The 55,520-nt window shown below is 70.1% G+C and carries 51 protein-coding genes and 1 pseudogene (1 of these 52 running past the window's edge); 32 read left to right on the top strand and 20 right to left on the bottom strand.

Going from position 1 to position 55,520, the window contains the following annotated elements:
* From KLK06_RS55400 to KLK06_RS55380, 5 genes are all read left to right on the top strand, one after another.
* A protein-coding gene (locus tag KLK06_RS55400) for a hypothetical protein (protein ID WP_214643952.1) crosses the window boundary here: on the top strand, positions 1 to 121 show its 3' end. It extends 644 nt beyond the left edge of the window; the window shows 121 of its 765 coding nt (coding positions 645–765); its start codon lies off the left edge, out of view; its stop codon occupies positions 119 to 121.
* Positions 122 to 321: 200 nt separating this feature from the next.
* Positions 322 to 990 (top strand): hypothetical protein, encoded by a 669-nt coding sequence (locus tag KLK06_RS55395; protein WP_214643951.1) that lies wholly within the window; start codon positions 322 to 324, stop codon positions 988 to 990.
* 75 nt (positions 991 to 1,065) lie between these two features.
* Complete coding sequence (locus KLK06_RS55390) at positions 1,066 to 2,436, top strand: DUF4331 domain-containing protein (protein WP_214643950.1); 1,371 nt, start codon at positions 1,066 to 1,068, stop codon at positions 2,434 to 2,436.
* 24 nt (positions 2,437 to 2,460) lie between these two features.
* A complete protein-coding gene (locus KLK06_RS55385) occupies positions 2,461 to 3,744 on the top strand; it encodes a lipopolysaccharide assembly protein LapB (RefSeq protein WP_214643949.1) in 1,284 nt (427 codons plus the stop codon).
* Positions 3,741 to 5,069, top strand: a complete 1,329-nt coding sequence (locus KLK06_RS55380) for a High-affinity nickel-transporter (RefSeq protein WP_214643948.1) — start codon at positions 3,741 to 3,743, stop codon at positions 5,067 to 5,069. The genes KLK06_RS55385 and KLK06_RS55380 overlap by 4 nt, the downstream gene beginning before the upstream one ends.
* 143 nt (positions 5,070 to 5,212) lie before the next feature.
* Here the strand turns inward: KLK06_RS55380 and KLK06_RS55375 are convergent, their stop codons facing one another.
* Positions 5,213 to 5,932 (bottom strand): SDR family NAD(P)-dependent oxidoreductase, encoded by a 720-nt coding sequence (locus KLK06_RS55375; protein ID WP_214643947.1) that lies wholly within the window; start codon positions 5,930 to 5,932, stop codon positions 5,213 to 5,215.
* Positions 5,933 to 5,987: 55 nt separating this feature from the next.
* Between KLK06_RS55375 and KLK06_RS55370 the strand changes: the two genes are divergently transcribed.
* The 3 genes and pseudogenes from KLK06_RS55370 to KLK06_RS55360 all read left to right on the top strand — a co-directional run bounded on the left by KLK06_RS55370 (position 5,988) and on the right by KLK06_RS55360 (position 7,939).
* On the top strand, positions 5,988 to 6,497 hold the full coding sequence (locus KLK06_RS55370; protein WP_308168955.1) for a MarR family transcriptional regulator: 510 nt from the start codon (positions 5,988 to 5,990) through the stop codon (positions 6,495 to 6,497).
* Between the two features lie 153 nt (positions 6,498 to 6,650).
* Positions 6,651 to 6,953, top strand: a pseudogene (locus KLK06_RS63405) (AAA family ATPase); the annotation flags it as partial.
* Between the two features lie 44 nt (positions 6,954 to 6,997).
* A complete protein-coding gene (locus KLK06_RS55360; RefSeq protein ID WP_250907544.1) occupies positions 6,998 to 7,939 on the top strand; it encodes an ATP-binding protein in 942 nt (313 codons plus the stop codon).
* Positions 7,940 to 7,974: 35 nt separating this feature from the next.
* On the opposite strand, the gene KLK06_RS55355 is transcribed toward KLK06_RS55360, so the two are convergent.
* From KLK06_RS55355 to KLK06_RS55335, 5 genes are all read right to left on the bottom strand, one after another.
* Positions 7,975 to 8,583, bottom strand: coding sequence for a DJ-1/PfpI family protein (locus tag KLK06_RS55355; protein WP_214643944.1), 609 nt, complete (start codon positions 8,581 to 8,583; stop codon positions 7,975 to 7,977).
* Positions 8,584 to 8,718: 135 nt separating this feature from the next.
* Positions 8,719 to 8,994 (bottom strand): hypothetical protein, encoded by a 276-nt coding sequence (locus KLK06_RS55350; RefSeq protein ID WP_214643943.1) that lies wholly within the window; start codon positions 8,992 to 8,994, stop codon positions 8,719 to 8,721.
* Between the two features lie 538 nt (positions 8,995 to 9,532).
* Positions 9,533 to 10,108 carry a dihydrofolate reductase family protein gene (locus KLK06_RS55345; protein WP_214643942.1) on the bottom strand — a complete coding sequence of 192 codons (576 nt, stop codon included), beginning with the start codon at positions 10,106 to 10,108 and terminating at the stop codon, positions 9,533 to 9,535.
* A gap of 183 nt (positions 10,109 to 10,291) precedes the next feature.
* Entirely contained in the window at positions 10,292 to 12,271 is a 1,980-nt protein-coding gene (locus KLK06_RS55340) for a hypothetical protein (RefSeq protein ID WP_214643941.1), read from the bottom strand.
* Between the two features lie 39 nt (positions 12,272 to 12,310).
* Positions 12,311 to 13,957: a dihydroxy-acid dehydratase gene (locus KLK06_RS55335; RefSeq protein WP_214643940.1), complete on the bottom strand. Its 1,647-nt coding sequence runs from the start codon at positions 13,955 to 13,957 to the stop codon at positions 12,311 to 12,313.
* 69 nt (positions 13,958 to 14,026) lie between these two features.
* On the opposite strand from KLK06_RS55335, the gene KLK06_RS55330 reads away from it, so the two are divergent.
* Positions 14,027 to 14,770 (top strand): GAF and ANTAR domain-containing protein, encoded by a 744-nt coding sequence (locus tag KLK06_RS55330; RefSeq protein ID WP_214643939.1) that lies wholly within the window; start codon positions 14,027 to 14,029, stop codon positions 14,768 to 14,770.
* A 12-nt stretch (positions 14,771 to 14,782) separates the two neighbouring features.
* On the opposite strand, the gene KLK06_RS55325 is transcribed toward KLK06_RS55330, so the two are convergent.
* Both KLK06_RS55325 and KLK06_RS55320 read right to left on the bottom strand, forming a co-directional pair.
* Positions 14,783 to 15,745 (bottom strand): zinc-binding dehydrogenase, encoded by a 963-nt coding sequence (locus tag KLK06_RS55325; RefSeq protein ID WP_214643938.1) that lies wholly within the window; start codon positions 15,743 to 15,745, stop codon positions 14,783 to 14,785.
* A 44-nt stretch (positions 15,746 to 15,789) separates the two neighbouring features.
* A complete protein-coding gene (locus KLK06_RS55320) occupies positions 15,790 to 16,614 on the bottom strand; it encodes a helix-turn-helix transcriptional regulator (protein WP_214643937.1) in 825 nt (274 codons plus the stop codon).
* A 76-nt stretch (positions 16,615 to 16,690) separates the two neighbouring features.
* On the opposite strand from KLK06_RS55320, the gene KLK06_RS55315 reads away from it, so the two are divergent.
* Genes KLK06_RS55315 through KLK06_RS55305 form a run of 3 tightly spaced genes read left to right on the top strand, consistent with a single transcriptional unit; the run spans position 16,691 to position 18,524 of the window.
* Positions 16,691 to 17,485 carry an alpha/beta fold hydrolase gene (locus tag KLK06_RS55315; protein WP_214643936.1) on the top strand — a complete coding sequence of 265 codons (795 nt, stop codon included), beginning with the start codon at positions 16,691 to 16,693 and terminating at the stop codon, positions 17,483 to 17,485.
* Positions 17,482 to 17,928, top strand: coding sequence for a YdeI/OmpD-associated family protein (locus tag KLK06_RS55310; RefSeq protein ID WP_214643935.1), 447 nt, complete (start codon positions 17,482 to 17,484; stop codon positions 17,926 to 17,928). The genes KLK06_RS55315 and KLK06_RS55310 overlap by 4 nt, the downstream gene beginning before the upstream one ends.
* Positions 17,929 to 17,984: 56 nt before the next feature.
* Positions 17,985 to 18,524, top strand: coding sequence for a bacterioferritin (locus tag KLK06_RS55305; protein ID WP_214643934.1), 540 nt, complete (start codon positions 17,985 to 17,987; stop codon positions 18,522 to 18,524).
* A gap of 18 nt (positions 18,525 to 18,542) precedes the next feature.
* Here KLK06_RS55305 and KLK06_RS55300 read toward each other — a convergent pair whose 3' ends face one another.
* Complete coding sequence (locus tag KLK06_RS55300) at positions 18,543 to 19,718, bottom strand: cytochrome P450 (RefSeq protein WP_214643933.1); 1,176 nt, start codon at positions 19,716 to 19,718, stop codon at positions 18,543 to 18,545.
* Positions 19,719 to 19,765: 47 nt separating this feature from the next.
* Here KLK06_RS55300 and KLK06_RS55295 point away from each other — a divergent pair, with 47 nt between their 5' ends.
* Both KLK06_RS55295 and KLK06_RS55290 read left to right on the top strand, forming a co-directional pair.
* The gene (locus KLK06_RS55295; protein WP_214643932.1) at positions 19,766 to 20,323 is read left to right on the top strand and encodes a TetR/AcrR family transcriptional regulator; all 558 of its coding nucleotides are present in this window, start codon (positions 19,766 to 19,768) and stop codon (positions 20,321 to 20,323) included.
* Between the two features lie 44 nt (positions 20,324 to 20,367).
* Positions 20,368 to 21,912 (top strand): alpha/beta fold hydrolase, encoded by a 1,545-nt coding sequence (locus tag KLK06_RS55290; RefSeq protein ID WP_214643931.1) that lies wholly within the window; start codon positions 20,368 to 20,370, stop codon positions 21,910 to 21,912.
* A 43-nt stretch (positions 21,913 to 21,955) separates the two neighbouring features.
* Here the strand turns inward: KLK06_RS55290 and KLK06_RS55285 are convergent, their stop codons facing one another.
* Positions 21,956 to 22,705, bottom strand: a complete 750-nt coding sequence (locus tag KLK06_RS55285) for an SRPBCC domain-containing protein (protein WP_214643930.1) — start codon at positions 22,703 to 22,705, stop codon at positions 21,956 to 21,958.
* Between the two features lie 216 nt (positions 22,706 to 22,921).
* Between KLK06_RS55285 and KLK06_RS55280 the strand changes: the two genes are divergently transcribed.
* The 4 genes from KLK06_RS55280 to KLK06_RS55265 all read left to right on the top strand — a co-directional run bounded on the left by KLK06_RS55280 (position 22,922) and on the right by KLK06_RS55265 (position 25,749).
* On the top strand, positions 22,922 to 23,506 hold the full coding sequence (locus tag KLK06_RS55280; RefSeq protein ID WP_214643929.1) for a hypothetical protein: 585 nt from the start codon (positions 22,922 to 22,924) through the stop codon (positions 23,504 to 23,506).
* A gap of 36 nt (positions 23,507 to 23,542) precedes the next feature.
* A complete protein-coding gene (locus KLK06_RS55275; RefSeq protein WP_214643928.1) occupies positions 23,543 to 24,712 on the top strand; it encodes a histidine kinase in 1,170 nt (389 codons plus the stop codon).
* Entirely contained in the window at positions 24,709 to 25,413 is a 705-nt protein-coding gene (locus tag KLK06_RS55270) for a response regulator transcription factor (protein WP_214643927.1), read from the top strand. The genes KLK06_RS55275 and KLK06_RS55270 overlap by 4 nt, the downstream gene beginning before the upstream one ends.
* Before the next feature lie 123 nt (positions 25,414 to 25,536).
* Positions 25,537 to 25,749 (top strand): hypothetical protein, encoded by a 213-nt coding sequence (locus KLK06_RS55265; RefSeq protein WP_214643926.1) that lies wholly within the window; start codon positions 25,537 to 25,539, stop codon positions 25,747 to 25,749.
* 64 nt (positions 25,750 to 25,813) lie between these two features.
* On the opposite strand, the gene KLK06_RS55260 is transcribed toward KLK06_RS55265, so the two are convergent.
* Entirely contained in the window at positions 25,814 to 26,431 is a 618-nt protein-coding gene (locus KLK06_RS55260; RefSeq protein ID WP_214643925.1) for a TetR/AcrR family transcriptional regulator, read from the bottom strand.
* Positions 26,432 to 26,476: 45 nt separating this feature from the next.
* Between KLK06_RS55260 and KLK06_RS55255 the strand changes: the two genes are divergently transcribed.
* Positions 26,477 to 27,415 (top strand): beta-ketoacyl-ACP synthase III, encoded by a 939-nt coding sequence (locus KLK06_RS55255; RefSeq protein WP_214643924.1) that lies wholly within the window; start codon positions 26,477 to 26,479, stop codon positions 27,413 to 27,415.
* A 19-nt stretch (positions 27,416 to 27,434) separates the two neighbouring features.
* Here KLK06_RS55255 and KLK06_RS55250 read toward each other — a convergent pair whose 3' ends face one another.
* Positions 27,435 to 28,088, bottom strand: coding sequence for a glycosyltransferase family 2 protein (locus KLK06_RS55250; RefSeq protein ID WP_214643923.1), 654 nt, complete (start codon positions 28,086 to 28,088; stop codon positions 27,435 to 27,437).
* 90 nt (positions 28,089 to 28,178) lie between these two features.
* Between KLK06_RS55250 and KLK06_RS55245 the strand changes: the two genes are divergently transcribed.
* Both KLK06_RS55245 and KLK06_RS55240 read left to right on the top strand, forming a co-directional pair.
* Positions 28,179 to 28,481 (top strand): metalloregulator ArsR/SmtB family transcription factor, encoded by a 303-nt coding sequence (locus KLK06_RS55245; RefSeq protein WP_214643922.1) that lies wholly within the window; start codon positions 28,179 to 28,181, stop codon positions 28,479 to 28,481.
* Entirely contained in the window at positions 28,478 to 28,867 is a 390-nt protein-coding gene (locus KLK06_RS55240; protein ID WP_214643921.1) for a VOC family protein, read from the top strand. The genes KLK06_RS55245 and KLK06_RS55240 overlap by 4 nt, the downstream gene beginning before the upstream one ends.
* 24 nt (positions 28,868 to 28,891) lie before the next feature.
* On the opposite strand, the gene KLK06_RS55235 is transcribed toward KLK06_RS55240, so the two are convergent.
* On the bottom strand, positions 28,892 to 29,869 hold the full coding sequence (locus KLK06_RS55235) for an NAD-dependent epimerase/dehydratase family protein (protein WP_214643984.1): 978 nt from the start codon (positions 29,867 to 29,869) through the stop codon (positions 28,892 to 28,894).
* An 86-nt stretch (positions 29,870 to 29,955) separates the two neighbouring features.
* On the opposite strand from KLK06_RS55235, the gene KLK06_RS55230 reads away from it, so the two are divergent.
* Positions 29,956 to 32,838, top strand: coding sequence for a BTAD domain-containing putative transcriptional regulator (locus tag KLK06_RS55230; protein WP_214643920.1), 2,883 nt, complete (start codon positions 29,956 to 29,958; stop codon positions 32,836 to 32,838).
* On the opposite strand, the gene KLK06_RS55225 is transcribed toward KLK06_RS55230, so the two are convergent.
* A complete protein-coding gene (locus KLK06_RS55225) occupies positions 32,760 to 34,082 on the bottom strand; it encodes an FAD-dependent monooxygenase (protein ID WP_214643919.1) in 1,323 nt (440 codons plus the stop codon). The two genes, KLK06_RS55230 and KLK06_RS55225, sit on opposite strands and share 79 nt — an antisense overlap.
* A 206-nt stretch (positions 34,083 to 34,288) precedes the next feature.
* Between KLK06_RS55225 and KLK06_RS55220 the strand changes: the two genes are divergently transcribed.
* Entirely contained in the window at positions 34,289 to 35,302 is a 1,014-nt protein-coding gene (locus KLK06_RS55220) for an acyl-CoA desaturase (RefSeq protein WP_308168952.1), read from the top strand.
* 13 nt (positions 35,303 to 35,315) lie between these two features.
* Here KLK06_RS55220 and KLK06_RS55215 read toward each other — a convergent pair whose 3' ends face one another.
* Positions 35,316 to 35,528, bottom strand: a complete 213-nt coding sequence (locus KLK06_RS55215; protein ID WP_214643918.1) for a hypothetical protein — start codon at positions 35,526 to 35,528, stop codon at positions 35,316 to 35,318.
* 65 nt (positions 35,529 to 35,593) lie between these two features.
* On the opposite strand from KLK06_RS55215, the gene KLK06_RS55210 reads away from it, so the two are divergent.
* The 4 genes from KLK06_RS55210 to KLK06_RS55195 all read left to right on the top strand — a co-directional run bounded on the left by KLK06_RS55210 (position 35,594) and on the right by KLK06_RS55195 (position 39,480).
* Positions 35,594 to 36,718: a sensor histidine kinase gene (locus KLK06_RS55210; protein WP_250907542.1), complete on the top strand. Its 1,125-nt coding sequence runs from the start codon at positions 35,594 to 35,596 to the stop codon at positions 36,716 to 36,718.
* Positions 36,715 to 37,383 (top strand): response regulator transcription factor, encoded by a 669-nt coding sequence (locus KLK06_RS55205; RefSeq protein ID WP_214643917.1) that lies wholly within the window; start codon positions 36,715 to 36,717, stop codon positions 37,381 to 37,383. Before KLK06_RS55210 ends, KLK06_RS55205 begins: the two co-directional genes overlap by 4 nt.
* 96 nt (positions 37,384 to 37,479) lie before the next feature.
* The gene (locus KLK06_RS55200) at positions 37,480 to 38,730 is read left to right on the top strand and encodes a cytochrome ubiquinol oxidase subunit I (RefSeq protein WP_214643916.1); all 1,251 of its coding nucleotides are present in this window, start codon (positions 37,480 to 37,482) and stop codon (positions 38,728 to 38,730) included.
* A 9-nt stretch (positions 38,731 to 38,739) separates the two neighbouring features.
* A complete protein-coding gene (locus tag KLK06_RS55195) occupies positions 38,740 to 39,480 on the top strand; it encodes a cytochrome d ubiquinol oxidase subunit II (protein ID WP_214643915.1) in 741 nt (246 codons plus the stop codon).
* 82 nt (positions 39,481 to 39,562) lie between these two features.
* On the opposite strand, the gene KLK06_RS55190 is transcribed toward KLK06_RS55195, so the two are convergent.
* From KLK06_RS55190 to KLK06_RS55180, 3 genes are read right to left on the bottom strand one after another with little or no spacing between them, the layout of a single operon-like run.
* Positions 39,563 to 41,305 carry a bifunctional UDP-sugar hydrolase/5'-nucleotidase gene (locus KLK06_RS55190; RefSeq protein WP_214643914.1) on the bottom strand — a complete coding sequence of 581 codons (1,743 nt, stop codon included), beginning with the start codon at positions 41,303 to 41,305 and terminating at the stop codon, positions 39,563 to 39,565.
* Between the two features lie 55 nt (positions 41,306 to 41,360).
* Positions 41,361 to 43,055 (bottom strand): alpha-amylase family protein, encoded by a 1,695-nt coding sequence (locus KLK06_RS55185; protein ID WP_250907541.1) that lies wholly within the window; start codon positions 43,053 to 43,055, stop codon positions 41,361 to 41,363.
* Positions 43,056 to 44,039, bottom strand: a complete 984-nt coding sequence (locus KLK06_RS55180) for an aldo/keto reductase (RefSeq protein ID WP_214643913.1) — start codon at positions 44,037 to 44,039, stop codon at positions 43,056 to 43,058.
* Between the two features lie 62 nt (positions 44,040 to 44,101).
* On the opposite strand from KLK06_RS55180, the gene KLK06_RS55175 reads away from it, so the two are divergent.
* The 3 genes from KLK06_RS55175 to KLK06_RS55165 are packed head-to-tail and all read left to right on the top strand — an operon-like array spanning position 44,102 to position 46,460.
* Positions 44,102 to 44,980 carry a LysR family transcriptional regulator gene (locus tag KLK06_RS55175; RefSeq protein ID WP_214643912.1) on the top strand — a complete coding sequence of 293 codons (879 nt, stop codon included), beginning with the start codon at positions 44,102 to 44,104 and terminating at the stop codon, positions 44,978 to 44,980.
* 29 nt (positions 44,981 to 45,009) lie between these two features.
* Positions 45,010 to 45,210, top strand: coding sequence for an EF-hand domain-containing protein (locus KLK06_RS55170; protein ID WP_214643911.1), 201 nt, complete (start codon positions 45,010 to 45,012; stop codon positions 45,208 to 45,210).
* A gap of 59 nt (positions 45,211 to 45,269) precedes the next feature.
* Positions 45,270 to 46,460, top strand: coding sequence for a helix-turn-helix domain-containing protein (locus tag KLK06_RS55165; protein WP_250907540.1), 1,191 nt, complete (start codon positions 45,270 to 45,272; stop codon positions 46,458 to 46,460).
* Positions 46,461 to 46,467: 7 nt separating this feature from the next.
* Here KLK06_RS55165 and ccrA read toward each other — a convergent pair whose 3' ends face one another.
* Together ccrA and KLK06_RS55155 are read right to left on the bottom strand one after the other, a co-directional pair.
* On the bottom strand, positions 46,468 to 47,760 hold the full coding sequence (gene ccrA / locus KLK06_RS55160) for a crotonyl-CoA carboxylase/reductase (protein WP_214643910.1): 1,293 nt from the start codon (positions 47,758 to 47,760) through the stop codon (positions 46,468 to 46,470).
* On the bottom strand, positions 47,757 to 53,423 hold the full coding sequence (locus KLK06_RS55155) for a type I polyketide synthase (RefSeq protein WP_214643909.1): 5,667 nt from the start codon (positions 53,421 to 53,423) through the stop codon (positions 47,757 to 47,759). Before KLK06_RS55155 ends, ccrA begins: the two co-directional genes overlap by 4 nt.
* Before the next feature lie 226 nt (positions 53,424 to 53,649).
* Between KLK06_RS55155 and KLK06_RS55150 the strand changes: the two genes are divergently transcribed.
* On the top strand, positions 53,650 to 54,738 hold the full coding sequence (locus tag KLK06_RS55150; protein WP_214643908.1) for an alpha/beta hydrolase family protein: 1,089 nt from the start codon (positions 53,650 to 53,652) through the stop codon (positions 54,736 to 54,738).
* A gap of 139 nt (positions 54,739 to 54,877) precedes the next feature.
* A complete protein-coding gene (locus tag KLK06_RS55145) occupies positions 54,878 to 55,102 on the top strand; it encodes a hypothetical protein (RefSeq protein WP_214643907.1) in 225 nt (74 codons plus the stop codon).
* Positions 55,103 to 55,520: the final 418 nt, after the last annotated feature.

Below are 55,520 nucleotides of genomic sequence, written 5' to 3'. Positions count from 1 at the left end.
CAGCCGGCCCGTGAAGTCCGGCTCCTCGCTCGGCATGCTCGGGCTCAAGGTCATCAGCGACGCCATCCGGGGGCAGGGCGGCTCCGGCCTGGCCCTGCCGAAGCCAGGAGCTTTCTTCTAAGCGCCGTCCCACTTTTGTCGGCGATTTCCCTCCTCACTACCACTGCGCCATTAATTGCTTTTCCCATGCCCGAATTCAGGGCGAATTTTCGTGGTGAGCTTTTGAAGATTCCTTTACAGAGAGTGATTAGGCAACTACTTTTAGCGAGTCACTGCACGTCAGAGGCACTTCGATGTCTCTCACCGACGAAAGGTCACGCCGTGCGTGCTCTTGTTCGCGTCGCTCAAACGATCGTGATCGGCGCCGTGGTTTTCGCCGCCGCGCCGGTCTCCGCCGCCCATGCCGGTCCGTTCCAACCGCCCTCCGGTGTGGCCGGCGCACCGTCCATCCCGCCGCCCAGCGCTTCTTGTTTCCGGTTTCCGTACTTCGGCCCCAAGGGACACGCGAACTTCGACTTCGGCTCCGACATCGTCAAACTCTTCAATGAGCGCGGCGTGCAGGTGGAGGGCATCGCGCCCATCGAGGCCAAGCCCGGTAACAAAGGCATCTATATGCCCATCGGCTGGAAGCAGGACCACATCGACCCGTGCAACGGCGTCTACTACCCCGGCGGCTTCATCGTCAATGACGTCAAGAGCGGGCACAAGGTCGCCATCCACGACATCTACCTGCGTGCCGACGGGACACACGCCCAGGTGGAGATCGACGGGCAGCCTCAGGGCGAGCAGCTCGTGGCCACGTACAAGCTGCACGAGTTCGCCTGGAACGTGCCCACGCCGCGCCCGCTCGAGGGCGGCATCGGACCCAAGTACTGGCCCTTCTACACCAGCGCGTACCTCAGCCGGACGGTCAAGGACCTGACCGGCATCTCGCTGAACGAGGGCGACTACCTGGCCAACCTCGACGCGGTCGTCCAGTACGTGCCGTAGGCGACGCCCCCTGACCTGAGCTCCACCGGGCCGTGCCTCCGGGGCACGGCCCGGTACTCGCGAATCGAGAGACAGATGCAACTGACCAGCGCTCGGAGCCGGTGGGCGTGGATCGCCGGCGCCTCCATCGCCGTCCTGACGGCCACGGTGCTCCTCGGTCCCACGATGCGTCCGAGCACCGCGACCAGCCACTGGGACGCCCCCGCCACCACCCTCAACAAGCAGGTCGACGCCACCGACCTGTACGCCTTCACCAGCCCGGAACGGCAGGACACGGTCACGATCGTGGCCAACTACATCCCTTTCCAGGCTCCGTACAAGCCGTACCAGTTCGACACCGACGCCCGCTATGAGGTGCACGTCGACAACACCGGCACCGGCAAGGCCGCCGTCACCTACCGATGGACCTTCGCCAACAAGGGCCTGCCGGTGCCCTCCTTCATCCGCAAGCGCGAGCACAAGGCCGGCCCACTGGACTCCCTGGTCGAGCAGAGCTACACGCTGACCAGGCTGCGCGACGGCAAGGCGGAGACCCTGGTCCGCGACGGGTACGCCGCCCCCACCGACATGGGCGCTCCCGGCTACCTTTCGGTCCGCCGCAAGGCCGTCGTCGACCTGCCCGGCGGGGGCAAGGTGTTCACCGGCACCGCCGCCGACCCGTTCTACTCCGACAACCGCGCCGTCAACCTGCTCAGGTTCGGGCTCCCGTTCTTCCCCGTCAAGACCGGGGTGCCGATGAACGTCAGCTCCCTGGCCCTGCAGCTCCCCAAGTCGGAGCTGGCGCTCGGCGGCGACCCGGCCCGCAACCCGGTCATCGGCGTCTGGACTACCGCCTCCCGCAAGTCGAGCGGCCTGCTCGGCTCAGGATCGGCCGACTACAGGCAGGTCTCACGGCTGGGTAACCCCAACTTCAACGAAGTGATCATCCCGCTCAAGCAGCGCGACCACTTCAACACCGTGCGGCCGGACGGTGACGAGAGCGGCAACCTCGTCGTGCCGTCCACGCTCGACCCCGACCAGGCCAAGGTCGTCGCCAAGCAGGCGAATGTCACGGCGCCGCCGGCCCCGCGCAAGGACCTGGAGCAGATCTACCTCACCGGCCTCACCACGCGGGCGGACGGGCCGATCAAGCAGGATCTCAACTCCCACCTGCTCAACCAGGACGCCCCGCGCGTCGCCAAGGCGGAGGAACTGCGGCTCAACATGAGTACGCCCGTCGCCACCGCACCCGACAAGTACGGCATCCTCAAGGGCGACGCCCAGGGCTATCCCAACGGCCGCCGCCTCATCGACGACGTCGTGACCGTCAACCTGCGGATGCTCCTGGGCGAACCCGCCGGCCGGGGCGCGCCGGGCCTCATCGCCGAGGACAACCCGGCGTTCCTGCTCAGGCCCATCACCGGCAGCTTCCCCTACCTGGCGCTGCCCGTCACCGCCACCGGCTGAACCACGATGAGTAGCGTACGGCGATTGCTGCCCCTGCTGGGATGCATGCTGCTGGGCTGCGTCCTGCTGACCCTGTACGCCCCCGGCGGACTCCTGCGCCGGGACGAGCCGCCTCCCGCACCGGCGGACTGGTCACCGTACGACCTGGCCGGATCGATCGAGGCCGCCCAGACGCACCTGCGCCGTCAGCCCGACGACGCGGCGGTCTGGGCGAGCCTCGGCAGCATGTACCTGGAGCAGGCCCGCCGCACCACGGACACCGCCTATTACGGCAAGGCCCAGGGCGCGTTCGAACGTTCACTGCGCCAGCCCACCGGCGACGGGCAGCCGTACATCGACGCCGTGATCGGCATGGGCGCGCTGGCCAACGCCCGGCACGACTTCGCCGGCGCGGTGCGCTGGGCCGAGCAGGCCCGCAAGGAGGCGCCGTTCCGCTGGGCTCTGTACGGCGTGCTCACCGACGCCTACCTCGAACTCGGCCAGTACGAACAGGCCGAGACCGCGCTGCGCCGCATGCTCGACGGCCGCCCCGACCTCGCCTCCTTCACCAGGGCCGCCCGTCTGGAACACCTGCGCGGCAGGCCCGGCCCCGCCCGCGAGGTGCTGCGCCGCGCCTGCGCGATCCCCGGCGACGCCGCCGAGTATGCCTTCTGCCAATGGCAACTCGGCGAGCTCTCCTGGAACAACGGCGACCCTCGAACCGCACTCACCGCCTACACCCAGGCGCTGGCCGCCGACCCCGAACACGTCGCGTCGAGGGCTAGCAAGGCGCGCGCGGAGGCCGCGCGCGGCCACACCGACCAGGCCCTGCGCGACTACGCCACCGCCGTCGCGCGCTCCCCGTCGTTCGTCGTCGAATACGGGGAACTGCTCGAGCACCTCGGCGACGGGGACGGGGCCAGGCGGCAGTACGCCGTCTTCACCGCCCAGCAGAAGCTGCTGGCCGCGAACGGAGCAGTCGATGGCCTGGCCATGGGCATGTTCGAGGCGAACCACGGTGACGCGGATGCCGCGGTCCGGCACCTGCGGGCGGAATGGAAACGACGCCGGAGCGTCGAGGTCGCCGACGCGCTCGGGTGGGCGTTGCACCAGGCCGAGCGCCACGCCGAGGCCGCCACCTACGCCGCCCGAGCTGACGCGCTCGGCGGGCGCAACGCGCTGTTCGCCTACCACCGGGGCGAGATCGAGCACGCGCTCGGACACACTGCCGCCGCCCGCACCCATCTGAGCAGAGCGCTGTCCATCAACCCGCACTTCTCCCCGGCTGGGGCGACGCGGGCGCGAGCACTGCTCGCGGAGATGCCATGATCACGGCACTCGCCGCCGCCGCGGTGCTGGCGGCGCATCCCCTGGGGAACTTCAGCATCAACCACTACGACGGGTTGACGATCCACCACGACAGGATCGAGCACCTCGCCATCGTGGACCTTGCCGAGATCCCCACCCTGCAGCAGCCGCCGACCGGCCCTGCGGACACCCACGCCCGTCGCGCCTGCGCCGAGTTGCGTGACGCCGTCCGCGCGCAGGCCGGAGGGCGGCTGCTGACCTGGCGCGTCACCGACGCCTCCTTCGCCTACCGGCCGGGCGCCGCGGGGCTGCGCACCAGCAGGCTCACGTGCCACCTGACCGCGCCGCTCCGCGTTGACCGGCCGCTCGCCCTCACCTTCGCCAACGGCTACCGTGGCGACACCGTGGGCTGGCGGGAGATCACGGCCAAGGGGCACGGCGTGCGCCTGCGCGACTCCGACGTCCCTGCGAAGAGCGTGTCGGGCGAGCTACGCGACTACCCCGCCGACCTGCTCAGCTCACCACTCGACGTACGCCAGGCGCGCCTGACGGCGGAGCCCGGCGACAGCGGCTCCGGCGCGCCGGCGGACGTGCCGGGTGTGGACGCCGTCACCCGCTACGCCGGCCTGCTGGCCGACCGGCTCAACACGCTGATCGGCGCCGACCGGCTGACCGTGCCGCTCGGGCTGCTGGCCTTGCTGTTGTCGCTGGCGCTGGGCGCCGTGCACGCGGCGATGCCCGGCCATGGCAAAACCGTCATGGCCGCCTACCTCGCCGGACGGCAACGACGGTTGCTGGACGCCGTCACCGTCGCGGCCACGGTCACCGCCACCCACACAGCGGGCGTGCTGGCTCTGGGGATGCTGGTCACGGCCGCCAGCGCGATCGCCGGTGAGGTGGTGCTGAGCTGGCTCGGCGTGGCGAGCGGACTCCTCATCGCCGTGATCGGCGCCGGCCTGCTCCGCTCCGCCTTCCGTAGCCGGACCCGCCACCGTCATGGACATGGTCACGGGCACGGTCAGGGGCACGGTCACGGGAGGGGGTCGGGTGGGGTCGTGGCGCTGGCTGTAGCCGGTGGGCTGGTGCCCAGCCCGTCCGCCCTGGTGGTCCTCCTCGGCGCGATGGCACTGGGACGCACTGCGTTCGGCGTCCTGACCGTGGTGTGCTACGGACTCGGCATGGCGGTCACGCTACTGATTACAGCGCTCGCCCTGCGCAGGCTGAGCGACCTTACTCTGGGAGGGCGGATGCAGCGGTTGCGCCCGTACAGCGCCGCCATGACCGCCACACTCGTCCTGCTCGTGGGCACGGGTGTCACGTTGCGCGCGGTGGCCGCTCTCGTATGAAGGTGGTTGATCTGCGGAACGAACCACGCGCCGCCGCCGCTGGTTTCGCGGCGGCGAACTGGACTGCGTTCACCCCCGGCTCGTGGCCAGGAATTCGCGTCCACCTCGTCGACGACTTGGTACCTGCACCCCTCAACGCCGCCCTAACGCGTCGTGAAGGCGCCGCCGTTGACGTGGATGGTCTGTCCGGTGATGTGGTGGGCGCCGGGCGAGGCAAGGAAGAAGACGGTCTGTGCGATGTCGCTGGGCGTGCCCGGCCGCTTGAGCAGCGTCTCGTCGACGAGCGCCTGGTGGCGCGCCTCCGTCATGCCGCCGCCGAAGAAGTTCGTGCCGGTCACATAGCCGGAGGAGATGACGTTGCAGGTGATGTCGCGCGGGCCGAGTTCGGCGGCGAGCATAGCGTTCCAGGCAGCCAGCGCAGCCTTGGCCGCGCCGTAGGATCCACCGCCGCGTTCCGCGCCGATCGTGCCGATGCTGGCGATCGAGGAGCCCGCGGTCAGCTTGTCGCGAACCGCGGCGGTGGTGAGGACCGCGGTGAGCACGTTGGTCGACACGCTTGACTGCCATTGCGCGGCCAGCGCTTCCAGGGGCGGCGTTCCGGCCGGCGACTGCTCCGGCAGGCCCCCTGCGGTGTTGACGAGCACGTCGAGCGGGCCGTCCAGCCGCTCGCCGAGCTCGGCGACCTGGTCGGGCATGGTCGCGTCGCAGGCGATGCCGTGCACGCCCAGCTCCCTGGCGGCCGGCTCGACGGTGTCGGGGCGGCGCCCGGTGATGTAGACCTCGGCGCCGTCGGCTGCGAAGAGCTCGGCGACGGCGCGGCCGATGCCGCTGGTGCCTCCGGTGATGAGCACGGTCCTGTTCATGTTCCCTCCCATGCGGGTATCGTTGTTTAGACCTAAACATAGCGGAGGATCGACAGTGACCGACAATCCGGCCGGCCCGGCGGAGATCGCGGCGGCCTGGCAGCGCGAGCGTCCAGGCACGCCTACGGAGTCCATCGAGATCGTCACGCCCATCTGGCGGCTGGCGAAGATGTTCGCCGACGACCGCGCCCGTGTCCTGCGCGCAGCCGGCATCGACGCGGCCACTCTCGACCTGCTGTCAGTGATCCGCCGCTCCGGCCCGCCGTACACACTGTCCACCCGCGAGCTGGCCAGCCGCACCCTGGTGACGGCCGGCGCGATCTCCCAGCGCGTCGCCCGCGCCGAACGCGACGGTCTGGTACGGCGAGCACCGGGCACCACAGGGCGCAAAAGCGTCAATGTGTCACTGACAGACGAGGGACACGCGCTCATCGAGCGATCGGTCGACTCGGTGCTCAGCCGCGAGGCCAGCCTGGTCACGGGCCTGCCCAAAGAAGAACGGGACACGCTTGTCGATCTGCTGGCGAAGCTGACAGCGGACGTCCAGCGACGGCAGGGGCTGTAGCCCGGCGGATGGGTTTCCTGACCGTCGATCGGCGATCCTGCCTACGCGCAGCCCGCGAAACAGGGAAACTAGAGTCCGCGAAACAGGGAAAACTTGGCCCGCGAAACAGGGAAAACCCGGGCTCTGCACAGTCTATTTGCAGGTGGGGGCGATATGGATCTTCTTCCTCGGCTCGCGGCCGACTCTCTCAAGGAGCTTCTCGCAGAGCTCAGGATCGTGATCATCAACGGACCGCGCCAGTCCGGCAAGACAACGCTGCTCCAGTCCTGCCGACGGTTCGGCGAAGCCACGTTCACCACCCTCGACGATCCTTCAGAGCTCGCCATCGCCAAGGACGATCCGCGCACCTTCGCACGCAGACGGCCCCAACCAGTGATCATCGACGAGATTCAACGAGCCGGCGATCCCCTGATTCTGGCCATCAAGCAGGTAGTCGACGAGGACTGGTCTCCAGGCCAGTTCGTGCTATCAGGGTCGACCGCTTTCTCAGCATCCCCACATTGTCGGAGTCGCTTGCGGGCCGGGTCGCCTTCGTGGACCTGTGGCCCTTCGCGGTCAGCGAGCGAGTGGGTGACGCAGGCAGATTCTGCGATCAGGCGTTCATCGACCCGGGGGGCTTCACTGGTCGCCAGTCGGCATGGACGCGCGAGGACTACATCCACCTCATTAGCCAGGGCAGCTATCCGGAAGTCCTGCGCCTGAAGTCACCAGTGGCGATTCGGGCGTGGTTCCGCGGCTACCTGGACACCGTGATCTCGCGCGACATCCGCGAGTTCGCCCATGTCAACAAGGCCCAGGCGATCCCCGACCTGATCGCTCTGGTCGCGGCCCGAGCAGGCGGCCAGGTCGTCCTCGCCCATATCGCCGAAGGTCTGGGGCTGGACGTCGCAACCGTGCGTACGTATCTGGCCTACCTGGAAACCGTGTTCCTGGTCGCTCCGGCGCCCGCATGGTCCAACAACCTGAGCTCACGGGTGACCCACGCGCCCAAGAGCTATGTGACCGACAGCGGACTGGCCGCCCATCTCATGGATGTGGATGCGGAGTCACTCCTTGCCCCTGGTCATCCCGCCCTCGGCGGACTACTGGAGACCTTCGTCTTCGCAGAGCTTCTCAAGCTGTCGACCTTCGCCCGCCGACATGTCACCGTGCGGCACTATCGGGACAGGGAGAAGCGCGAAATCGACTTCATCCTCGAACGCCGCGACGGCACTGTGGTAGGCATCGAGGTCAAGGCGTCGGCCACGCCCAAGAGCGAGGACGCCAAGCACCTGCGCTGGTTGAGAGACAAACTCGGCGACAGGTTCCGTGCCGGGTATGTCCTGCACCTCGGTGCGACGAATCTCCCCTCAGGGGATCGAATCTTCTTTTCGCCACTGTCGATCCTGTGGAATCATATGGGACCGGATACGGTCACGCCGAGCCTGCCGTCCCGCCGCTAGCCAAAAGCTAGGCAGGGCAGGACCTAAGGTCAGGGTCAGTGCAACGCTGCCTCGACCGCGCGCACCCTGGACATGACGCGCTGAACGATCTCCTGCTTCTCACCCACGGGCGCCGCATACTCGATCACGCCCCAGGCCGCGGCCTCGCCGACCGTGTGGAGCAGCGTCCACGCCGCCAGGTACACAGATGCCAGGCATCCGCCCGCGGTAGCGATCGCGCCCTCCGCGTGGAACGGCGCGTCCAGTACCGCCACCCCGCGCTCCTCGAGCCAAGGCCGCGTGATGGTGTCGGTGCAGGCAGGTCGCCCGGCAAGGAGACCGAGGTGCGCGAGTACCAGGGCTCCGGAGCACTGCGAGCCGATCAACTGTCGTGCGGGGTCAAGCGGTAGACGCGCCAGCAGCGTGTCATCAGCCACGACATCACGCGTCTTGATGCCACTGCCGAGGAGAACGACGTCAGCCTCGGCGACAAAGTCCAACGGCCGCTGACCGGTCACCTCCACGCCATTCATCGATGTCACAACGGGCGCCGGTGTCGTGATGTACGCAGTCACGCCTTGCGCTCGAGCACGATTGATCAGCGCGGACGCGATAAAGCTGTCGAGTTCGTTGAATCCGTCAAATGTGACGACCGCGACCTGCAAGACCACTCCCCCTACAGCTATCCGTTACAAGCTCATACGGTTCAAGTCTCACACATGAGCCGACGCGTCCGTTTACCGCCGACGCCCCACCGACCGGTCCCACCGGCAGAGCAGCACCACTGCGTGCTGCGGCTGTCAATCTCCGTTGAGCGGATCGCGCCGCAGTACGACCTTGGTGGTGCGGGCGCGGTAGGCCTGGGGTGCCTGATCCCACTCGGCCGTCAGCGTGGTGACACGTTCGGCGGGGAAGCCGGTGCGGTGTACGAAGTCCAGCAGTTCGGGCAGGATCGCGCGGGTGTGGGAGACGCCCAGGTGGAGGGTGGCGTACATGCGCATCAGTGGCACCCGGGTGCCCGTCGCCAGGTAGTAGCCGACAGCGGTACAGATGCCGCCAGGTGCCAGGGCACGCATGGCCTGCCGTACCCCCGAAGCTGTGGAAGTGGCTTCGACGGCGATGTCGTAGTCGCCTTCGGGGCGGGTGGGGCAGCGCGTCCTTCTCGGCCGCTGGGATGGCGGCGATCCAGACCGCCAGCGCGGCTGGATCATCCTGTACGGCGGGCGGTGACGAACTCGCTTCGCCTGCCGCCCCTTTCCCCGCTTGCAGATCGCGACGATCCCCCGCCCCGGGACGCCAGTCGACCTTCAGCACGGTCACCTCCACGCCCAGGAACCGTCAATGGTAGCGAGATGATCATCCACGCGTCGGAGAGGGAGCCGACCCACATCAGGTCTGGCCCCTGTGCCAGCGCCAATCGAACCTGAGCGATTAACGTGTGGCCACGACCATTGTCAGCGACGAGAGAGTCAACCCCCGCACGGAGTCGTCGAGTTAAGGCGTGCAGAGTTTTCGCTGGCGGTCCGCGTGTCGACGTCAGGAGCACAGCGCCATACACCACGCACGCGGCGAGGATGGCGATCCCGGCATGGCTCAACGCCGCCCCGTCGCCGATCAACTGTGTCGGGTCGGCCGATAGGTCAGCACCTGCGTGTGGCCGTCGAAGGTCCGGGCCTCGAGCAGTTCGAGGTCGAAGTCGTCCACACCGTCGAAGATCCGGTCCACGCCGGTCGTCCCGGAGATCACTGGGAAGACCGTCACCTCGATGGTGTCGATCAGGCCGGCGTTCAGCAGCGCCCGGTTGAGCGTCAGGCTGCCGTGGGAGCGCAGCGGCACATCGGATTCGGCCTTGAGGCGCGTGACCACCTCGACAGGATCGCCGGACTCGATGGTCGTGTCCGGCCACTCGAGCGGCTCGGTCAGCCGGCTGGAGAGCACCGTGACCGGGGAGTCGAACATGCGCGTGATCCACCCGTCGAACAGGCTGCGGTCGAAGCCTGCGTTAAGGAACGGCGCGTTCGACGAGTAGGTCTTGGCCCCGAGCACCATGCGCAGCGGGTCGCGGTAGGCAGCGGCGCGATACGCGAGGAATTCGGGGCCCTGCTTGCCCCAGTAGCCGCCCCAGTCGCCGTTGTGGTTGGCGAAGCCGTCAAGCGTGGAGAAGATGTCGAAGGTGTACGTGGCAGTCATGGTGTCTCCTTGCGGGAAGTTGGTCGCGCGCCTTGTGGCGGCCTCACCCCTGCTACGAACACCACAGCCCTGATCCGACACGCCTCCCGGATTTCTTGCAAAACTTTCCGGGCTCATCCGATCTGAGTGTGTAGTTGTGGTCTGATACACCCTCAATCCGGAAGAGCCACAAAACAGGATGCGTCAGTGTTTGCGCTTCTTGCCGTGGCCGCGACGCCGGCCGCGTGACCCCGGTGCGTTGCCGGGCACGAGGCGCAGCGGGTGGTGGGCTCGGGTCAACTGTGGCAGGAGCGCGCCCAGCTCCTTCAGTCCGGCGACATCAGGATGCCCAGAGCTCAGCGCCGCCTCGATCACCTCCGTCGCGTCCTTCCCCGCCATCTCGGTGACCTCCTGAAGGACCGCCTCCGCTCCCCCGAGCTCAAGGAGGTTGAGCAGCCCTTCCGCCAGCAGCAACAGCTGTTCCCGATCGCTGAGGGACTCGGGCTGGAGGTCTTCACCGTCGAGGAGCGCGGTCAAGGCGATGGGTCCCAGGATCGGGTCGCCGCGCAGGCCACGGATGATCGACGGGCCGTCGGTCAGGGCTTCCGTCATGGTGCCGAGCATGGCCGTCGCACGCGTACGGAACGGGCAGTCCCGTACGCCCTGCAGCAGCGCCTCGACGTCCTGGCCCGGCACCGCCAGCCACCCGGCCACCTCGACGGCCGCCGCCTCCGGCGGGTAGTGCTGGGCGAGGAGGCCCAGCAGTGCGGCGGGCGGGGCGGTGGCCAGTTCGCCGATCAGCGGGGCGTCGCGGCCTTCGGCGAGCATGCGTCCCCGGGTGGCCCGCAGGCCCAGCGGCGTCAGCCGGGCCAGAAGGAGGTCAGGTTCGCGCAGGCGGGCCAGCAGCCGGGCGGCGGCCTCCGGATCCAGGGGCTGGTCTTCGTCATCGAGGTCGCTGGAGTACAGCTCGTCGGCCGCCCCACGGCTCAGCTCCACGGCACCGAGCGCGGCCAGCGCCTCGAGCGCGGCCACCAGATCCAGGTCTACCTGCCGCCGCCACACCTCCTCCCCCGACCTCTCGCCATCGACCAGGAAGTACTCCTTGCAGGCCAGCCACACCGACTCCTGGAGGCGGACTACCGGGATAGGGCTCGGCAGGCCGTACATCGAGTTCAGTACGTCCGGAAGGATCTCGTCGAAGGACTCGACGAGCATGGAGGCGGAGTCCCAGGAGGTCGGCGGCGCCCCGATCGTGCTGCCCAGCTCGAAGAACGCCTCGAACGCGCGTCTCCACAGGGTTTCGGGATCGCGCAGGATCGGCGCGGCCTTGGCCACCCGGAACAGCCGTCCCTTGCTCGTACGGATCAGCCGTGCCTTCTTCGCCCAGGCGAGCAGGAGGTTCAGCTGGAGCAGGTCGTCTTCCCCGGTTTCCAGCAGTGCCGCCAGCTCGCGGGCGTCGGGGCGCCGGGGAGCCCCAGCAGCGGTGAGCGGTCGCCCGTCCGCACCGGCCCACTCCGCCACGGCGGCGAGTCGCCGTACGAGAACGCTCCGAGCCGCCGCCTCGGCGAGCTCCGCCGCAGGTGGGAGGGCGATGGGCGGCTGGGCGTACGCGCGCTCCTCGTCCAGCTCCGGCTCGGCGAGCCGGGCCATCATCAACTGGTCGAGAACCTCGGCGTCGTACGGCACCCGCCCGGCGTCGATGTCCCGCTGGAACTTCTCCACAGCCCGGCGACTGTCGAGGTCGACACCTCTGTCGAGCGCAATTCGCGCCCAGAACTTCGCGACGCTCTGGCGGAGCGGATCGTCCAGCGCGGCGGCGTACTCGGCCGCGGTCACGACGTCCGACAGCTCCGCCACCGGGGCGCCGCGCGGGTCCCACAGACCGGACGCGTCAAGGTAGCGCAGGAGTGTCCGCAGGCTTTCCGGTGCCGCGTCGAGCACGTCCTGGGGAGCGACGACGTGGTGCGGCATCCATAGCAGCAGGAAGCGCCGCACCTGTTCGCGATCCCAAAAGGCCAGGCGGCCGTCGCGGCTGTGGTGGCGCGATTCGAGAGCCGCCGCCAGCACCACGCCGTCGGCCGGCAGACCGCGTTCGCCGGCCCAGGCGAGGCAGCGGCGGATCAGCAGGTCCGCGGCCGCCTCGAACTCCTCGGTCTCGTCAGGTTCGAAGAAGGTCCGTGTCATTGTCGTCTCAGGCTAGCCAGCCAGGAGCTCTGGCACCGGTCAAACAGTCACGGCGCCGTCCGAGGCGGACCCGACGGTCGCCGCGTACTTGGCCAGCACCCCCCGCTCGACCGGCCGCTCCGGCCGCACCCAGGCGTCCCGCCGCCGCCCCAGCTCCTCCTCCGGCACGCTCAGATCGAGCGTCCCCGCCGCGCTGTCGATGACCACCACGTCACCGTCGCGCACCAGCGCGAGAGGCCCGCCCACGTACGCCTCGGGCGCGACATGCCCGATGACCATTCCATGCGAGACCCCGCTGAACCGCCCGTCGGTGACCAGCGCCACCGAGTCCCCCAGCCCTGTCCCCACGAGCGCCCCAGTGATCGACAGCATCTCCCGCATCCCGGGCCCGCCGGCCGGGCCCTCATACCGGACGATGATCACGTCACCCGGCCGGATCCGCCCCTCCTGGATCGCCGCGAAACAGGCCTCCTCGCCGTCGAACACCCTGGCCGGCCCCTCACGCCGGAAATCCTCCTTGCCGCTGAGCTTCAGTACGCACCCGTCAGGAGCGAGCGTGCCACGCAGGATCGCCAGCGCCCCGCGCGCCTTGGCCGGGTGTTCCACGGTCGTCACCACCTGCTGCCCCGGCGTCTCCTCCGCCGCCGCGGCGACGTCGGCGTAGGTACGGCCGTCGACCAGCACGGCGTCCGGGCGCAGCAGGCCCGCCTCCAGCAGCCGCCGCGCCACCAGCGCCGTGCCGCCGGCGCGCCACAGGTCGGCGGCGGTGTGCGCGCCGCTGGGCATGAGCCGGGTGATGATCGGGACCTGCCGGCAGATGGCGCCGATCTCGTCGACGCGCAGCGGCAGCCCGGCCTCGCGGGCGATGGCGAGCAGGTGCAGTACGGCGTTCGTCGAGCCGCCCATGGCGGCCACCGAGACGATGGCGTTGTGCAGGGCGTCCTCGGTGAGGACGCGCGAGGGCCTGGCGTCGCGGGCGAGGGCGTCCATGACGATCTCGCCGACGCGCTCGGCCGCGGCGTTCTTGGTGTCGGCGACCGCCGGGATGTCACCGATGCCGAACGGGGCCAGGCCGAGGAAGTCGGCGACGCCCGCCATGGTGTTGGCGGTGTACTGGGCGGCGCAGGTGCCGGGGCCCGGACACGCGTACTTGGCCAGGTCGTCGACGTCGGCCTGGTCGAGCCGGCCGACCGCGCGCTCGCCGAGCGCCTCCCACATGTCCTGGATGGTGACGTCCCGGTCGCGCCAGCGGCCGGGCATCATGCTGCCGCTGTAGAGGACGACGGCGGGTACGTCCAGGCGGGCCAGCGCCATGATCGCCGCCGGTACGGTCTTGTCGCACCCGACCACGCACACCAGGGCGTCGAACCCGTGCGCCCGCCCCATCAGCTCGATCGAGTCGGCGATGATCTCGCGGCTCACCAGGGAGGCGCGCATGCCGGGGGTGCCCATGGTGAGGTTGTCGGAGACGGCGATCGTGTTGAACTCCATCGGCGTGCCACCCGCCCTGCGTACGCCGGTGGCGACGTGGGCGGCAAGCTCGCGGTGGGTGAGGTTGCAGGGCATCGTGCCGGTCCAGGTGGAGGCGATGCCGATCATCGGACGACGCATCTCCTCCTCCGACATTCCCATGGCGTACAGGTGAGAGCGGGCGGGCGCGCGGTCTGGATCATCGGCGATGCTCATGAAGCCACCCTACGAACAGGGGCGCCTCGGACGTTAGGCGGCATCGGCCCAGGGCAGTTCAGGGGCGAGATGGCAGACTCCCCGATGGACGCGAAGAGCGTCGCCGCAACGCTTCGTGAGCTGTCCGCCGTCATGCACGGCGCCGAGGACCTCGATATGGCGCTCCGTCACATCGCCGACATCGCCGCCGCCATGCCGGGGCGGCCCATGACGGGAGTGACCCTGCGCCAGGACGGGCGCGTACAGACCGTCGCCTCCTCCGCGGCCCACGTCAGGGTGTTCGACGAGATCCAGTACAGCGGCGGCCAGGGCCCCTGCCTCGACGCCATGGCGACCGGCGAGCCCGTCGTCGCCACCGATCTCGCCACCGAGACGCGTTGGAGCGGGTATCCGGCGCGGATGCTCGCTCACGGGGTCAGGAGCGTACATTCCGAGCCGTTGCGGGCCGAAGGCGTGTGGCTGGGCGCGCTGAACCTCTACTCCCGCCGACCCGGCGCCCTCGTCCACGAGGCCCGGCGGGCCGCCCGCGTGACCGCCGAGCACATCGGACTCCTCCTCGACGCGGCGCTGCGCTCGGCCCGCCAGCTCGAGCTGGCCACGCAGCTCCGCGAGGCCCTCGGCACGCGCGCGATCATCGACCAGGCGCTCGGCATCATCATGGGCGAGCACCACTGGACCGCCCACGACGCCTTCGACCTGCTGCGCCAGATCTCCCAGGAGCAGAACCGGAAGGTGCGCGAGGTGTCCTCCGATCTCATCCGGTCAGTGAGCGGACAGCCCCCGGAGAGCCTGCACTTCGACGATCCGCCGTAGGGCGGCCGCCCCTCATACTTCGAGTATTTCGAGCACGAGCTTGCCGGTCGTGCGGCCGGACTCGATGCGGCGGTGCGCCTCCGCGGCCTGCTCCAGCCGCAGCGACTCGACCTGCACCCGCAGCTCCCCGCTCGCGGCCGCGGCCACCGCCCGCTGCAGCGCCCGGCCCGCCTCCGCGGGGAAGGCGGCGGAGAACGCGGCCAGGTTGAACCCGGAGACCGTCTTGTTGGTGAACCACACCTCGTTGGCCGAGATCCCGACGTCCTCGGCGCCGGAGGCGTTGCCCATCACCACCATCCGGCCCATCGGCGCGAGCAGGTCCAGGCTGGTACGGCGGGCCGTACCTCCGACCATGTCCACCACGACGTCGAACCGACCGGCCTCGGCCACCTGCTCGCGCAGGACGACCTCGTCGTAGCCGAACGCCTTGGCTTTCTCGATCTTGGCGGGGCTGCCCACGGTGCCCACCACGCGGCCCGCGCCCAGCAACCGGGCGGCCTGGCCGAGCTGGCTGCCCACGCCTCCGGCGGCGGCGTGCACGAGCACGGTCTCCCCCGGTTCGATGCGGGCCACCCGGTCGAGCACGAGGAACGCGGTGGTGCTGTTGGACGGCAGCGCCGCCGCGACGCCCAGCCCAAGGTCATAGCCGTCCAGCGGGGACACCAGGTCGGCGGAGACCGTCACCACCTCGGCGTAGCCGCCGCTGTCGACGATCGTCAGCGCGGCGACCGGCTGGCCCACACGCAGTCCCTCGACGCCGGGGCCGAGCGCTCGGATACGGCCGGACACCTCGATGCCGGGCACGAACGGCAAAGGTACGTCCACCACGCCCTGCCGGTAGAGGATCTCGGCGAAGTTGGCGCCCGCGTAGGCCACGTCGATGGAGACCTGCCCCGGCCCGGGCTCGGGGATCTCGACCTCGTCGAGGCGGAGGACGTCAGCGCTGCCGAATTCGGGAATCGTGATTGCCTTCATGCCGTCCATCGTGCTTCGACGGCTGTCGACAAGGCAGTGTCAGCTCAACCTGGGTGTACCACCACCAGGCGCTCCACCTTCTCCTTGGTGTCGGTGTCGGGATGCGGCGTGTGCAGCACCACGTTGAGGTCCGCGCGATCCGGCAACCGGAACAGTGAGTACTCGAAGGTGAGGTCCCCGGCTTCGGGGTGAGTGATCGCCTTGATTCCCTGGGAGCGGGAACGGACATCCGGCCGCGCCCACAGCTCGGCGAACTCCGGACTGGCCGTACACAGCTCTTCGGCGATCCGCTCGAAGACCGGATCGTCTTGATACCGGACCGCACTGGCGCGGAAGTCGGCCACCATGTCCGGGGCGAACTCGTGCCATTCGGTGAACCTGCTGCGATAGGTCGGGTGGGTGAAGAACGCCACCATGCAGTTGCGGACGTCGTCGTCATAGCCGAACACCCACCTGGCGGCGTCGTTCATCGCCACCAGGTTGTAGTGCCGGTCCAGCACATGCGCCGGGTTGGGCATCCATGCGTCCAGCACGCCGCGGAGCTGGTCGCTCAACGGCTCGCCCGGCCGGCCCGCGGGGTCGGGCGGATTCAGCCCGGCGAGCACATACAGATGCGTGCGCTCCGCCTCGTCGAGCTTCAGCGTGCGGGCGACCGCGTCCAGCACGGCGTCCGAGACCTTGATGTCGCGGCCTTGCTCCAGCCAGGTGTACCAGGACACCCCGACACCGGCGAGCACGGCCACCTCTTCCCGGCGCAGTCCGGGAGTACGGCGGCGCCCTGCGGTAGGCATACCGACGTCCGCGGGTGTGAGGGCCTCCCGTTTGGCGCGCAGGAACTCTTTGAGCTGGCGGCGTTGGCTGGCAGTCACGAACTCACCCTAAACGCTGCCGGGAAAGCCCAGGTCGAGGCTTGACAAAATTAATTGTCGGTGAAATGCTGCAGGCATGGACAAGGTCACTTCCCAAGACGGCACCCAAATCGCTTATGACCGCATCGGCCAGGGTCCGGCGGTCATCCTCGTCGACGGCGCGCTCTGCCACCGCGCGGCCGGGCCGAACCCGGCATTAGCCAAGGAGCTGGCCCGTGGCTTCACCGTCTACACCTACGACCGCCGTGGCCGCGGCGCCAGCGGCGACACCGCGCCGTTCGCCCCCGAGCGCGAGATCGAGGACCTCGCCGCGCTGGTGGAGGTGGCGGGCGGCACCGCCTTCCTGTACGGCATCTCGTCGGGTGCGGCGCTGGCCATGGCGGCCGTCGAGAGCGGGCTGCCGGTGTCGAAGGTGGCCGTCTACGAGGCGCCGTTCGTGGTCGACGACACCCGGCCGCCCATCCCGGACGACTACGAGCGGCAGATCGACGAGATGGTGGCCACCGGCCGCCGCGGTCAGGCGGTCGGCTACTTCATGCGCGAGGGCGTCAACCTGCCCGGCGCGGTCGTCTTCATGATGCGCTTCATGCCCGCCTGGTCCGGCCTCAAGGCCGTCGTCCACACGCTGCCGTACGATGTCGCGTTCGTGGCCGAGTACGAGCACGGCAAGCCGCTCCCCGCCGCCCCCTGGGCCTCGGTCAAGATCCCGGCCCTGGTGATCGACGGCGGCAAGAGCCCGGCGTGGATGCGCAACGCCATGCGCGCCTGGGCCGACGTGCTGCCCAACGCCGAGCACCACACGCTCGACGGCCAGACGCACATCGTCAAGGCCACGGCCCTGGCGCCGGTTCTGGAAGGGTTCTTCCGATGAGATTCCGCGCCGTCGTCGAGCTGGGCGGCAAGACCGCCACGGGCATCGAGGTCCCCGCCGACGTGGTCGAGGGCCTCGGCGGGAGCAAGCGGCCCGCCGTCAACGTCACGATCAACGGGTACGGCTACCGCAGCACGGTCGCCTCCATGGGCGGCCGGTACATGCTGCCGATCAGCGCCGAGCACCGGCAGGGCGCGGGTGTGGCCGCCGGCGACGAGATAGAGGTCGCGCTGGAGCTCGACACCGCGCCTCGCGAGGTGACAGTGCCCACCGACCTGGCCGCGGCGCTTGACGGCGCCCCCGAGGCCAAGCGCTTCTTCGACGGGCTGTCGTACTCGCGCAGACTCCGCTATGTCCTCCAGGTCGAGGGCGCCAAGAAGGCCGAGACCAGGCAGCGGCGCATCGCGGACACCATCACCAGGCTCGCCAACGGTGAGGCCTGACCGCACTTTTGCGGGTGATGGGGCGTCTTTGCCGAGCGAGTGGGCATATGGGCGCCATGGCTGAGTTCCTGACCGACATCAAGACCATCCGTGAGCGCGCCCGCGTCGAGATCGGCAAGGGTCCGATCACCGACGCCTACGGTGCCGACCTGGAGCGTGTGATCCAGGTCTGCAACGAAGCCCTCGCCACCGAGCTCGTGTGCGTACTCCGCTACAAGCGGCACCACTACACCGCCTCCGGGCTGCAGTCGGAGTCCGTGGCGCAGGAGTTCCTGGAGCACGCGACTGAGGAGCAGGAGCACGCCGACAAGCTCGCGTCCAGGATCGTGCAGCTCGGCGGCGCACCCGACTTCAACCCCGACACGCTGACCTCCCGCGCCCACTCCCAGTACGACGAGAGCCGCGGGCTGATCGACATGATCAAGGAAGACCTGGTCGCCGAACGGATCGCGGTGGCCAGCTATACCGAGATCATCCAGTGGCTGGGCGACAAGGACATCACGACCCGCCGCGTGTTCGAGGAGCTCCTCGCCAAGGAGGAGGAGCACGCCGACGACATGCAGAGTCTGCTCGAACGCATCCCCTCCACCGCATGAGAGGTGATCAGGCGGCCGTCACCACTTCACGGGCAGCGAGACGAGGCCCGATGTCAGGGAGTCGGCGCGCAGCCGGAGCTCCTCGACGGGAACCGCCAGCCGCATCCCCGGAAAACGCGGGATGAGCTGGGCGAACACCGCCTGCAACTCGATCCGGGCGAGCGGTGCCCCGATGCAGTAGCGAGCGCCGTACCCGAAGGAGACGTGACCCGCCGCCTGCCTGGTGACGTCGAACCGCTCCGGGTCCGCGAACACCTTCTCGTCGTGGTTGGCCATGCCGATGTGCAGCAGGACCAGCTCGCCGGCCTTGACCATGGCATCGCCGACCGCCAGATCGACGCGGGCGTATCGGGGGATGCCGCCGGTCCCGTTCACCATGGGCGTCCGCATGATCTCTTCGATCGCCCCGGTGAGCAGGTCGGGCTCGGCCAGGAGGGCCTCCCACTGCCCGGAGTTGGCCAGCAGGAACAGCGCGCCCATGCCGATCTGCACGACCGTGGTCTCGTGCCCGGCGAACAGCAGGTTCATGGCCCGCATCGCGATCTCGTCCTCGTCCGTGTCGGGCAGCTCGAGGAGCCGGGTGATCACGTCGTCGCCCGGTTCGTGGCGCTTGAGCTCGACCATCCTCTTGCCGTACTCGTACAGGTCGGTCAGCCCCTGCATCGAGCGGGCGTGGTCGGCGGTGTTGCCCGCCGCCTCCGACCAGGCGCGGAACTGGCCGCGATCCTCGTACGGCACGCCGAGCAGCTCGCAGATGACCAGGATCGGCAGCGGCAGCGCCAGCGCCTGGTGGAGATCGGCCGGTGAGCCCTGGCGCTCCAGCTCGTCGAGCAGTTGGGTGGTCAGTTCCTCCACGCGAGGGCGGAACGCCCGCATGCGTTTCGGCGTGAAGTGCGGCTGGAGCAGCGACCGCATCCTGGTGTGGTCCTCGCGCTCGGTGTCGAAGTCGCCCATCGGGCCGCCGAACAGCGCGGACTCGCCGATGCGCGCGGCCTTCTCCGGCTGGGGGTGCGAGCGGCCGAGCCGGTCGTCGTCGAGCAGGCGGCGCACCTCCTCATAGCCGGTCACCAGCCAGGCATCGTCGCCCGTCTGCGTGTGAACGCGATGCACCGGCCCCTCGGCCTGGAGCCCGCGCAGCAGCGGGGCCGGCCGGAGTAGCTCGGGCTGGTCGAAGGGAAGCTTGTTTACTGGCATGTGTACAACGGTATTTGTAGACTTGAGAGTAAACAAGAGGAGCGCGCATGGAAACCGTCCGGCGGATGCCCCGAGCCGAGCGCCGGGAGCAGATTCTCGACGCCGCGACGCGCGCCTTCGCGGGCAGCGGCTACACGGCCACCGGCCTCGACGACGTGGCCGCCGAGGCCGGCGTGAGCCGGGTGATCCTCTACCGGCACTTCGAGTCGAAGACCGATCTCTATCGGGCGGTGCTCGACCGGGCATGCGCGCATCTCACCCAGCGGGTGGGGGACGCGGACTTCACCGACCAGACGATCCCGGCGCTCATGCGGGCGGCCGAGGCGGACCCCGACGGGTTCAGGCTGCTGTTCCGGTACGCGGCCCGCGAGCCGGAGTTCCGTGACCTCGTCGACGACTTCTCCAGGGAGTCCGTCAGGATCGCCCGCGAGCATCTGGCCGCCAGGATCGCCGACCGGCAGTGGGCGGATTGGGCGGCGCGGCTGGTGTTCGCGGTGGCCATCGAGGGGGTCATCGCGTGGCTGGACGCCGGACGGCCCGATCCCGGCACGGCCGCCGAGCGCGTCTCCCGGGCCATCCACGGCGTCATCGAAGCGGCCTCCTGAGCGGAAACAGCGAGGAAACCACCGCTGCGTTACACCTGCTCCGTATGACGTACCGAACATCACTCACGGCACTGGCGCTGGCGCTGGCGGGGCTGGTGGCGCATCCTTTCGCGGCAGGCGCCACCGCCGGCCCGAGCTCCAGCGTGTCGTCCGTTCAGTGGAAATCCTGCCCGGCCTACTCCGATGAGGTGATCCGCAGCCTGGGCGTGGCAGAGGAGCGGGTTCCGGACTTCCGTACCCTGATGAAGCGCCTGGAGTGCGGGACGGTCAGCGTCCCGCTGAACCACCGCGACCCCGGCGGACGGAAGATCGACATCGCGGTGACCCGGCTGGCCGCCACGGACAAGGCTCACCGGCTCGGTGCCACCGCCGTCCTGCCGGGAGGGCCGGGCGGCAGCGGATACCTGGACCCGGTCCTGCGGATCGTGCTCAGGAACGAGGAGATGGCCAAGCTCAACGAGCGATACGACATCATCGGCCTCGACCCGCGCGGGGTGGGCTACAGCACCAAGGTCGCCTGCCCCATCTCGCCAGGAGGCCCGCCGGAGCCGGGCACGCTGACCGAGGAGGCGGCCAGGAAGATATACGACGCCCAGATCGCCGCCAACCAGAAGTGCGGGAACTCCGACCCCGCCTTCCTCGGACAGCTCACCACCGACAACGTGGCCAAGGACCTGGACCTGGTGCGGACCGCACTGAGTGAGCGCAAGCTCAACCTGCTCGGCCTCTCCTGGGGCACCTATCTGGGCATGGTGTACCGCAGCCTGTTCCCCCAGCACACCGGACGGGCCTTCCTGGACAGCACGGCGCCGCCGTGGACCCGGTTCGACAAGCACATCGAGGACAGCGCGGCGGCGGCCGAGCGTGACTTCGGGCGCATGGCCGCATGGCTGGCCCGCCGCGATGAGGTCTACGGTCTCGGTGCCACCGCCCGGCAGGTGCGCGAGGAGGTGGCGAAACTGGTCCGCACGTACGACGAGAGCCCCAAGACCTACACCGACCTGCAGCGGCCCATCGACGGCTCGACCGTCGCCGATCTGGCCAGGCGCAACTCGACCGAGTGGGCGCGGGCGGGCAAGGCGCTGGCCGAACTGCGGACGGCGACGGGCACCACCGCCCCGCCCACCGTCAAGGAGTTGTTGGGCGCTCCGATGGGGGCGCCCGTGCCCGGCGCGCCCGAAATGCAGAACATGACCATGAACTTGGCGGTCGCCTGCAACGAGGACAGCAGCCGGCCCGGTTTCGACACCGCCTGGCGTGCCTACCAGCAGCTCGTGCGGCGCCTTCCGGCGACCGGCCGGGCCTGGGGGCTGGTTTCCCTGTGTTCCGGCTGGCCGCTGCCGGTGCAGGAGGCCACGTTGAAGCGGGGCGGCGGGTCGCTGGTGCTGGCGGGGCATCTGTACGAGTTCATGTCCGTCTACGACTGGACGCTGCAGACGCGGCGCGCCATCGGCGGCACCGTCTACACGGTCGCCGACGACGTGCACGTGTCCACCACCCGGATACCTGAGTGCGCCGCCGACGTGGTGCGTTACTTCGAGACGGGCCGGATCGACAGAGGCTGCGCGGGCAGCGCGACCCCGAGCTGACCACGGGCCTCCGGGCCCGGCGACTGCCGGGCCCGATGCCTCTCTAAGCGAAGGCCTTCGCCAGCCAGCCCTGCCAGGACTGCTCCAGCGCCTGCCCGTCGATGTCGGTGTAGGCGTGGTGCTCGACCACGACCGTGCCCTGACCGTGGATGAACATGTAGAGCCCGTCGCCGGTCCGCACCCCGATGAACGCTCCGGGATTCGTGACCCACTCGACCACGCCTTCCTCCGGCGCGACCCCGTCGAGCGTGATCGTGACCCGGTCGCCCGCGGCGATGCCGCCGGTCAGGCCGAGCACGTTCTGGAAGGCGGCCCACGCCTGAGCGTGCGACGCCCGCGGGCCCCAGAGCATGAGGTTGTGCGTCGAGATCCGGCCGCGGAAGTGCTTGAGGTAGGCGGCCAGCTTGTTGAGGTATTGGAGGTCGCCGATCTTCAGCGCGTCGTACTCGGACTCCCAGTCGTCGCCGAGGAAGCCGTTGTGCACGAAGCGGAGCACCGTGCTGCCGCGCTCGCGGCCTTCGATGAGGTATTCGAAGGCCATGAACGTGCCGTCTTCGGGGTTCTCGTCGCCGCGGTAGGCGAGCCGCTTGCCCGGCTCCCACGCGGTGACGGTCGAGCCCATGGTGAAGTCGCCGCCGAAGGTCTGCGTGCCTCTGCCGCCCTCGCGGGGCTCCAGTTCGCTATGGCCCATGAACCAGGAGTCGATGCCCGGCCCTTCGGCGATCGCCTGCCAGACCTCCTCGGGTGAGGCGTCCAGCTCGATCTCGTGACTTACCTCGAACTCGTGCGGCATGACCGGCTCCTCGGTGGATGTCCTTTCGGTGTTATCGACCCTTCCACCGACAATAAGACTTGTCAAGCACTCCATAATTGTCGGCAGGGTCGCCCGTGCGGGCGACCGGACTCACTCTTGAGAGGGAGGGCGAGGATCGCCCGTCACGGCGATCCCATTCGAGTGGCGAACTCCGAGGATTGGCTGCATATCCCCCGCCTCCGAGGAGAACCGACCATGAAGAATCGCACCGCGCTCATCGCCGCCCCGCTGCTCGTCCTGGCCTACGGCGTGCTCAGAATCGTCGACGGTCTCGACGGCGTCCGCGGTCCCGGCGTGGCCTGGACCGTCGGACACCTAGCCTTTCTTGGTGCTTTGACGCTATTCGTCCCGATATTTTGGGAAATGCGGAGCATGCTGGGGCGGTCGGCGCTCGCCACCACGGCCCTAATCGGGGGCGTCGTCGGGATCGGCTGCGCGGCCGCCCAGTTCACGATCGACATCGTCATCGGCTTCCTGGCGGCCGACCATGACGCGATGAGCTCGATGTTCACGCAGGTACAGGCGGTGCCGGGCGTGTCGGTGGTCGTCTACAGCGTGGGCCCGATCCTGTTCTACGTCGCCCAGCTCGCCTTCGCCGGCCTGCTCGCCGGGCACCGGATGGTCAAGTTCTGGGTGCCGGTCGCGGTGCTGGCCGAGATCGTGCTATCGGCGGTCAACAAGGACCTCATCCCGGTGGGCGCGGTCCTGCTGTTCGTCTCGTTCCTGCCGCTGATGAGCCGCCGCACGCCGGCGCTGCGGCGCGTCCCCGCTCACGCCTGAGAGCCCTCCGGTAAAAGTGCGGAAAGATGAGGCACTGTGTCCGACTTGTCGCTTATTGACATCCTGCGGCGAAGGATCCGGGCGCTCCCTCACCTCTGGGTGGACGGCGCGCTCACCGCGGTGATCCTGATCGCCCAGCTCTGGCCGCTGCTGTCCGATAACGGGCAGGATGGCCAACCCTGGGACTTGTGGGGGTACCTGGTGGTGATCCTCGCGTCGCTGCCGCTGATCTGGCGGCGGCGGGCGCCGATCACCGTACTGATCACCAGTCTGTGCACGGGCGCCCTCTACGATCTCGCCGACCACGTCGCGCGCCAGCCCATCTGGTACGGCGGGCTGGTCGCGCTCTACACGGTCGCCGCCTACTCCGGCACCTGGCAGCGGATCACCGTGTTCGCCATGACCATCGCCGGTGGCCTGCTCCTGGTCGGCTCGTCGGAGACCGCGCTGCGCGGGACCGTGCTGTTCGTCGCCGCGTACGCCATCGGCAGGGCCTCGGCCACCTCCCGCGCCCACGCCGCCGCGCTGGAGGAACGGGCCGAACGGCTGGAAAGGGAGCGACAAGTGGAAGCGGAACGCGCCGCCGAGCACGAGCGCGCCAGGATCGCCCGCGACATGCACGACATCCTCGCCCACGCGGTCAGCCTCATGGTCGTCCAGGCGGAGGCGGGGCCCGTGGTGGTCAGGAGCAACCCGGCCCGGGCGGAGGCCGCCTTCGACGCGATCGCCGCGGCGGGGCGGGACGCGATGATGCAGCTCCGCCGGATGCTGGGCGTGCTGAAGGACGAGGAGGCGCCGCGCGCGCCCCAGCCCACCATCGACGACCTGCCCGCCCTGGCGGACCAGGTCTCGCATACGGGGCTTCGGGTGGGGTTCGCCTCGGCCGGCCGGCCGCGTCCGGTCTCGCCCGACTGCGCCGTCGCCGCGTACCGGGTCACGCAGGAAGCGCTCACCAACATCGTCAAGCACGCCGGCGCGAACCACGCGGACATCCGGCTCACCTGGGAGGACGACACCTTGCTGCTCGACATCACCGACGACGGCCGGGGGCGCGCGATCGACGGGCCCGGACTGCCTTCGGGCGGGCACGGGCTGATCGGCATCCGGGAGCGCGCCGCCGCCTGCGGTGGCACCGCCGTGGCCGGTCGCCGCACGGACGGGCCGGGCTTCCAGGTGTCGGTACGACTCCCGCTGGCCCAGGCATGACCGGCCGGACCGTTGTCGGCCCAACCGCCGGCGGCGGCCTGGACGCGTCCCCGAGCATCCGGGTCGTGGTCGCCGACGATCAGGAGCTGGTCCGGGGCGGATTCGCGATGATCCTCGACGCCCAGCCGGACATCGACGTGGTCGCCGAGGCGGCCGACGGGGTCCAGGCGATCGCCGCGGTCCGCGAGCACGAGGCGGACGTGCTGCTGCTCGACATCCGCATGCCCAGGATGGACGGCATCGAGGCCGCCAAGATCGTGTGCGCGGAGACGGGCTGCCGGGTGCTCATGCTCACCACGTTCGACCACGACGACTACATCTATGACGCGCTGCGGGCGGGCGCCAGCGGGTTCCTGCTCAAGGATGTGCGCCGTGATGACCTGGTCAACGCCGTACGGGTGGTCGCGGAGGGGGAATCGCTGCTGGCGCCGACGGTGACCAGGAGGTTGATCTCCGAGTTCACCTCCCGGCCGACCGCCCGGCCCACCGGCGCGCTGGACGTACTGACTGCCAGAGAACGCGAGACGCTGCAGCTCATCGCACGCGGGCTGTCGAACGCGGAGATCGCGCAGGCCATGGTGGTCAGCGAGCACACCGTGAAGACACACGTCAGCAATCTGCTCGCCAAGCTCGGGCTACGCGACAGGGTGCAGGCGGTGATTACCGCCTACGAATCGGGCCTCACGGTGCCGGGTGCGTAATACGTGGCCGGACGGGGTAGGCGGGGACGTATTCGACCGACGAATCGGGAACGGCCCTAACAGTGGATGAAACACCCTTCCAGGTGATGCAATGGGCCGACCCGCTATCACCGAGGAGGCCCGTTGAGAGACAACCTCGACCTCGCCGCGAGCGCCCAGCAGCTGGCCGACGCCGCACCGGCGGGCTCGCTGGACCGCGCGGCGGCCGCGTCCGTGGCCATCACGCTGGCCACCACACGCGACGTCTTCCAGGCAAGGCAGACACTCGACGGACTCGCGCCGCAGGACGTACGCCAAGCGGCGCTGACGCTCTTCGAGGAGCTCTCGGCGAGCTGACCCGACCGACCCCCATGCCGACGCCGCACCCAGCGGGGACGCGCGGCCTCTTAAGCGCGCCGTCTTACGAGATGGCCGCTGGCGAAATGCCGAGACGAGCCCGTACGGCCCTGCGCGCCCATGTGACGGCCTGGCGGTCGCCGTGCAGTTGCAAGGTGTGGTTCAGCGACATGACCAGGCCGTGCAGCTCGAACACGAGCTGTTCGGCATCGACGCCGCCCGGCAGGTCCCCGGCGGCCACGGCCCGCCGCGTCTCCTTGAGCAGCCGCGCCCGCCAGGTGTCGAACCGGGCCTCCACCGCGTCACGTACCGCCCCCGCGCGCCCGTCGAACTCGTGGGCCGCGGCGACGAAGAAGCAGCCGCCGGGAAAGACCCCGCGCTCCAGGTAGGAGATCCACGCCTCGCAGAGCGCCCGCAGCCGCGGCATTCCGGGCTCGATCCGGACGACGGGCTCCCAGACCTCCGCGCGGAAGACCTCGCCCGCCCGGTCCAGCACCGCCAGTTGCAACGCCTCTTTCGAGCCGAAGTGCCCGAGCACACCGGACTTGCTCATGCCGAGCTCGGTCGCGAGGCGGCCGATGGTCAGCCCTTCCAGCCCCTCGACGGAGGCGATGCCGACCGAGCGGTCGAGAATGGTGGAGCGGGTGCCGAGGGCCTCTGCCACGGATCTGCGCGGGCTCATCGAGCCATTTTAGCGTCCGAACGGTCGGTTGCTATAGTCCGGCCCATGAACGGATCACGCATCGTCGCCACCGGCCACTACCAACCCGCCAAAGTGCTGACGAACGACGACCTCGCCGCCATGGTCGACACCTCCGACGAGTGGATCGCCAAGCGGGTCGGGATCCGTACCAGGCACATGGCCGGGCCGGAGGAGGGCGTGACCGAGCTGGCCGGGCACGCGGCGGCCAAGGCGCTGGCGGGCAGCGGGCTCGACGCGTCCGACATCGACCTCGTGCTCGTGGCCACCTGCACCCAGACCGAGCGGGCCCCGAACATCGCCTCCCGCGTCGCGGCCAAGCTCGGCGTGCCGGACGCGGCCGTCATGGACCTGGGCGTCTCGTGCTCCGGCTTCACCCACGCGCTGGCCATGGCAGACCACACGATCAAGGCCGGGGCCGCCACTCACGCGCTGGTCGTCGGCGCGGACAAGATGACGGCCGTGACCGACTGGACCGACCGTACGACGTGCGTACTGACCGGCGACGGCGCCGGGGCGGCGGTGCTGAGCGCGGCGGCGGAGCCGGAGATCGGGCCCGTCGTCTGGGGCTCGGCCCCCGAATTAGGCAGTGCGGTGCGGATCGGCGGCACGCCCACCCGGTTCGCCCAGGACGGCCAGACCGTCTACCGCTGGGCCACCACGCGGCTGCCGGACATCGCCCGGCGCGCGTGCGAGCGTGGCGGCGTCAAGCCGGAGGAACTGGCGGCCGTGGTGCTGCACCAGGCGAACCTGCGGATCATCGAGCCGATCGCGCAGAAGCTCGGCGCGGTCAACGCGATCGTGGCCCGTGACGTGGTCGAATCGGGCAACACCTCGGCCGCGAGCGTCCCGCTGGCGCTGTCGAAGCTGCTGGAGCGGGGTGAGGTGCGGCGGGGGGCGCCGATGCTGCTCTTCGGGTTCGGCGGGAACCTGTCGTACGCGGGCATGATCGTCCGTTGTCCCTAGTTCGGCTCAACAGGCATGCTCAGGCGTGGTGGGTGGCCAGGACGGCGCGCATGTCGGAGATGGCGCGCCATGTGCCGCGGACCGTGCCCGTCACCTTGGAGCGGCCGGCGCGCGGCAGGTAGTCGACCTCCGTCTCCGAGATCCGCCAGCCCGCGGCGGCGGCCCGCAGCACCATCTCCAGCGGGTAGCCGAACCGGCGGTCCGTCAGCCCCAGCTCGACGAGCGCCGCGCGGCGGCAGGCCCGCATCGGTCCGAGGTCGGTCAGCGGCACGCCGGAGCCGCGCCGCAGCCGCCGGGCCAGCACCGCGTTCCCCAGCCGGGCGTGCGCGGGCCAGGCGCCACCCACAGCGAGGCGGCGGCCCAGCGCCAGGTCGCTTGCGCCCGACGCGACCGGTTCGACGACGCGCGGGAGTTGGCGCGGGTCCAGGGAGGCGTCGGCGTCCATGAAGCAGACCAGCTCGGCCGTGGCCGCCAGCAGCCCGGTGTGGCAGGCCGCGCCGAACCCGCGCAGCGGCTCCCATACGACCAGCGCCCCGTACGCGGCGGCCACCCGCTCCGAGCCGTCCGTGGAGCCGTTGTCCACGACGATCGGGCGGTAGCCGTCGGGCATGCGTTCCAGCACCCATGGCAGGGCGGCGGCCTCGTTCAGGCAGGGCAGCACGACATCGATCATGCCTCCGAGGCTAGAGCCGAAGCCTCCGGCCGGCTCTTACAGAGTCGTGAACAACCATCTTCTAGTTGACATGCAAGTATCGGCTTGCCTATGGTGCGGCGTGTGGGTGACGTCTTCAAGGCCTTGGCTGATTCCACGCGCCGGACGATCCTCGACGAGCTGACCGACCGCGACGGACAGACGCTCTTTGAGATCTGCGCCCGGCTGGCTACCAAGCATGGGCTCGGTTCGTCGCGGCAGGCGGTCTCGCAGCATCTCGACGTTCTCGAGGCGGCCGGCCTGGTCGAGACCAGGCGCGAGGGCCGGTACAAGTTCCACTACATCAACACCAGCCCGCTCGAACCGATCATCGAGCGGTGGCTCACCAAGCCCGAGAAGAGGGAACCGGCATGAGGATCAACCTGGCGAGCGTGCTCGTTGACGACCAGGAGAAGGCGCTGCGCTTCTACACCGAGGTGCTGGGGTTCGTGAAGAAGCACGACGTCCCGCTCGGCGAGGACCGGTGGCTGACCGTGGTGTCCCCGCAGGACCCGGACGGCACCGAGCTGGTGCTCGAACCCAGCAGCCACCCGGCGGTGCAGCCGTTCAAGGAGGCGCTGGTCGCCGACGGCATCCCCTACACCTCGTTCGCCGTCGACGACGTGAAGTCCGAGTACGAGCGGCTCCGCGGCCTCGGCGTGCGCTTCACCCAGGAGCCCGCCGACATGGGACCGGTGACCACCGCCGTGCTCGACGACACCTGCGGCAACCTGATCCAGATCGCCCACCAGGCCGGCTAAGCCTTCGGTCTGTTCACGGGGTGCTTACAGAGTCGCGAACTCCTTGATGCCGTCGCCGAACCCGATCTCCGCCGCGAACCCCAGCTCCGCCGCCGCCCTCGCGGGAGAGGCGACGATGTGGCGGACGTCGCCCAGCCGGTACTCGCCGGTGGTGACCGGCTCCGGACCGCCGGTCTGTTCGGCCAGCGCCGTGGCCAGGTCGCCGACCGTGCGGGGGATGCCGCTGGCGATGTTGTACGGCGTGAGCGCCCCGGCGGTGCCCGCGTCCAGGGCGAGGACGTTGGCCCGGGCCACGTCGCGGACGTGTACGAAGTCCCGCCGCTGCCCTCCGTCCTCGAAGACCCGCGGCGCCCGGCCGGCCACCAGGGCCGACAGGAAGATCGAGGCGACCCCCGCGTAGGGCGTGTCCCTGGGCATCCGGGGGCCGTAGACGTTGTGGTAACGGAGCGCGACGGCGGTGCCGCCGGTCTCGCGGGCCCAGTTGGCCGACAGGTGTTCCTGGGCCAGCTTGGTCGTGGCGTAGGCGTTGCGCGGGTCGAGCGGGGCGTCCTCGGCGATGACCGCGGGGGCCAGTACGGCGTCGCACGTGGGGCAGCGGGGGTCGAACAGGCCGCCCGCCAGGTCCGATGAGCGCCGGGGGCCGGGGCGTACCCGGCCGTGGGCCAGGCAGTCGTAGGCGCCCTCGCCGTACACGACCATCGACGAGGCCAGCACCAGCCGGCCGACGCCGTGCCGGGCCATCGCCGCCAGGAGCACCGCGGTGCCGTACACGTTGACGGAGGCGTAGCCGGGCAGGTCGGCCACGTTCACGCCGAGCCCGACCTTGGCGGCCTGGTGGACGACGGCGTCGGTGCCGGGCAGCAGCCGGTTGAGCGCGACCTCGTCGCGGACGTCCACGCCGGTGCGCACGTCGGCGGGGACGACCTCGTGGCCGAGGCGGTCGACCGCCTCGGCGATGTGACTCCCGATGAACCCGGCCGAGCCGGTGAGCAGCACGCGCATGAGGCGATCCAACACCCGGATTCCTCCTGCGGATCTTACGGAGCAGGAACAGCGCCGTACCGTAGGGGGCGAGGCTTGGAGGGTGGATGCGGATCGGGATCCTGGGGCCGCTCCAGGTTGCGGGGGCCGCGGTCGGCGGTGCGCGGGTGCGGGGGCTGCTGGTACGGCTGGCGCTCGATCCCGGGCGGGTGGTGACGACCGACCGGTTGATCGACGACCTGTGGCCGGGCGAGCCGCCCGAGCATCCGATGGCCGCGTTGCAGTCGCTGGTGTCCAGGGCGCGCCGGGAGGCCCCTGGCCTGATCTCCTCCCATCCGAACGGCTACCTGCTCGACGTCCCGGCCGATGAGGTGGACGCGTGGGCTTTCGAGCGGCTGGCCCGCGCGGGCGACGCGCACGCGGCGCTGGCGCTCTGGCGCGGCCCGGCGCTGGCCGGCGTCGATCTGCCCTTCGCCGAGGCCCCGGCCGCGCGGCTGGAGGAGCTGCGGCTGGCGGCGCTGGCGACCAGGATCGCGGCGGACCTCGCCGCGGGCGGCAACGTCATCGGGGGCGGAATCGCAGGCGGCGAGGTCGTGGGCGGCGACGTTGTGGCCGAGTTGGAGGAGCTGGTCGCCGAGCACCGGCTGCGCGAGCCGTTCCACGCGCTGCTGATGCGGGCCATGGTGGCGAACGGGCGGCGGGGAGAGGCGCTGGAGGTCTTCGAGCGGATCAGGGCGGAGCTGGCGGACGAGCTGGGCGTCGATCCGGGAGCCGAGCTGCGCGAGGCGCACCTCGCGGCGCTGCGTGACGAGGAGCCGGCGCCGCGGACCAATCTGCCCGCCCGGCTGACCAGCTTCGTCGGGCGGAACGACGACGTCTCCCGCATCCGGACGCTGACGGGCGCCCGGCTGATCACCCTCGTGGGGCCCGGCGGGGCGGGGAAGACCCGGCTGGCCGTCGAGGCCGCCGCGACGCTGCGCGTGCCCGACGGGGTGTGGCTGGTCGAGCTGGCCCCGGCCGCCGGGGTGCGGGCCGCGCTGGAAGCCGTGCTCAAGACGTCCGATCTGGTCAAAGCGCTGCGCGGCACGTCACCCGTGATCGTGCTGGACAACTGCGAGCACCTGATCGACGAGGCCGCGCGGGTGGCGCAGTGGCTGCTGGGCGAGGTGGCCGGGCTGCGGATCATCGCCACCAGCAGGGAGCCGCTGAACATCCCCGGCGAGTCCCTGCACCCCGTGCTCCCGTTACCGGAGGAGCCCGCCGTGGAGCTGCTCCGCGACCGGGCCGCCGCGGCCCGCCCCGACCTGGTGCTGGCGCCGGCCGAGGCGGCGCGGATCTGCCGCGAGCTCGACGGCATCCCGCTGGCCATCGAGCTGGCCGCCGCGCGGCTGCGCACGATGTCGGTGTCCATGCTGGTCGAGCAGCTCGGCGATCGGCTGGCCTTCCGCGGCAGCCGTACCTCCGAGCCCAGGCACCGCACGCTCCGCGCGGTCATCGACTGGAGCTGGAACCTGCTGTCGGAGGAGGAGCGGGAGCTGCTGCGCGGGCTGTCGGTGTTCTCCGGCGGCGCGACGGCCGAGGCGATCGCCCGGATCTGCGGCGGTGACCTGGAGCTGCTCTCCTCGCTGGTCGACAAGTCGCTGATCGCGGTCTCCGGCGACCGCTACACGATGCTGGAGACGATCAGGCAGTACGTCACGGGCGACTTCCCGGAGGTCAGGCAGGCCCACGCCCGCTACTACGCCGAACTGGCCGAGGCCGCCGAGCCGCACCTGCGGACGGGCGAGCAGGTCAAGTGGCTGGCGGTGCTCGACGCCGAGCAGGGCAATCTGGACGCGGCGCTCCGGCACTCCGACGACCCGCTCCGGGTCATCCTGCCCAGGCTGTGGCCGTGGATGATGCGCGGGCGACGGCACGAGATCGCCGCGCACGCGACCGCCGTGCTGCGCCGGGTCGGTGACGTGGCGCCCGAGGGGCGGGAGCTGGCCCACGGGCTCTGCATGATGGCCGCCATGGGTGCCGAGCCGACCCGGGCGGTCCTGGAGTCGGACCATCCGGCGGCGCTGCACTCGTGGGCGATGGTCGTCGCGCTGGGCCCGCCCCGCGACGTGGTGGCCATCACGGAGGCGGGCGCCGCGCGGCTGCGCGATCATCCCGACACCTGGACCAGGTCGACGGCGCTGCTGGTGGCGGGCATCGTGCGGTTCGAGTACGGGGCGGTCGCGGGCGCCGAGTCCCTGCTGGAGCCGGCGCTCGACGGCCTGCGCCGGACCGGCGACCGCTGGGGACAGTGGACCGCCTACTTCTGGCTGTCGCTGGCCGCCGAGAACCGCGGTGACTTCGCCCGCGCGCTGGTCCTGGCCAAGGAGCCGGAGCCGATCGCGGCGGAGCTCGCCGCGCTGGGGGCGCCGCTCGGGCCGATGATGTTCCTGCTGCGGCTCGGCCAGCTCATGATGCGCTCGGGCGACCACGCCGGCGCCGCCACCGCCCTGGAGCGGGCCTGGCAGGCGGCGTTGCGCTCCGAAGACCCGCTGACCATCGCCCGGGTGACGCACGCCAGAGCCGAGCTGGCCAGGCGCTCCGGCGATCGGGGCGAGGCGGCCCGGCTGCTGCGCAGCGCCCTGGCGATGAACATCGACGCTCCTCCCCAGTTCAGGGCGTTCATGAACGTCGAGCTGGCCCGCGTGGCCGAGCCGGCCGAGCCGTTGCGCAGGGCGTTGGAGCTCATGGTCACCTGCGAGGACAGGACCGCCCGCGCGACCGTGCTCGAAGGCGTGGCCGAGCACCGCGAGCCTCTGACGGCCGCCGAGCTGCTGGGGGCGGCCAGGCTGCTCCGCGGGATCACCGAGTCGGCCGATCCGTTCGTGGTCGCGCTGGCCGGGCGGTGCCGGGCGGCACTGGGCGAGGAGCGCTATGAGGAGGCCCTGGTCAGGGGCGCGTCGATGCCGAACCCGGAGAGGTACGCGCTGAGCCCGCTCTCGTCCCCGTGATAGCCGATGTAGCCGTCGGGGCGGACCAGGATGACGCCTTCCTGCCCGTCCAGCGGCGGCAGGACCCTGATCGCGTCGCCGTACTCCCGGCCCGTGGCGCCGAGCAGCAGGAAGTGCGTGCCGCGCTGCTCGGCGAAGAGCGTCCCCAGACGCTCGCCGCCCCGCTCGCCCATGGAGAGGGCGCTGCCGAGGTAGGCCAGGTCGAGCTGGTTGGTGTTGTCGCCGCGCTCGATGTCGCGCTCCCGGTGCAGCCGGGTGCTGAGACCCAGCACGTGCGCGGCCACCGCCATCCGCTCGTCCTCGTAGGTGTCGATCAGCGCCGCCGAGCCGATGGCGAGCTTCCAGCCCAGGTTGTAGGCGTCCTGGACCCCGGTGTTGAGCCCCTGGCCACCGGCGGGCGAGTGCACGTGCGCGGCGTCCCCGGCCAGGAACACCCGGCCCACGCGGAACCGCTCGGCCATCCGGACGTTGGCCCGGTAGTCCGAGCGCCACAGGATCTCGTCGAGGTGGACGTGCGGGGCGTGCCTGGCGACGAGCGCGCGCAGGTCGTCCTCGCCCGTGTACGGCGCGACGAGCTGGAAGACGTCGGTGTGCGGCAGCGGGCAGAGGCCGAAGTACATGACCTGCTCCTCCATGGAGCCCCAGATGTGCCAGAAGTCGCGGTCCAGGTCGCCGGTCTTGACGTCGGCCAGCAGCATGCGCTCACTCTCGTACGTCTCCCCCGCGAAGCCGACGCCAAGCTGCTTGCGAATGGTGCTGCGGCCACCGTCGGCGCCGACGAGGTAAGCGCAGCGGACGGTCTCGCCGCCACTGAGCGTGGCGGTCACGCCTTGCTCGTCCTGCTCGAAGCCGGTCACCTCGCTGCCGAACTCGACCCGATGGCCCAGCTCCGCGAGCCGGTCGCGCAGGATCCGCTCGGTGCGCCACTGCGGCTGCATGATCAGGTTCGGGTACGGGATGCCCGGCGACGGCTCCTTGGGCTCGTCCATCCGGCCTTCCCAGACGATCTGGTCGCCCTTGTAGCTCCTGATGCCCGGGTAGCCGCTCCCGGTGGCGAGGATCTCGTCGATGACGCCGAGGTCGTCGAAGACCTCCAGCGTGCGGGGCTGCAGCCCTTTGCCGCGCACTCCCGTGGGGGGCTCGGCCGACCTCTCGACGATGCGCCGGTCCACGCCGCGGCGGGCGAGCTCGATGGCCAGGGTCAGTCCTGTCGGCCCGGAGCCGACGATGAGTACGTGTGTCATGCCGACCACGATGCGCGCGGCCGCTGCCAGATCTCTGTCAGCCGCTGCCACCAGGTCAAAGAGGCCATGGGGCCGCAGCATGTCTTGACATAGACGATACTGGGCAGCCTAAGAGCAGGCGCGGCGGCGGAGACTAGCCGTGATCTCCCGTCATCACGGAGAATGCGCAGGGTGGGGGCAACTTCCACCTCTAAGTGAGGAGACCTGTGGCCGATACAGGCACGCTCGAAACCCGAGGTAGTGACTTCGCGAAGCTAGCCCGACAAATCCAGGACGCCGGCCTGCTCGACCGGCGTCCGATCTACTACGCCGTGCGGCTGACCCTGGTGTTGGCCGCTTATGTCGGTCTATGGGCGCTGTTCTGGTGGGTCGGCGACTCATGGTGGCAACTGCTGGTGGCCGTCGCGCTCGGCGTGGCCTCCGCGCAGATCGGATTCGTCGCCCACGACCTGGGGCACCGGCAGGTCTTCAGGACCCGGCGGGCAAGTGACATCCTCGGGCTGCTCATCGGCGACTTCGGCATCGGGCTGGGCTGGGGCTGGTGGAACACCAAGCACAACCGCCACCACGCCAACCCCAACCACGAGGACGAGGACCCGGACGTCTCGCCCGCCGTGATCGTCTGGTCGACCGATCAGGTGCGCCGGAGCCGGGGCCTGCCGAGGTTCATCGCCAAGTGGCAGGCGTTCTGGTTCTTCCCCCTGCTCACGCTGGAGGCGTGGCACCTGCACATCGCCAGTGTCAAGGCGGTGTTCCAGCCGACGACGAAGCACCGGAAGTGGGAGGGGGCGCTGCTGCTGGCGCACTTCGTCTGCTACTTCGGCGTGATCTTCACCGTGCTGCCGATCGGCATGGCCCTGGTCTTCCTGGTGGTGCACCAGGGGCTGTTCGGCGTCTATCTGGGCAGCACGTTCGCGCCGAACCACAAGGGCATGCCGATCCTCACCAAGGACGACAAGCTCGACTACCTCCGCAAGCAGGTGCTGACCTCGCGCAACGTCAAGGGCGGCGTGTTCGTGGACGTGGCGCTCGGCCAGCTCAACTACCAGATCGAGCACCACCTGTTCCCCAACATGCCGTCCCCGAACCTGCGCAAGGCCCAGCCGATCGTCCGTCAGTACTGCGCCGATCTGGGTGTCAGCTACCTGGAGACCGGGCTGATCGCCTCCTACGGCCAGGCGCTGCGGCACCTGCACGAGGTAGGCGCGCCCCTGCGCTGAGCAGCCCCGCGGATCAGCCGCCGTCGCGACGCCGGAGGAGGTCGTCGCGGCGACGTTCCAGGTCCGCGATCAGCTCTTCCTGCTCGTCGGCCATGCTGATCATCGCGCCTACCTCCACCTGGTCGGTGGCGCCCATGTCACCGATCTGGTCGCGCAGATCCTTGGTCTGGGCTCGCAACCTGGTCAGATCCTCTTCGACCTGACGCAACTCGTCTTCTACGCTCATGCTCCGGCTCTACCCATTGCGGGGCGGTTGGCCACCCGGACGGCGGGCCGTACAGAATGGGCGGCATGCGCACGTTGTCGGCCGGCACCATCGTGTCGCTCGCGGTGGTCGTCGCCGTGCTGGCGGGCACGGTCGTCACGTCCTTCCTCCAGCCGGGTCACGTACCGAACGCGCTGGACGTGCTGCTGCCGCTCGCGGCCGGTGCCGGGGTGCTGGCGCGGCAGCGCTACCCGGTCGCGGCACTGATCGTCGTGCTGGTGGCCGTCGCGCTCTACTACCCCTTCGCCCGGCTCGACGGGCCGGTCATCATCCTGGCGTTCGTGGTCCTGTACACCGCCGCCGAGCTGGGCCACCTGATTGCCGCCATCGCCGCGGGCGCGGCCGCGCTGCTGGCCATGGGGCTGGGCGAGACCGGCGGGATCAGGCACATGGACGACAGCGTGTTCTTGATGATCGCCGGTTGGGTGGTGGCCGCCGTCGCCGGTGGGGGCGTCACCCGCAACCGCCGCGCCTACCTGCGGGAGGCCGAGCGGCGCGTGCTCGACGCCCTGCACAGCAAGGAGGAGGAGGCCAGGCTGCGGGCGAGCGAGGAACGGCTGCGCATCGCCAGGGAGCTGCACGACGTACTCGGGCACAACATCTCGATGATCAACGTGCAGGCCGCGGCGGCGCTGCACGGGCTGAAGAAGCGGCCGCAGGACGCGGAGGCCGCGCTGCGGACGATCAAGGAGACCAGCAAGGAGACGCTGCGCGAGCTGCGTACCACGCTCGGGGTGCTGCGGCAGGTGGACGAGGGCGCGCCGACCGCGCCCGCCGACAGCCTGGCCCGGATGGAGGCGCTGGTCGCGGGCACGGGGGTGGACGTGCGGACCGAGCTGTCCGGGCGGCTGGACGGAGTGCCGACCGAGGTGGACCTGGCCGCGACCCGCATCATCAGGGAGGCCCTGACGAACGTCTCCCGGCACTCGGGAGCCGCCGAGGCTCGGCTGAGCGTCACCAACCAGTCCGGACATATCGTGATCCGCGTGGAGGATGATGGGCCGGGAGCGACGTTCACCGACGGGAGCGGGTTCGGGCTGCAGGGCATGCGCGAGCGCGCCGGCGCGCTGGGCGGCACCCTGGAGGCGGGTCCCCGCCCTGACGGCGGCTTCCTGGTCGTCGCCGACCTTCCACTGAACGGAGTGCGATGATCCGCACAGTGCTCGCCGACGACCAGAACCTCGTACGGGCCGGGTTCCGGTCCATCCTGAGCGACGAGGACGGCATCGAGGTGGTCGGCGAGGCGGCCAACGGCGCCGAGGCCGTGGCCAGGACCCGCGAGTTGCGGCCCGACGTGGTGCTGATGGACATCCGGATGCCCGAGCTGGACGGCCTGGAGGCGACCCGCGTGATCGTCACCGACCCGCGGCTCGACGGCGTCAAGGTGATCATCCTGACCACGTTCGACCTCGACGACTACGTCTACGGCGCGCTGCGGGCGGGCGCGAGCGGGTTCCTGGTCAAGGACACCGAGCCGGCCGAGCTGATCCACGCGGTCAGAGTGGTGGCCAGGGGGGACGCGCTGATCGCGCCCTCGGTCACCCGGCGGCTGATCGCCGAGTTCGCCGGCCGGGTCAAGCGCCCGGAGCCGGGTCCCAGGCTCAACGCGCTCACCGAGCGCGAGCGGGAGGTCATGGCGCTGGTCGCGGCCGGGCTGTCCAACGACGAGATCGCGGCCCGGCTGGTGCTCAGCCCGGCCACGGCCAAGACGCACGTCAGCCGCATCATGACCAAGCTCGGCTCGCGCGACCGGGCGCAGCTCGTGGTGCTCGCCTACGAGGCCGGCATGATCACCCCGGGCTGGCTTACTCCCTGAGGTGTACGCCGGGCGGTCCGTTGACACCACAGGTGTACAGCAGGTGTATGCCCTGGCATGACGCGGTGGAGGTGGTCTTGACGGGAACCTCTGACCATGGAGACCGTCGACCTCGCCCGCCTGCAGTTCGCCCTCACCGCGGGGGCGCACTTCCTGTTCGTCGCGCTGACCCTCGGGCTGGCGACGCTGGTGGCCGTCATCCAGACCCGGGCCACCTTGACCCGCAGCCCGGTGCACCTGCGGATGACCCGGTTCTGGGGGCAGCTGTACATCATCAACTACGCGATGGGCATCGTCACCGGACTGGTCATGGAGTTCCAGCTCGGGCTGTCGTGGAGCGGGCTCACCGAGTTCGCCGGGAACGTGTTCGGCTCGGCGCTGGCGATCGAGACGATCGTGGCGTTCTTCATCGAGTCCACCTTCCTGGGCCTGTGGATCTTCGGCTGGAACAAGCTGAACCGGTGGGCGCACCTGGCGCTGATCTGGGTCGTCACGCTGACGGCCCACGCCTCGGCGTTCTGGATCCTGATCTCCAACGGCTTCCTGCAGAACCCGGTGGGCTACCAGCTCAAGGACGGCGTCCTGCGGCTCACCGACTTCGGCGCGCTGGTGGCCAACCCGGCGGCGCTGATCGCCTTCTTCCACGTCGGCGGCGGCGCGCTGATCGTCGGCGGCTTCCTGATGGCCGGAGTGAGCGCCTACCACCTGGCCAAGCGCACCGCCGAGCAGGACTTCTTCCGCAAGTCGCTGCGCCTCGGGATCGGCGTGGCGCTGCCCGCGACGCTGTTCACCGCGACGTTCGGCGGCATCGGCTTCCAGACGCTGCAGCCCACCAAGCTGGCCGCCTGGTCGGGCAGCGCGAACCGGCTGGCCGAGGCGCAGGCGGAGATGGCGGCCAAGTACGGCCCGGGTGACTACCTGCCGCCGCTGGGCTGGGTGCACGCCGGCGGGATCACCATGCTGACGCTCTTCGCGGTGCTCTTCTTCGTCGCCGGGGTGAGTTTCCTGCTGATGCTGTTCCGGCCGGTCGTACGGGGCTTCCGGCCCTGGCACCGGCTGCTGACCGCGCTGATCCCCGTCCCGTTCGTGACCATGATCGCCGGGTGGATCTTCCGCGAGATGGGCCGCCAGCCCTGGACCGTGTACGGCCTGCTGAAGACGGCCGACGCCATGTCACCGGTGTCCAGCGGCCAGATCAGGTTTTCGCTGACCGCGTTCGGCACCGTGTTCGCCGTGCTCATCCTGGTCAACTACTGGCTGCTGGCCAGGACCGCCCGCAAGGGACCGAACGCCGTCACGCTGGGCGACCGGCCACTTGCGCTCGGCGCCCCCACCCTGACCTTCTGAGGAGCCGTCATGGAGATCCTGATCCTGGCCTTCTTCGCGCTCGGCTACCTCGTGCTGGCCGGGGCCGACATCGGCGTCGGCATGGTGCTGCCGTACCTCGGGCGCACCGCCGGCGAGCGGCGCGAGGCCATCGCCGCGATCGCGCCCTTCTTCCTCGGCAACGAGGTGTGGCTGGTGGCCACCGCGGGGGTCCTCGCCGGGCTCTTCCCCGCTTTGGAGGGCTCGTTGCTGAGCGGCAACTACTCGCTCGTCGTGGCGCTGGTGCTCTCCTGGGTCCTGCGGGACATGGGTCTGTGGTTACGCGGGCGGCTGCCGGGCGTCCGGTGGCAGGGGTTCTGGGACGGCGCGGTCGTCACTGGTAGCTGGGGGCTGGCGTTGAGCTGGGGTTGGCTGCTCAGTGACGTGCTGCTCGGCATCCACGGGCCCATCGCGGTGCTGCCCGCCCTGCTGGTGGCCGCGTTGTTCGCCACGCACGGGCTGGCCTTCGCGACGCTGCGGCTGCGGGGCGTGCTGCGTGCGCGGGCGGCGGTGTTGTCCGGCGGCGCCGGGGAGGGCCGCACCTACGCCCTGACCGCGACGGCCCTCGTGGCGATCGGGGTCCTGGCGGGCTTCCGGCTGCCACTGGCGCCGGGGACCTCGGGCGCACTGCTGGTACCGGTCATCCTCACGATGATCCCGTTCCTGGTGGCCTCACAGGCGTGGGTCTGGTGGACCTTCCGGCACCGGGTGAGCGAGCCGTCTTACCTTTGAGCGGCGGAAATCTGGAGGGATGACGCCGCCACGCCTGTCAAGGAGCGGCCAGGCCATTTGCGGATCCGCTGCTTGCCGTACGTCAGAAGACCGGCGCGCCGTCACGCGTCAGGCGCCAGTTGGCGGCGGCGAAGTCGGCCGGGTTGATCGTGCCCTTCGCGGTCGCGTAGTCGATCAGCGCCTGGCGGATCTCCACCTGGGCGTTGTACAGCACCGGCGCGCCCACGACGTGCGGGAACCCGCCGCCACCCGACTGGCGGTAGTTGTTGATCGCGACCACGAACTCCTTGTCCGCCGGAACCGGCGTTCCCTCGTAGGTGAGGTTCGCGATCCGCTGCCCGACCGGCTTGGCGATGTCGATGTCGTACGAGACGCCCGACAGCTGGTCGTAGTTGTAGTCCGGCGTGTTCCCGGCGTTGGTCAGCTTGGCGACGTCCACGGGATCGCCGGAGGCGAGCTGGTTGAAGTACTTGGCGGAGTACTCCAGGTAGTCCTTGATCTGGGCGCCCGTCAGCTTCACGGCCAGCAGCGTGTTGTCGTACACGTACAAGCCGGCCACGTCGCGGACCCGGATGTCACCGGCGGGGAAGACGGCGGTCCGGCTGAACGGCGCGGCGATCGACAGGATCGGCAGCTGGTTGTCCGGCAGCGCCTGCTTGACGGTCTCGACCTGGACCTGCTGGATGTAGTCGAGGATCGGCGTGTCCTTGTACGGGGACTCGGCGGCCGAGAGCTGCTCCGACGACTTGGCCACGACCTTGTTGACGTAGCCGACCGTGGCGTCGTGCTGCGGCTTGAGCAGAGCGGTGATCTTCGGGTCCTCGGCGGCCGTGTTCGTGTTGAGCGTGGTCGAGGACTTGCCGGTGACGGTCCATTTGCCGCCCTGCTTGGCCAGCTGGAAGTCGATCACGCTGAGGCGCTGGCCCCACTTGCTCGGCTCGGTGAGCAGGACCTGCTTGCCGGTGGCCTGGTTCGTGACGAATCGCTGGGCCACGTCGTTGTGCGCGTGCCCGAACAGCACCGCGTCGATGCCCGGCACCTGCTCGGCGACCATCGCTGAGGCGTTCTCCACGGGCAGGTCACCGCCGTAGGACGAGATGCCGCTGTCGCCCGCGTGCGCGGTCACCACGACCACGTCCGCGCCCAGCTTGCGGATGATCGGCACCCACTTCTTGGCCGACTCCACCAGGTCGGTGAAGCGGAGCTTGCCCTCGACGTTCGCCTTGTCCCAGATCGCGACACCCGGGTTGGTCAGGCCGAGCACGCCCACCTTGACCGGCTTGTCGCCCTTGACGTTCATGGTCTTGATCACGAACGGCAGGTAGGCGGGCCGGCCGGTCTTCGCGCTGACCGCGTTCGCGCCGAGTACCGGGGCCTTCATCTGGTGGATCCAGGTGGCCAGGAGGGGCAGGCCGTAGTTGAACTCGTGGTTGCCCAGGGTGACGGCGTCGTAGCCGATGGCGTTCATGGCCTTGGCCATCGGGTGGACCGGGCCGTTCCTGGTGATCGGCTCGACCTTGGCGTAGTAGTACGCCAGCGGGGTGCCCTGGATGGTGTCACCCGAGTCGAACAGCAGCGTCCGGTCGGCGCCGCGCTCCGTCCGCACCTTGTTGACCAGCGTCGACACCTTGGCCAGGCCGACGTTGTTGCCGGCGCTGTCCGCGTAGGCCGTGTCCTTGTAGTAGTCCCAGTTGAGGCCGTTGCCATGGATGTCGGAGGTGCCCATCACGGTGACGGTGATGGTCTTGCCACCGGTCGCGTGCGCGGGCAGGCCGATCAGGGCCAGCGCGGTCAGCGTGACGGCCCCAAACTTGATGATGTGCATGGCGAGGAGGCTAACTCCGGCAAATAACCCACGGGTTACGGGAAACCTGGCCGGGTCAGAGGGACTTGACCGAGGCGTCCTCCGCGGGGATCTCCTTCGGGGAGGCGCGTAGCCAGCGGCAGCCGTGCGGCTCCAGCGTCAGCTGCGCCACGCCCTGCTCGGAGACCTCCACCGTCCCGTCCACCAGGAGGTCCGTGAGCGTGTGCGACTCCAGCCCGGCCAGTTTCAGCTCCACGTCCTGGGCGGTTTCGCCAAGGTTGTGGATCACCACCACCGTGGCGCCGTCGGCGTCGCAGCGGTGCGCCAGGATCGCCGGATCGGCCGCCTCCAGCACTGTGCAGTCGCCCCAGGCCAGCTCCGGGCACTCGCGGTAGCGCTCGATGAGCAGCTGGAACCAGCGCAGCAACGAATCCCGGTCCCGCTTCTGGTCGGCCACGTTGATCCGCGCGGGCGAGTAGGCGCCGTCCGGCATCTCGCGTTCGGGGGCGCCCCGGGTGAAGCCGCCGTCCACCGACCACTGCATCGGCGTCCGTACGGCCATGCGGCCCTCCGTCTTGAGGTTCTCGCCCATGCCGATCTCTTCGCCGTAGAACATGACGGGCGTGCCCGGCAGGGAGAAGAGCAGGCTGTAGGCCATCTTGATGCGGCGCGGGTCCCCGCCCATCATGGTCGGCAAGCGCCGGCGCAGGCCGCGGCCGTAGATCTGCATGTCCTCGTCTGGGCCGAATGCCCGGAAGACCTCCTGGCGTTCCTTGTCCGTGAGCTTGTCCAGCGTCAGCTCGTCGTGGTTGCGCAGGAACATCGCCCACTGGCAGTCCTTGGGCGGCCTGGGCCGGGATTTGAGCGCGTCGGCGAGCGGCTCGGCCTCGCCGCGCGCCAGCGCCAGCCACGCGCGCTGCATGCCGATGAAGTCGAAGCACATGGAGAGCTGGTCGCCCAGCCCCTCCCCGAAGTAGCTCATCAGGTCCTTGTAGGGCAGGTTGACCTCGCCGAGCAGCACCGAGGTGCCCTCACGCCGGGTCATGAAGGCCCGCAGGTCCGCCAGGAACTCGTGCGGGTCGGCCAGCTTGGGCTGGACGTTCTCGATGAGGAACGGCACGGCGTCCACCCGGAACCCCGACAGCCCCAGCTCCATCCAGAAGCCCAGGATCCGGACGATCTCGTCGCGCACCTCGGGGTTGCTGACGTTCAGGTCGGGCTGGTGGCGGTAGAAGCTGTGCAGGTAGTACTGGCCGGTCGAGGTGTCGAGCTGCCAGATGCTGTCCTCCTCGTCGGGGAAGACCACCTGCTTGGGATCGTCCGGCTCCGGCTTGTCCGACCAGACGTACCAGTCGCGCAGCGGCGACTTCTTGCTCGACCGCGATTCGATGAACCAGGGGTGCTGGTCGGAGGTGTGGTTCACGACCAGGTCCGCGATCACCCGCAGGCCGCGGTCCTTGGCGGTCCGCATGAACTCTACGAAGTCGCCCAGCGTGCCGAGCCGGGGGTCGATGGAGTAGAAGTCGGTGATGTCGTAGCCGTCGTCCCGGTTGGGGGTCGGGAAGAACGGCATCAGCCACAGGGTGGTGACCCCCATCCCCGCCAGGTAGTCGATCTGCTGCGTGAGCCCGCGGAAGTCGCCGATCCCGTCGTCGTTGCCGTCCTTGAACGTCTCGACGTCCAGGCAGTAGACAACGGCGTTCTTCCACCACAAATCCGAGGTGTACGTCAGTCGCATGCCGCCACCGCTACCCAGGAGCGGGTCACCCATTCAGAGCAGGGTGCCGCCGGTCACCTCGAATCCGGCGAGCGCCTCGTCGACCTGGGCCAGTGTGTCGCGGTGCAGGACGAGGTCGGCGGCGGCCAGGTTCTCCTCGATGTGCACGGGGGTGCGGCTGCCCGGGATCGCCACCACGTGCTCGTACTGGTGCAGCAGCCAGGCCAGGGCCAGTTGGGCGGGGGTGATGCCCAGGCGGGTGGCCAGGTCCCTGATCGGGGCGTAACGATCGTTGTTGCTCGCCAGGTTGCCGGCGGAGAAGCGGGGCGCGTTGTGCCGGAAGTCGCCCTCGCCCAACTGCTGGACGGTGCCGGTGAGGAAGCCGTTGCCGAGCGGGCTCCAGGCCACGATGCCCACGTTCAGCTCGCGGGCCGCCTTGAGGAGGTCGGGATCGACCGGCCGCCACATCGACCATTCGTTCTGCACGGCCGCCACCGGGTGCACGGCATGCGCCCGGCGCAGCTCGTCTGCGGTCACGTTCGACAGGCCGAGGTGCCTGACCAGCCCGGCCTCGACGAGCTCGGCCATCGCCCCGGCCGTCTCCTCGATCGGCACGCCCGGGTCCACGTAGTGCGAGTAGTAGAGGTCGATCACGTCGGTGTCCAGGTTGCGCAGGCTCCGCTCGGCGTAGCGGCGGACCATCCGCGGCTCGGCGTTCACCCGCAGCTCGCCGAACGCGTAGCCCACGGGCTGCGATCTGCTCGCCTCCCCCTCCGGGATGGCCAGGCCGAACTTGGTGGCGACCACCACCTCGTCGCGCCGGCCCTTGATCGCCCGGCCGACCAGGCGCTCGTTGTGGCCGTTCGCACCGTAGGCGTCGCTGGTGTCGACGTGGACCGCTCCGGCGTCGAGTGCCGCCTTGAGCGCCGTCTCGGCGCGGGTGTCGTCGATGTCGCCGTACACGCCGGGCGACAGCACCATCGCGCCGAAGCCGATCGCGGGGACCCGCAGGTTGTTTCCGAGTTCACGTGTCTTCATGCGGTTCATCCTGCTGGCGGTACGGGCGGCACGTCCAAGACCTACTGCTATAACCGATGGTTATGGACGTGCACCTGCGGGACCTGCGTTATTTCGTCGCGACGGCCGAGGAGCTGAACGTGACTAGGGCCGCCGAGCGGCTGTTCGTCTCCCAGCCCGCGCTGTCCAAGCAGCTCAGGGCGCTGGAACGGCAGCTCGGCTTCGGCCTGTTCGAGCGCGTGCCCTCCGGGATGGTCCTGACCAGGCAGGGCGAGACGCTGCTGCCGGTCGCGCGCGAACTGCTCGACCGGTGGAACGCCGGGCTTGAGACCGCACGGGCCGCCGCACCCACGGGCACCCTGGTCATCGGCATGCAGACGGCGGTCGGGCGAGGGATCCAGCAGGAGGCGCTGCGCCTGTTCCGGAAGGCGATGCCCGGCTGGGAGGTGTCACTGCGGCTGGTCGGCTGGGACGATCCCAGCGGCGGCCTGGCCGACGGCGGCTCCGACGTGGCCTTCATCTGGCTGCCCGTGCCCGAGGGACTGAACACGCATGTTCTCGCCACTGAGGGCAGAGGCGTCGCCATGCCGGACGACCACCCCCTCGCCGAGCTGGCGGAGATCCCGTTCGAGGCCCTGCGCGACGAGCCGTTCATCGCGCTGCCCACCTCGGCGGGGCCGCTGCGCGACTACTGGCTCGCCCGCGACCTCCGGGACGACGAGCCGGTCATCGGGGTCACGGCCAACACGCCTGAAGAGGTGTTCGAGGCCGTGACCAGCGGTTTGGGCGTCGTCCTGGTGGCCGAGGGCAACGCCGCGCTCTACAAACGGCCCGGCCTGGTCTATCGCCCGGTGACCGGCCTCCCGCCGGGCGAGCTGGCCATCGCCTGGCGGTCCGGCGATAAAAGGCCAGAAGTCAGGGCATTCATCGACGCACTCCGAGAAAGCGCTACTAAGGTCTGACCGACACGGATCTCGCGAAAGGGCGACCCATGAGCACCGATTACACGATCACTTTCGACCTGATCGACGTTGACAAGGACGGCAGGATCTCCGCCGAAGAGCTGGTGGGACTGATGGAGGTGCTGGGTCAGCCGATCACGCTGGAGGCGGCGCAGGCCGGAGTGCAGCGGCTCGACAAGGACGGGGACGGCTTGATCGACGTGGAAGAGTTCGGCGCCTTCCTGAAGTAAAACAAGCACTTGCTACACAAACCTCTGCCGCGCGGGTAACAATGGCGACAGGAGGGACGATGGCCAGCAAGAGTGACACCAGCGACACCCGGATCTCCGCGGACATCGTGAAGACGCTCAAGGCCGGAATCGGCCGGATCTCCGCCGAGGTGATCGGGGAGATCCAGGCCCGCATCCCCGAGTACGCCCGGCCATCCGACGAGGTCTACATCAAGGTCGTCAGGACCACCGTCGAGCAGGCCATCGACGGCTTCCTCGACCACATCCAGGACCCCGCCGCCCCCTGGGACCCCGAGCCGTTCCGCATGATCGGCAAGGGCGAGGCGGCGGAGGGTCGCAATCTGGAGCCGCTGCAGGCCGCGATGCGGCTGGGCGCCCGGGTCGGCTGGCGGCGGCTGACTGAGATCGCCGACCCGCTCGGACTCTCCCCGCAGTCCCTGTACGACCTGGGCGAGGCCATCTTCGTCTACCTCGACCAGCTCGCCGACGCCGCGGCCGAGGGCTTCGACGAAGCTCGGGCACACGCGGCGGGCGAGATCGAGCGGCGCCGCAACCGGCTGCTCGACCTGCTGCTGAGCCGGCCGCCCGCCGGTTCGGAGGCCATCTCCGACCTGGCCAGGGCCGCCGGGTGGCGGCTGCCGAAGACCGTGGCCTGCGTCGCGCTCGACGACCAGCACGGCACCTGCCGGTCCCCCGCGGTGCCGCCCGACGTGCTGACCGGCCTGGAACGAACCACGCCATGCCTGCTCGTACCCGACCCGAACGGCCCCGGCCAGGCCCGGATGCTGGAGACCGCGCTCCGCGGCTACCTGGGCGCGATCGGGCCCGCCGTGCCCCTGCCCGCCGCCGCGTCGTCGCTGCGGTGGGCGGCCGAGGCACTGGAGCTGTCCGGGCGCGGCGTGCTGCCGCGCGGCCTGCTGCGCTGCACGGACCATATGGCGACGCTGGTCGTGTTCAAGGACGAGGAGCTGGTCAACGCACTGGCGGAGATACGGCTGGCGCCGCTGGCCCATCTGCGGCCCACGCAGCAGGACCGGCTGGCGGAGACGCTGCTGGCCTGGCTGCGGCACGGCCGGGGGGCGGGGGAGGTGGCGGCTCGGCTGCATGTGCATCCGCAGACGGTTCGGTATCGGTTGCGGCAGTTGGAGGAGCTTTACGGGGACCAGCTCGCCGATCCGGACATCCGCTTCGAGCTGGAGATCGTGCTGCGTGCCCGCCGGGCGGCCGCCCTGGCCGCACGCCCTTTGTGAGTCTTTTCTAGGAACGGAACAGCCGGAGACGGTCCTCGCCGATGCGCTCGCGGTGGGCGGCGTCCTCGATGCCGAGGTCCGGGCCGGGGGCCAGGGCCAGCACGCCGACCTTCCCCACGTGCTGGTTGAGCTGGACGGCCCGCGCGGCGTCCGCCGCCTCGGCCAGCGGGTACGCGCGGGAGAGCGTGGGATGGATCATGCCGAGCGAGATGAGGCGGTTAACCTCGTGGCATTCCTGGTAGTTCGCGCCGTGGGAGCCGATGATCTGCTTGAGCCGCATCCACAGGTGCCGGTTGTCGTAGGCGTGGTCGTACCCGCTGGACGACCCACAGGTGACCACCTTCCCGCCCTTTTTCGCGACATATACCGACGCGCCGAAAGTGTCCCTTCCGGTGTGCTCGAACACGATGGCCGGGTCCTCACCCACCTGGCGCCTGATCTCCGCCCCCAGCCCGCGCCACCCCTTCTCGTCGGTCAGGTCGTCGAAGCGTGAGCGGTCGACGACGTGCGCGCAGCCCATCCGGCGCAGCAGCGCGGCCTTCTCCGGGGAGCTCACCACGCCGACGGGGATGCCGCCGCCGTTCCTGACGAGCTGCACGCCGTACGCGCCGAGCCCGCCCGACGCTCCCCACAGCAGCACCACGTCGCCCTGCTTCATCCGGGCGCCGCGCTCGCCGACCAGCATCCGGTACGCGGTCGACGCGCACAGCATGTTGCACGCCGCCTCCTCCCAGCTCAGATGCCGCGGCTTGGGCAGCAACTGCGTCGCCTTGACCACCGCGAACTCCGCCAGCCCGCCGAAGTTCGTCTCGAACCCCCACGCGCGCAGGTCCGCGGCCAGCATCCCGTCGTGCTGCACGATCGGGTCCTGACTGTCGAGGTAGGCGGGGCTGGTGACCACCCGGTCCCCGGCCCGCCAGTGCCGTACCGCCTGCCCCGTCCTGACGACCACCCCGGCCGCGTCGGAGCCGAGCACGTGGGTGGGCAGATCGTGCCGCGGGTCGGTACGCCCGAAGCGTTCCAGGAACGCGAACGTCGGGATCGGCTCGAACATGGCCGACCAGATCGTGTTGAAATTAATCGCACTGGCCATGACCGCGACAAGAACCTCATCAGGCGCCAGCTCCGGCATCGGCACCTCCCCCACATGCAGGGACTTCCGTACGTCCTTGTCGCTCATGTCGCCGAACATGCCGACCTCGTCCTTGCGGAGGTGTACAGCCCGGTAGCGTGTCGGCACCTCCAGGCTCGCCAGCTCCGCGGGCCCCGCGCCCGCCACCACGGCCTCTGCCAGCGTCATGCGAGCCTCCTCTTCAGGTCGTCGGCGATGCCTTCGACGTGGGGTGGGTCGAGCAGGTTGAGGTGGTGCGAGCCGGGAATCTCGACGATCTCCAGGCGCGGGCTGTAAGGGCGGAAGCCGCGCGCCGGATCGTCCTCGTGCGCGTACCGCACGTCCTCGACCGTCCAGGGGGTCGGCTCCGTGGAACGGTAGAGGACCACTTCGCCCTGGTACGGCCCGGCCTCGTACCGGTCGAGGGCCCTGGTGTCCTCGTGCGAGGTGATCTGGTGGCGCAGGATGGCCGGGCTGAGCAGGGCCGGCACGCCGGACTCCGCGATCCGCTCCTCGGCCAGCGCGAGCTGTCCGCGCTCGTCGAGCAGCCGGAGTTCGCGCTGGTCGAGGCGGACCTGGACGCCGTAGGTGTGATGCAGATATGTCGCGAAATCGGCGTACCGCTGGGCCTGGATCTCCCGCCGCCTCTCCTCGGACACCCTGGCCGGCAGCCCGGCGTCGATCATCGCGACCAGCTCGACGTCGTCGTCCAGCCGCCTGGCGATCTCGAACGCCAGAGTCCCTCCGAACGACCAGCCGCCCAGCCGGTAGGGCCCGGGACAGGTCTGCTTGACGGCCTCGGCATAGCGGGCGGCCCGCTCGGGGATGCCCAGCTCGCCCGCGCCGTCCAGCCGCTCCAGGCCGATGACCGGGAGGTCCAGGCGGGCGGCCAGCAGGGCGTACCCGCCTGTGGTGCCACCGGCGGGGTGCGCCAGGAACAGCGGCCGGTCGCCGGTGCGTGCGGTGAGGGGTCTGACGACGGCGAGCCCGGCCTCGGCGACCTCGCCCTGGCGCACGGCATCGGCGACCTCGGCCACCCGGACCCCGCCGCCTGTCTCGACCGTTCTGCCGAGTTCGTGGCTGAGGAGGTCGAGGGTTGTCGCCAGCACGTCCGGCGCGATCGTCTCGGTGACTGAGGGCACGCGTCCGAGCAGGCCGGTCAGCACCCTGACCACCTGCCGCTCCGCCGCGTCCCTCGGCCCGACCACAGCGCGTGCCGGTTCGGGCTGTGTGAGGCCCAGTTCGGTGGCGACGGTCCGTGCCAGGTCGCCCAGCGTTCCGCCGTTGAGCAGCGGTGCCGTCGGGATCGTGACGCCGAAGTCGTACTCGATCGTGCCACGCAACCGGGTGGCGGCCAGCGAGTCGAGCCCCCGCCCGGTGAGCACGGCGCCCTCGTCCAGCCACACCGGCTCCACCCCGAGCACGGCCGCGACCCGCTCCCTGACCTGCCCCACGACGGCGGCCAGCGCCTCCTCGGGCCCCAGCTCGGCGAGATCACGCGGCCCCTCCGAGGCGAGGTGGCCGGCGACCTCCGAGAAGTACGGAAGGCGACCGATCCCCGGAAACACCGACAAAGCCGCGGCCGGAGCGAACCTGACCACCCCCGCACACCGGTCACGCTGGATCAACGCCTCCAACGCCTCGACACCCTCCTCAGCGGTCAGCGGCTCGATCCCCGGCATCGCGACCGCCCCGGCCCACGTACCCCAGCCAATGGCGACGGCGGGCAGCCCCCGCGCACGACGCAACCGGCAGAGGGCGTCCAGCCAGGCGTTGGCGGTGGCGTAAGCGGCCTGGCCAGGGGAGCCGAGCAGCGCGGCGGCCGAGGAGAAGGCCACCCACCAGTCGAGGTCCAGGTGTTCGGTGGCTTGGTGAAGGTGGAGCGCGCCATCCACCTTGGCGGCCCAGACCCGTTGGAGGCTGCCCGGGTCGAGATCGGCTATCAGCCGGTCATCCAGGACTCCGGCGGCGTGTACGACTCCGCGTAGCCGTACCCCTCCGTCGGTCGCAGCCGCCACGAGCCGCTCGGCCGTACCGTGAGCAGCCAGATCACCCACCACCACCTCGGCGACGCCCTCGAGGTCACTCGGCACGGGAGCGGCGGAGCGGCCGTTCAGCACGATGCGCGTGGCACCACGACTGGCCAGCCAGCGCGCGACGACCAGCCCGAGCCTGCCGTACCCACCGGTGATCACATACCCGCCAGGCCCCACAACCGACGGATGGAACACCGTGCCGAGTGTCGCGCGGCGCAGCCGGGCCGCGTAGCGCGCGCCGTCACGCCAGGCCACCTCGTCATCCCCGCTGTCGGCGGCGAGTTCCTGGGCCAGGACGTTGAGGTCGTCGACGTCCACCAGCCTGACGCGCGCTTCGGGGCGCTCGAACGCCAGCACCCTGACCAGCCCGCTCACCGAGGCGGGACCGGGATCGGCCGCCTCTCCGTCTCGTACGGCCTGAGCGCGTTCGGTGACGATCGTGAGCTCTGTCCCCTGGTCGGCGCGGCGGGCCAGATCCAGGATCAGCCGTCGAGCCGCCCGAGGATCGAGCAGCCGCGGCACCCGCACGATGGCACCCGACCCACCGGCCGCCGGAGCCGCCGGCAAGGGGGCGGGGACCCAGACGCGTTCGAGGAGCTTGTCGTCGAGGGGCACCGGGATGCTGGACGCCGGGACCTCCCGGCTCTCGACCCCGTGGAGCGTGCCGTCCGCCGCCACCCGCCGTACCCTCTCCAGGGCATCAGCCGGCCGAACCGTCCGCGTGAGGCCGGCCGAGCCGTAGACCGTCCAGGAGCCTGCGGCGTTCTTGGCCGCCAGCTCGACCCCGGTCCCCGTCAACGTGACCGTCACCCGCGCGGGCAGGGGCAGCAACGCGTGCAGGGCTACCTCGTACAACTCCGCCGATCCGTACACCTCCGTGGCGGCGGCGTGCGCGAGCCGGGCCACGGCGGTGAGCGGGAGCACGGGGTGGCCGTGGCGATGCCAGCCGGACGGCTCCAGCCGCCAGGGCGCGTCGGCGAGGTCGTCGAGCGTGGTGGTCCACGAGTGTCCAGCGGGGGACTCGACGTACGCGCCGAGCAGGCGGTGTCCCGGTGGGCGGCAGTACGGGGTGACCCAGTGGCGCGTGTGCTGCCACGGCGCTCCCGGTACGTCCACCACCTGGCCCCGCGTCCTGGGCGTGATGGCGGTGGCCACGGTGGCGAGCTGGGTGTGGAAGGCGTGGTCGTGACGGCGTTCGAGGGAGTGGGTGATCATCGTGGTGGCCGGGAGCGTGTCCTGGAGCGCCGGGCTCAGCAAGGGGTGCGGGCTCACCTCGGTGAAGACGGTGAAACCGTCCTCCGCGGCGGCCCGTACAGCCTGGAGCAGGCGTACCGGGCGGCGCACGCCCGCGGCCCAGTACGCGGCCTCGAACGTGGGGGTCTCGCGGGGGTCGTCGAAGACCGTGGAGTAGTACGGCAGGCGCGGCTTGGCCGGGGTGATGGCGACGAGCTCGGCCCTGATCTTCGGCAGCAAGGGGGCGACCTGGGGTGAATGGCCGGCGCCTTCGGTGGTGAGCGTTCTGGCGAACAGACCGCTGGCCTCGACCTCCGCCACGAACCGGGCGATCCGCTCGGGGGCACCGGTGACGACGGTCTGGCTCGGCGCGGAATGAACCGCCACGTACAGGTCACCGGGCACCTCCTCGGCACCCACCCCGACCACGGCCATGGCCCCAGTCCCGCTGCCGACGGTGCCGAGGAGGCGGGCGCGGCGGCAGATCACCCGTACCGCGTCGGGCAGGTCGAGGCCGCCTGCCACGACCGCGGCCGCTGCCTCGCCCATCGAGTGGCCGATCACCGCGGCGGGTTCGATGCCGTACGCCTGCCACAGGCGGGCCAAGGCGATCTGGACGGCGAAGATCATGGGCTGGACCGTGGCGACGCCCGGGGCCGCCGCCGGGGTGTGGAGGTCGATGGCGGCTTCGGCCTGGAGGAGGGGGGCGAGTTCGTCGATCGCCTGTCTGTAGGGCGGTTCCGTTTCGTACAGGTGGTGGCCCATCCCCTGCCACTGCGAGCCGTACCCGCTGAAGACCCACACCGGCCCGACCGGAGCCGGGGGGACGGGGCGAGGGGTGACGGCGGCGAGTCGTTCGCGCAGCTCGGGCGCGTCGGCGGCCAGCACGGCGGTGGCGCTGCGACCGTGACCGGCTCGCCTGGCGAGGGTGTGGGCCACGTCGCGGAGGTCGGCCGAGGGCTGCCAGGCGGCCAGGGTCTCCGCGTGCTGCCCGACGCGATCGGGAGTGGTGCCGGTGAGGACGAAGATGTGCTTGGCGGGGACGGCTCGGGCGACCGCCGCGGCCTCCTGCGCCCGGTACGCCGCCAGAGCGACGTGCGCGTTGGTGCCGCCGAAGCCGAACGACGACACCCCCGCTCGCGCGTCCGGTCGCGGCCAAGGTGTGGGCGTGGTGACGACCCGCAGCGTCTCCCAGGGAATGTGCGGGTTCGGCTGCCGGAAGTGCAGGCTGGGCGGGATCACGCCGTGCCACAGCGCCAGGACCGTCTTGATGAGCCCCGCGATCCCGGCCGCCGCCTCCAGGTGGCCGAGGTTCGTCTTGGCCGAGCCGAGCAGCACCTGTCCGGGGAACACCGCGGCGATGGCCCGCGCCTCGATGGGGTCGCCGAGGAACGTGCCGGTTCCGTGCGCCTCCACGTAGTCGGGCCCCCGGTCCAGCCCCGCGTACACCTCACGCAACAGCGCTTCCTGCGCCTCGGGGTTCGGGGCGACGAGGCCGTTCGAGCGGCCGTCCTGGTTGACGCCGGTCTCCGTGATCACCGCGAGCACCCGGTCGCCGTCCCGTTCGGCGTCCGCCAGGCGTTTGAGTACGACGACGCCGCAGCCCTCGGCGCGCACCATGCCGTCGGCCGACGCGTCGAACGCCTTGCACCGCCCGTCCGCCGCCGTGCCGCCGCCCTGGTCGAACGCCACCGTGACCAGGGGAGACAGCAGCAGGTTCACTCCGGCGGCCAGGGCCAGGTCGCACTCCCCCGACCTCAGCGCGCCTACCGCGAGGTGGGCGGCGACGAGCGAGGACGAGCAGGCCGTGTCCACCGCCATCGAGGGGCCGCGCAGGTCGAGGAGGTAGGACAGGCGGTTCGCGGCGATGCTGAGCGCCGCGCCGGTGGCCGTCCACGCGCCGACGCCGGCCAGGTCCGTGCTGGTCAGGTAGGCGTACTCGGTGCTGGAGATGCCGACGAACGCCCCGGTACGGCTGCCGCCCAGCGACCTCGGGGCGATGCCGCCGTGCTCCAGCGCCTCCCAGGCCGTCTCCAGGAGCAGCCGCTGCTGCGGATCCATGAGGGCCGCCTCGCCCGGCGCGATCCCGAAGAACTCCGCGTCGAACCCCGCCACGTCCTCCAGGAACCCGCCCTGCCTGGTCGTCCTGGCCAGCACCTCCTCCGTGCGCGCCGACCCGTCGTCGAACGCCTCCCACCGGCCCACGGGCACCTCGCCGACCGCGTCTCGCCCTTCGAGCAGCAGGTCCCAGTACGCCCCCGGGCCGTGCGCGCCCGGCAACCGGCACCCCACCCCGACCACCGCCACCGGCTCCCCGAGCACGCCGGGGGTTTCCGGCTCGCGTTCCCGCGGCGGCGCGGCGAGTGCGCGGGCCAGGCGGTTGATCGTCGGGTGTTCCCAGGCGAGGGTCGGGCTGAGCTCCCTGCCGAGCAGTTCGGCCAGCTCGCCCGCGATCGCCACCGCGTCACGCGACGACAGGCCGTACTCCTCCAGCGGCCGTTCCGGATCGACCCGCTCGATTCCGCGTGAGGCGATCCGTTCGGTGAGGAAGCGGCGGATGCCGGCTTCACCCAGTACGTTCACGAGGGCTCCCATGCTGCCGGGTGGTCGGCCAACATACCCGCGCCCTCCGGCGCTGGGGCAGCCCCGTACCGAACATTCCTCGGGTGCGATTTGTCACGCCGGTGATAACCCCGGTTTTGTCCGGCAGAGCGCAACCAACGACGATATTTCGTTGCATTGGGTCATAGCTGGGGCGGTGCCGTGGCCCCTAGCCTCGCCACGGTCTCACTTGCGAAGGGGAGCCCTCATGCGATCCCACGGCCTGCTGGCACTGGCGACGACGGTGCTCCTCATCGGGTCGAGCGCCACTCCCGCGCTCGCCGATCCAGACTGGTCGATCGTGCCCGACGGCCAGACGACCACCCAGCCACCGGCCGTACGGCCCACAACGGACTCCCGGCCCGCGAACTACCTGCCCGGCCAGAAGGCTCTCCCCGGCAACGCCCGCGTCGTGCGGGAGCGGTGGCTGGGCCCCCGCATGCTCGACGTTCTCATCTCCTCACCGTCGATCGGCCAGTTGACGCCGGTCCGCCTGCTGCTCCCCAAGGGCTGGTCCAAGAACGCGAGCCGAACCTGGCCCGTCCTGTACCTCCTGCACGGCGGCGCCGACAACTACACGTCCTGGACCCGCATGACGGACATAGCCGGCTTCACCGAGAACCTGGACGCCATAGTCGTCATGCCGGAAGCAGGCCGAGCCGGTAACTACTCAGACTGGTACAACAACGGCAAGGGCGGTCCACCGGCGTGGGCCACGTTCCACACGTACGAGGTGCGGCGGCTGCTGGAGATCGGCTACCGCGCGGGCACCCGTCGAGCCGTCGCCGGGCTGTCGATGGGTGCGTACGGGGCGATGAAGTACGCGGCACGCTATCCGGGGATGTTCCGCTTCGTCGGTGCGTACAGCGGCGTCATGGCCACCCAGCTCCCCGGCATCCCCGAGATCATCATGAACGCCCAGGCCAGCGAGAAGCAGGACCCCAAGGCCCTCTGGGGCGACCCCCTGCGCGACAGGAGGGTCTGGGCGGCCAACGACCCCGTGGCCCTGGCCCCGGGCCTGAAGGGCGTCTCGATCTACATCTCGAGCGGCACGAACAGCTTCCTCGGCCCCCTGGACCCGCCCGGCTCCCCCTGGCACCCGGCCCACCTCGGCGAACCCATCTCCGCCTACACGGCCAAGGCCCTGAGCAAGCGGCTGAACAGCCTGGGCATCCAGCACACCCTGAACCTGTACGGCAACGGCACCCACACCTGGCCGTACTGGATCAGGGAGTTCAAGAACTCCTACCCCATGATCTTGGCCGCACTGGGCCTGCCAGGCGCCGTCCAGCCCTGAACAGCACGCGGCGCGACGGCTTTCCGGACGCCCTTAAAACGGACATTTGGCTGGTTTTCCCCGGTTTTCACGCCCGAAAACCTAACCACTGCGGCGAATGTGGCGTTCTAAGATCTCAGGGTGGCGCATACTGGAGTAGATGAAGCCGCCCAGCGCCGCGACCCGGCGCCACCTGCCCACCAGCCCCTTCAAACCCCCGCCCCCGGCCCCGCCGGTCGAGGTGTTCACCTTGAACGACCAGGTGTCCCATGACCGGTACGGTCTCGGTCGGGTCATCGGCGTCGAGGACGAAGCCGTGCTTGTCGACTTCGGTGCCCGCCAGGAACGGATCACGACCCCGTACGCCAAGCTGATCAAGCTCTAAGACAGCCTGGCAGTACAGGAACCCGCAGGCAGCGTTCGCCAGAGGGCGCTGTCAGCATGTCTTGACGCGTGTCATACGGGCCCGGCCCATGAAAGCATGGTCATCGCCTTCAGGCGCTCAGCGCCGATGGAGCTCAGGCGGTGATAGTGGGGACAAGTCCCCACACTTCCGGCGAGGTGGCCGTTTGGCCCCTCGCGCTCCCCGGGCCCAAGCCGTCTGGCCAGTTCGTGCTACACAGGTTGAATTCGTAGAGTCGGTCATGGCTTTGTCGGGGTATCGAGGGTGAGTCCGGTCTGGGCCAGGCAGCCGGTGAGCAGGTGGGGCCGGTATTGGATCTTCTTCAGCTTGCGTTTGACGATCCGGACGAGACCGGCCAGGTCGGTGACAGCGAAGTTGGTCATGGCCCGGCGGAGCAGAG

It is taken from the genome of Nonomuraea sp. NEAU-A123 (assembly GCF_018603905.1).
Classification (GTDB): domain Bacteria; phylum Actinomycetota; class Actinomycetes; order Streptosporangiales; family Streptosporangiaceae; genus Nonomuraea.
This window is presented reverse-complemented; position numbering and strand designations above follow the sequence as displayed.

What these genes read in the sequence shown, in the direction of transcription:
- KLK06_RS55390 (WP_214643950.1), top strand. Translation starts at nt 1,066, where the DNA reads ATGCAACTGACCAGCGCTCGGAGCCGGTGGGCGTGGATCGCCGGCGCC.
- KLK06_RS55380 (WP_214643948.1), top strand. Translation starts at nt 3,741, where the DNA reads ATGATCACGGCACTCGCCGCCGCCGCGGTGCTGGCGGCGCATCCCCTG.
- KLK06_RS55375 (WP_214643947.1), bottom strand. Translation starts at nt 5,932, where the DNA reads ATGAACAGGACCGTGCTCATCACCGGAGGCACCAGCGGCATCGGCCGC.
- KLK06_RS55350 (WP_214643943.1), bottom strand. Translation starts at nt 8,994, where the DNA reads ATGCGTGCCCTGGCACCTGGCGGCATCTGTACCGCTGTCGGCTACTAC.
- KLK06_RS55345 (WP_214643942.1), bottom strand. Translation starts at nt 10,108, where the DNA reads ATGACTGCCACGTACACCTTCGACATCTTCTCCACGCTTGACGGCTTC.
- KLK06_RS55340 (WP_214643941.1), bottom strand. Translation starts at nt 12,271, where the DNA reads ATGACACGGACCTTCTTCGAACCTGACGAGACCGAGGAGTTCGAGGCG.
- KLK06_RS55335 (WP_214643940.1), bottom strand. Translation starts at nt 13,957, where the DNA reads ATGAGCATCGCCGATGATCCAGACCGCGCGCCCGCCCGCTCTCACCTG.
- KLK06_RS55330 (WP_214643939.1), top strand. Translation starts at nt 14,027, where the DNA reads ATGGCAGACTCCCCGATGGACGCGAAGAGCGTCGCCGCAACGCTTCGT.
- KLK06_RS55325 (WP_214643938.1), bottom strand. Translation starts at nt 15,745, where the DNA reads ATGAAGGCAATCACGATTCCCGAATTCGGCAGCGCTGACGTCCTCCGC.
- KLK06_RS55315 (WP_214643936.1), top strand. Translation starts at nt 16,691, where the DNA reads ATGGACAAGGTCACTTCCCAAGACGGCACCCAAATCGCTTATGACCGC.
- KLK06_RS55310 (WP_214643935.1), top strand. Translation starts at nt 17,482, where the DNA reads ATGAGATTCCGCGCCGTCGTCGAGCTGGGCGGCAAGACCGCCACGGGC.
- KLK06_RS55305 (WP_214643934.1), top strand. Translation starts at nt 17,985, where the DNA reads ATGGCTGAGTTCCTGACCGACATCAAGACCATCCGTGAGCGCGCCCGC.
- KLK06_RS55300 (WP_214643933.1), bottom strand. Translation starts at nt 19,718, where the DNA reads ATGCCAGTAAACAAGCTTCCCTTCGACCAGCCCGAGCTACTCCGGCCG.
- KLK06_RS55295 (WP_214643932.1), top strand. Translation starts at nt 19,766, where the DNA reads ATGGAAACCGTCCGGCGGATGCCCCGAGCCGAGCGCCGGGAGCAGATT.
- KLK06_RS55290 (WP_214643931.1), top strand. Translation starts at nt 20,368, where the DNA reads ATGACGTACCGAACATCACTCACGGCACTGGCGCTGGCGCTGGCGGGG.
- KLK06_RS55285 (WP_214643930.1), bottom strand. Translation starts at nt 22,705, where the DNA reads ATGCCGCACGAGTTCGAGGTAAGTCACGAGATCGAGCTGGACGCCTCA.
- KLK06_RS55280 (WP_214643929.1), top strand. Translation starts at nt 22,922, where the DNA reads ATGAAGAATCGCACCGCGCTCATCGCCGCCCCGCTGCTCGTCCTGGCC.
- KLK06_RS55270 (WP_214643927.1), top strand. Translation starts at nt 24,709, where the DNA reads ATGACCGGCCGGACCGTTGTCGGCCCAACCGCCGGCGGCGGCCTGGAC.
- KLK06_RS55260 (WP_214643925.1), bottom strand. Translation starts at nt 26,431, where the DNA reads ATGAGCCCGCGCAGATCCGTGGCAGAGGCCCTCGGCACCCGCTCCACC.
- KLK06_RS55255 (WP_214643924.1), top strand. Translation starts at nt 26,477, where the DNA reads ATGAACGGATCACGCATCGTCGCCACCGGCCACTACCAACCCGCCAAA.
- KLK06_RS55250 (WP_214643923.1), bottom strand. Translation starts at nt 28,088, where the DNA reads ATGATCGATGTCGTGCTGCCCTGCCTGAACGAGGCCGCCGCCCTGCCA.
- KLK06_RS55245 (WP_214643922.1), top strand. Translation starts at nt 28,179, where the DNA reads ATGGTGCGGCGTGTGGGTGACGTCTTCAAGGCCTTGGCTGATTCCACG.
- KLK06_RS55240 (WP_214643921.1), top strand. Translation starts at nt 28,478, where the DNA reads ATGAGGATCAACCTGGCGAGCGTGCTCGTTGACGACCAGGAGAAGGCG.
- KLK06_RS55235 (WP_214643984.1), bottom strand. Translation starts at nt 29,869, where the DNA reads ATGCGCGTGCTGCTCACCGGCTCGGCCGGGTTCATCGGGAGTCACATC.
- KLK06_RS55230 (WP_214643920.1), top strand. Translation starts at nt 29,956, where the DNA reads ATGCGGATCGGGATCCTGGGGCCGCTCCAGGTTGCGGGGGCCGCGGTC.
- KLK06_RS55225 (WP_214643919.1), bottom strand. Translation starts at nt 34,082, where the DNA reads ATGACACACGTACTCATCGTCGGCTCCGGGCCGACAGGACTGACCCTG.
- KLK06_RS55215 (WP_214643918.1), bottom strand. Translation starts at nt 35,528, where the DNA reads ATGAGCGTAGAAGACGAGTTGCGTCAGGTCGAAGAGGATCTGACCAGG.
- KLK06_RS55210 (WP_250907542.1), top strand. Translation starts at nt 35,594, where the DNA reads ATGCGCACGTTGTCGGCCGGCACCATCGTGTCGCTCGCGGTGGTCGTC.
- KLK06_RS55205 (WP_214643917.1), top strand. Translation starts at nt 36,715, where the DNA reads ATGATCCGCACAGTGCTCGCCGACGACCAGAACCTCGTACGGGCCGGG.
- KLK06_RS55200 (WP_214643916.1), top strand. Translation starts at nt 37,480, where the DNA reads ATGGAGACCGTCGACCTCGCCCGCCTGCAGTTCGCCCTCACCGCGGGG.
- KLK06_RS55195 (WP_214643915.1), top strand. Translation starts at nt 38,740, where the DNA reads ATGGAGATCCTGATCCTGGCCTTCTTCGCGCTCGGCTACCTCGTGCTG.
- KLK06_RS55190 (WP_214643914.1), bottom strand. Translation starts at nt 41,305, where the DNA reads ATGCACATCATCAAGTTTGGGGCCGTCACGCTGACCGCGCTGGCCCTG.
- KLK06_RS55185 (WP_250907541.1), bottom strand. Translation starts at nt 43,055, where the DNA reads ATGGGTGACCCGCTCCTGGGTAGCGGTGGCGGCATGCGACTGACGTAC.
- KLK06_RS55180 (WP_214643913.1), bottom strand. Translation starts at nt 44,039, where the DNA reads ATGAAGACACGTGAACTCGGAAACAACCTGCGGGTCCCCGCGATCGGC.
- KLK06_RS55175 (WP_214643912.1), top strand. Translation starts at nt 44,102, where the DNA reads ATGGACGTGCACCTGCGGGACCTGCGTTATTTCGTCGCGACGGCCGAG.
- KLK06_RS55170 (WP_214643911.1), top strand. Translation starts at nt 45,010, where the DNA reads ATGAGCACCGATTACACGATCACTTTCGACCTGATCGACGTTGACAAG.
- KLK06_RS55165 (WP_250907540.1), top strand. Translation starts at nt 45,270, where the DNA reads ATGGCCAGCAAGAGTGACACCAGCGACACCCGGATCTCCGCGGACATC.
- ccrA (WP_214643910.1), bottom strand. Translation starts at nt 47,760, where the DNA reads ATGACGCTGGCAGAGGCCGTGGTGGCGGGCGCGGGGCCCGCGGAGCTG.
- KLK06_RS55150 (WP_214643908.1), top strand. Translation starts at nt 53,650, where the DNA reads ATGCGATCCCACGGCCTGCTGGCACTGGCGACGACGGTGCTCCTCATC.
- KLK06_RS55145 (WP_214643907.1), top strand. Translation starts at nt 54,878, where the DNA reads ATGAAGCCGCCCAGCGCCGCGACCCGGCGCCACCTGCCCACCAGCCCC.